Consider the following 57,671-nt stretch of genomic DNA (forward strand, 5'->3'; position numbering starts at 1 on the left):
TCTGTTTTCACTCTCCTTCAGTTTTGCGTAGAGGTTGACATACTTCAGAACCTTGAACGGTTTCCGTCCTTGTTCAAAGAAGTATTGCCGAGACTCATACACGCCTTGGTTGTAGAGATTGTTGGCAAGACGCGCTAACTCAGTAAGCAACTGAGCAAGCTGCTTGTCAGGTTGAAAAACATCTTTTTGGACGGCTAAAAACATCATTGGGTTAAGATGGTATGCAGTTATTATAGATGCCTAGTTACGCGAATAGCAACCGTATGAGAGAACATGGCATACAGCTAAAATCGACTCGCCATTGCAAGTATCAGCCAAGACATCACTTTGTCTGCAGAAGAATGTCAAGACTGATTCTGCCTACTGCCGTAGGCGCGGGAACCGTTCTGTATCCCCGTTGTGAACGAGCGAGGTTTTATCCGGTTCCCGAACCCTCCGGTTTCTATAATGGGTTTGCAGGTAGGCAATGGCACTGGCGCGATCGCTCACTAGGCCATCAAGGGTGGCAGCTTGGAGTGCCCTCAACATCTGCCGTAGTTGCGGGCCGCGTTGATAGCCCAAGGCTTGAAGGTCGTGGCCATTGAGGAGGCTTTTTTGCAGCCGCCACTGCCACAAATAGTCCCGTAGCAGCTCAACACGGTGGGGGTCAGGCTCGCTATGCAGTTGTGCCGCTAACAACACGACCAGCGGCAGCGGGTAGCTCTCTAAACAGTGGTAATAATCACTTAAACGAGCACTTGCTGCGAGGATAGCTTGCCACTGTTGGCGCAGCGCCGGTAAGTCCTGTAGCCACCGAATAGCATCTTCACTGAGTTGCAGTTGCTGGGCGATCGCCACAGCAGTGGGAGCATTAATAATTAAGGCCAATAATAAGAGTTGCCAGAGGGGAACAGTTTGCCATTTTTGTTTTTGCGGGAGTTGCGGCCACCACTGCCACACCAGTTGCAAACGAGCACGAGCCGCGTCATCAAAACAGACGTGCCGATCTAAGCACTGGAGTGCTCCCAGTTCCGCCAGCAGGGTAAGGGCGCGATCGCCAGCAAAGGCCTCCCCAGGAGCGACAGGCAGTTCTAATATATGGCGCAGTTCATTGCGGAGGCGGCTTTGGAGAGAGGGTCGTTTGCTAGCAGCGCGATCGTCCCCCTCAAACACCCCGCTGGTGAGGGCATACTCAATATACTGCCGGGTTTGGGATTCTAGCTCAAACCCCAGCCGCACCGCAAACCGCACCGCCCGGAAGATGCGCGTCGGATCCTCAATAAAGCTATTGGGGTGCAGCACACGGATTAAGCGCTGCTCTAGATCCTCGCGCCCACCAAAAAAATCTAGCACTTCACCGTGGCGGGGGGCACTAAGGCGCAACGCTAGGGCATTAATCGTAAAGTCACGGCGGTAGAGGTCTTGGCGAATCGAACTGGCGGCCACTTCCGGATGCGCTGCCGGATAGGGATAAAACTCACTGCGGGCGGTGGCAATATCCACGGCAAAGCCAGCCAAATCAGAGTGCTTTGGCCAGTGCAGGGCAGCGGTTTGAAACTGACCATAGACCTGGAGCACCGTCTCACGGTAGAGATCATGGAGAGCTTGGGCTAGGTGCACCCCCGCCGCCTCGTCCTGCTGTACCCCATCCACCACTAAATCAAATTCACGGGTGGGTACCGCCTCCGACCCTTGGGCGATCGCCAGCAATAAATCCCGCACAGCTCCACCGACAAGATACAGTTGCCAGCCTCGATCCTTAGCAATGTTGGCCGCCCGCTGCAGTAGCGCCCACAGTAACGAGGGCAGCCGCTGCTGCAACGCCTCATAAAGATTCAGTGTCGGCAGCGGGCACACCGTTTCGGTCTCCACCGTCAGAGCATAGAGATGGCGCAACACATCGGTGCGGGTGACAATTCCTAAGAGGTCCCCCTTAGGGGTCATCACCGGCAATCGCCCAATATCATACTTCACCATCAGGGATTGAATCTCTGGCAACGTGGTATCGGGGGTAATGGTGCGCACGGGTGCCTTCATATAGCCTTTGACTGGCGCGTGGGCAAAGCCGTGGTGCAGGGCAATATCCAAATCTCGCCGCGAAATAATGCCCACCAGTGTCCCTGTGGCATCAACGACCGATAACCCCGAATGACCATAGCGCAGCAATACCCGATGGGCATCTGCAATGGAGGTGTCTGGCCGCACAGTTCGCACGGGGGACGACATCAGTTCTACGGCAGTGGGAGGATGCGGCACCTGCTGACAAAGACTGTGATACACCTCTTTAAGCACCTGCTCCGGGGTCTCTGTGATCACGGTAGCGGCGGCGGCTTGGGCGTGCCCTCCCCCTCCCAAAGCAGCAAGACTGTAGGCCACATTCACTCCCGGAATTTGACTGCGGGCAATCACCGCCAGATGGTTGTGGCGATAGGCATGGCCGAGGAGGATTGCATCGCACTCACTGAGATCTGCAAGTTGAGTAACGAGCCGCGACAACCCGGGGAGATAGGATGCCGTTGCCAGCAATACCCAACCTAGGCGATAGCCGTGGTGCTCCTCTTGGTGCAAGTGTTCCCATGCTTCTCGTAGGAGGGGCTGTAAGTCTTCACTTAGCCCCGCCTCACTATAGGTGGCGATCGCCCGTTGATTGGCGCCCTGACTCAGCAGCCAAGCTAAGGCTTGCACGTCCCGCACCGTCGTTTGCTCAAAGGTAAGAGAACCCGTATCCGCATGAATCCCCAGAGCCAGCACCGTGGCCTCAGTGGGGGTTAAGGTAAGGTTGGCAGCCTGTAGCTGCTCAGCAATAATTGTACTGGTGGCACCCACTGGCTCTAGGTACAGGGTAGTAGCGGCAATATCCCCGGACAGCTCCACGTGGTGATCGTAAATCGTAATCTTTACCTGCGGTTGATCCAGCCATAGAGCGGCTTKTCCCAACTGCTTGCGCCATTGGGTATCCACAATCCACAGTTGACGTAACTGGGTTGGGTCCACAGCTCGCGCTTCAATCAGAGGATATTCGTCACGGTGGTAGGCCAAGAATTCACCAATTTTGGGATGGGTACCCCCCGTTAAAACAATTTTTGTGCCCGGATAAAGCCGTGAGAGACCCACCGCTGCCCCTAGGGTGTCAAAATCAGCAATTTGATGGCACAGCACCAGATCCATAACATGCCCTAAAAAACTGCAAACTGATATTAGCGGGGTGAAAACGTGAAAAGCCTACCCCACACTGGCAAAACTGATCCGCCGAAGCAGACAATGTTCCTAGGGCACTAAGGATACCTGCATAGATCCTAGCGCGGCAACAAAGTTGACATCCTCCCCGCCGCAAGCGGACGGGGTTGTTCGCTCACATTCGATAAATCTTTTTATTAATTTTTGTTAATATTCATCGTAGCTGAAACTATTCTAGGCACTGCGGGTACCTTAGGAGGCAAATCTCCTTAGACTGACATCAGTGTTGTTGCGGTTCCACCTCGTGAATCAGTATTGGCACGGATGATTGCTATGTCTTAGTAAGGGGTAGGAGGTCGGATGAAAATTGGCGAAATATTGCTCAAAGCTGCCCTGATTAACACCGGACAACTGCAAGTAGTGCTAATGGAGAAAGACATTTATGCCAACTTGCGGCTAGGGGACATCATTTCCCTGCATGGTTGGGTTGCCCAAGAGACGATTGACTTCTTTGTGGAGGAATGGCCGCAGCTTATCCAAGCCAAAGAAAAAAAACCACTGGGGTTCTATCTCCAGCGTGCAGCTTTACTCACAGAGGCGCAAATTCAACAAATCCTTAAAGATCAGTGGCAAGCCAGTTACCGCTTTGGTGCCCTTGCGGTCTTAAATGGCTGGTTAAAGCAAGAAACCATCAATTTCTTCCTTCAACACATTAACCCTAATGCTCTCAAAGAAAGCACGCGGATTGAAAAAGCAACCCTATCGGATATATCTCGCGTCAGAGTGCCTAAGGTGCCCCGCTCAAAGCAAACGTTGACTGACGAGCTTCAGCGGCAACTCATTGACCCAGAAGATTTAGCAGATATAGATATCGACCTTGATGACGTGACGTGGCTAAATTAGCGCAGCAGCGGCGGGGKGTTACTCATTCGACAGAGCAACTAAGGCCTGGAGTTTAGCCCAGGCTGCACCGCTAGCAAGAATGGCTTTGGCGTGATCCACACCTTGCCACCAGTCGTTTACTGCCCCAGCAACGTAGAGTGCCAAGGCGGCATTAAGAGCCACGACATCTGTTTGGGCTGCACTGCCATTGCCCTGCAAGACAGCCTCTAGAATTGCGCGATTTGTGCTGACATCGCCCCCTGCAAGTTCTGAAAGGTCAGCCTGCCGTAGCCCCAAGGCTTGGGGGTCTAGCACCTCTTGCTGTAGGGAGTCTTGGGGGCTTGTAAACATGACCATATCGGTCATATTGCCAAGGGTGGCCTCATCAACCCCTTCCCGACCATAGAGGACAATTCCCCGCTGACAGCCTAGTTGTTGCAAGGCACCGGCCATGGCTTCCAAATAGCGATCGCTAAACACACCAATGACTTGACCCGTAGGATGCAGTGGGTTGACCAAGGGGCCAAGGAGGTTGAAGACGGTGCGAATTTTCAGGGTACGGCGCAGCGGGGCAACGGCCTTCATGGCGGGATGCCAGCCGGGGGCAAATAGAAATGTAATCCCTACCTCCTGCAACAACCTCTGGGGATCGGGGTGGGCAAGGTTCACGCCCAACGCTTCCAGAACATCTGCCGACCCGACGCGGCTCGAAACGGAACGGTTGCCGTGCTTAGCCACCTTCACGCCTGCCGCTGCCACCACAAAGGCAACGGCTGTCGAAATATTAAAGGTGCCCGCGCGATCGCCACCAGTGCCACAGGTATCAATGAGGGGAACGCCCAAATTAATGGGCTGACCGGTTGATTGCTGGAGGAGCACACTGGCCATCCCCGTGAGCTCAGGCACCGTCAGTCCCTTAAATTGTAGTGCCGTTAGAATTGCTCCCCCAAGCGCCTCAGGAATGTCGCCTTTTAGCCACCCCTCCATTAACTGCACAGCTTGCTCTTGGCTAAGAGCCTGCCGATCCAGTAGTTGTTGCAGAAGTTCTGGCCACATGAAGACATTGAGGCGTAGAAATTTATAGGAGATTAATTAGGCTGCTGCTGCCGCTGGCGAGACTGCCAATAGTGCATTGGTAAGCACAGGAGCGAGGAGAACGTCAGCAAAAAGGCCAACAGTGCCGTAATTTTGCACATCTGACCTAGATCAGTGCCTTCTAATGGTACAGCGATCTGGAGGCCGGTGGCACCACAATAGACGAGCCAATAGACAAAAATCATTCGCCATAGGGTTTCACCATAGGCTTGCTGAGGGGAACAGCCCTGCAGTGGGTGCTGTTTGCTCTGCTGCTGAGCCTCGTGGAGGAGCCAACTCAGACCAATCAGAGCGGCGATCGCCGACACAACTAACATGACAACAGACCACTGACTCACCACTAACATTGCACCATTTAACTCCCACAAATGTATGTACCGTCCTTTAGTCTAGGGGAGTTGTTTATAAGCTATGACAAATGCTTACAATTTGAAATTTTTACATCAACATAATTTACAAACTGGTTCTAAATTAAGGTGAGCCATCACAGCATCAGTCAGCCGATCCAGTTGTCGGTCTCGCTCCGTTGCATAGTCAGGGATCGCTGTGGGCAACGGGGGCAACTGTCGCCGCGATCGCAGCTGATTGAGCCAGTGGCGCCGCCATGAACCATTTTCAAAAAGACCATGGAGATACGTTCCCCAGAGGGTTCGTGCGGTATTGACGCACCCTAGCTCTGGCGTTTCAAACAGCATCTGCCAGTCGCCTACGGTGGCAGTATAGGTACTTTGGCCGTGATGAATTTCATAGCCATGAATGGGTGTGTCACTCGGAAAAACGAGGGAACGGGTCTGCCGCTGTTGCGTGATTTTCTTGGGGGTCAGGTGCGTCTGTAGGGGCATTAATCCTAGCCCCGCGTGCACGCCTTGGCATCCTTCTAGCCCCTCCGGGTCGGCGATCGTCTCACCGAGTAATTGCCAACCGCCACAGATTCCCAAAATGGTGCCCCCCTGAGCCGCATACTCCTGTAGTTGTTGCGCCATCCCCGTCTCACGCAGTACCTGCAAGTCGGCAATGGTGGTTTTTGTCCCCGGCACGATCACCGCATCGGGGTTCCCTAAGGGGTCAGACGGCGAACAAAACCGCAGACTCACCGTAGGCTCTGCCAACAGCGGATCAACGTCGGTAAAATTGGCGATCCGCGGCAGCCGCACAACCGCAATTTGAAGATCGGCAGCGCGCTGCGGGCGTGGATCCAATAGATCGAGGGAATCCTCCGCTGGGTGGTGCAGATCCAGCCAAGGGATCACCCCTAAAACCGGTACACCCGTTGTCTCCTCGAGCCACTTCAAGCCCGACTCCAGCAGCGATCGCTGGCCGCGAAACTTATTGATGACAACTCCCCGGATCAACGCTCGCTCGTCGGGGTCAAGGAGCATCAGGGTTCCCACAATGTGGGCAAACACACCACCACGGTCAATATCTGCCACTAGGATCGTTGGCGCATTCAGATACTTCGCCACTCGCATATTCGTGAGATCGCGATGCTTCAGGTTCACTTCCGCCGGGGAACCCGCTCCTTCACAGACAATCCAGTCAAAGCGCTCCTGTAACTCTCTCAAGGCCGTGGTAATGGCCTGCCAGCCCCGATCAAAATAATCTCGGTAGTAGTTGGCCGCCTCGGTCACGCCAGCACTGTGGCCATTGAGAATCACTTGGGAGGTCATGTTGCCTTGGGGCTTTAGCAAAATTGGATTCATGGCCACCTCCGGTTCAACCCCCGCTGCCCAAGCCTGTACTGCTTGGGCATAGCCAATTTCGCCGCCCTCGCTAGTCACGTAGGCATTCAAGGCCATATTTTGCCCCTTAAAGGGAGTCACCCGGCAGCCGTGCTGTGCTAACCAGCGACAGAGCACCGCCGTCAGTAACGATTTTCCGGCATGGGACGTGGTGCCCACGATCATTAATGCCTGTGCTGCCATCATTGCCCCAAAAGGAACGCCGCTGTAACCTGAATCAATGATCCCAAAATCCAGTAAGGTTGATGCAGTAGTTGACGAGTCACTCGCGATTCATGACGGCCTCAAAATCCACAAAACGCCCCCTGCCCCTTGCAGCGCAATTCTTGAAACTGGTCGGCATCATTCTCCTACTCACGTTTTTTGTGGAGTGGGGACTTCTTTTTGTCTCCCCCCAGTTTAGTAATAATCAGTGGCAACTGACGGTCGTCAACCAGTTTATTGAGCGCGCTGCCACCCCCCTCATTGGCTTTGTTTTTATTTATACTGGCTTTTGGATCCAAGCGGTCTCTGGAAACGCCCCTCAAGTAGATCCTAGCCAGTCCGCCCTGAAAGACTGGCGGTTTTGGGTGTTTGTTCTCTCTAGTTTGCTGGGGCTCCTTTGCCTGTTGGGGATTCCGCTTTACCTCTCCATTACAGGGCAAATTACTGAGCAAGCAGTCAATCAGATCAATCAAGAAGCCGCCCAAGCTGAGATCCGTGTTGATCAAGAGCAGCAGCAAATAAAACAACTCGCCAGCAGTGGTCAATTGGAGCAAATTTTACAAAGTGGTCAACTGCCTGCCGAGCAAAAAGCGCTTCTCCAGCAGTTGAAAAATGATCCGCAAGCCCTCGATCGCCAAGCGGGTCAAGCTCGAGAGCGCATCCGTTCTCAGCAGCAAGAAGCGGTGGAGCGGGCGCAACAGGAAGCCCTCATCAACCGTCTAAGGGTGAGTATTCGCAGCTTTTTGTTAGCCATTGGCTTTATTACCATTGGTTGGAGCGGCCTGCGGGAACAACGTTAAGTTTTTGCCATGGGTTGTGTGGGTTGGCTGGCCAATCTCGCTACAATTCCCTAGAAGCAGGCCATGGCAGAGGAGTGAAGTATGGTCTATTTAGTATTTTTGTGGCGATCGCTGACCCGTGCTGGTGGCCTCAGTGTGCTGATGACGCTCTTGCTCTCCTCAGCGGCTTGGGCAATTGAGCTACGGGTGGCCATCCTTGAAGGGGTTCGTCAAGTTACCATTAGCAGCTCTACTCCTGCCCAGTTACGGGACGATGCGGGTCGCGCTATTGCTGTCTCGCCCCAGCAATCTGTGGCCGCAGTCTTTACCGGTAGCAGCGTTCAGGCAGCGGGGATCCAAGGCCGACAATTGCTCCTTGAACCACGGGACACCGGTTTAGTGCGGGTGGGCGATCGCTGGTATCGGGGGCGGTTGCAGATCCTGAGCACCAGCCGCGGTTTGTTGGTGATTAACCTTGTTGACCTTGAAGACTACCTCCCCAGTGTTGTCGGCAAGGAAATGTACCCTTCATGGCCACAGGAGGCTCTAAAAGCCCAAGCGGTTGCCTCCCGTTCCTTTGCCCTGTTTCGGCGCGATCGCGAACGGCGGCGTCCGGGTACCCTCTACGATGTGGGTGCCACAGTCACCCATCAGGTCTATCCCGGTGTGAGTTCAGAAACCGCCAGTACCCTCGCAGCGGTGGCGGCTACTCGTCATCAAGTCCTCACCTATGGCGGTCAAGTTATTGAAGCTGTCTTTCATGCTGCGTCGGGAGGGCATACGGAGGATTCTGAGTACGTTTGGCAAAAACCTGTGCCCTACCTACGTGGCACCCCTGATTTTGATCAGGTATCGCCTAACTTTCAGTGGACTGTTCGCTTAACAGCGGCACAACTGCGCCAGCGCATTCCCGGTATTGGCACCATTGTTGGCTTCCGCCCCCTACAAACCAGTCCCCAAGGACGGATTATTTCCATGCAAGTGGTGGGGACAGCGGGTAGCCGTACTATTTCTGGCAATGAGTTGAGACGTGCTCTGGGGTTGCGCAGTACCCTCCTCACGGTTGCCCCTGAGTATGGGAATGTGGCCAGCCAAGCGGGACAAAGTGTGCCCGTTGCCTTTACGATTACAGGACGCGGTCATGGGCATGGCTTGGGGATGAGCCAGTGGGGTGCTTACGGTATGGCATTGCAGGGCTATACCTACGATCAAATTTTGGGGCATTATTACCAAGGGGTGACCCTCAGCGAAATCAGTAACGCTGGGCGTTGAGGCTGCTGGTTACCTCGTCTATACTCCCAGTGCAAGGCAGGAGACAGCGGCTATGGGCTTGACACTTTACTTTTTACGCCATGGTCAAACCAGTTTTAGCCGTGCTAATGCATTCTGCGGTGAACTGGATCCCCCGCTCACGGAGGCAGGGACTGCCATGGCGGCAGCCTTTGCCAGCGCCTATGCCGAACTGCCTTGGCAGGCAGTGTTTGCCAGCCCCATGCTGCGAACCCGTGCAACTGCTCAGTTCCTCTGCGATCGCCTCGGGTTAGAGATGCAACTGCGGGATGGCCTACGGGAAATTTACTACGGCCAGTGGGAAGGATTATCCACCCAAGAGGTTAACGAGCGGTTCCACGATGACTACGTGAGTTGGCTCTCGGATCCGGGCTGGAATGCCCCAACGGGCGGGGAGCGCGGTATTGATATTTATTACCGTAGCAATGCCGTGCTACTGGAAATTGAGCGTCAATATCCGAGTGGCAACATCCTGATCGTGTCCCACAAAGCCACTATTCGGATCATGCTGTGCGGCTTGCTGGGGATTGATGTTGGGCGGTTTCGCGATCGCATTGCTGCGCCGGTGGCCAGTGTGAGTATTGTGGAGTACACAGCTCGCGGCCCATTATTACTCGCCCTTGCGGAGCGATCGCACCTGCCAGCCCATTTGCGGGAGCTACCCGGAACGTGATGTCCCCGCAGCAAACCTTGTTGGGACAGCGCGGCGCTTCCTAGCTAGTCGCTTGGAGATCTCAACAGTCGCCGTAATAGCTGCTGTGGTCAAAGTCGGTCTGATCACAACAACTCCCTTGCAGGTTGGCATGGCGAAAATTGGCCCAGCGGCAAACAGCATGGCTAAGATTGGCATTCACAAACAGTGCTCTGGCAAAATACCCCTTGGTTAGCCCTGCATAGGTGAGGCTGGCTCCCTGAAAGTTACAGCGATAGGCATACACGCCTTCAAGGGAGGCATAGTCAAGTTGGGCAAAACGCAAGGTGGCATCGTTGAGGCTCGCAGCCACCAGTTGCCCACCTTTGAAGTCCGCTGCGGTCGCTTGGGCAAAACTGAGATCCGCATCCCGAAAATTGGCTTCACGGCAGTCCGCTTGCTCGAGAATAGCCCATGCCAAGTCGGCGTGCTGAAACTGTGCCTGTTGCAAATTGACCAAGCGCAGAATGGCCCGCTGACAGGTGCTGCGATCGCCCACGGCTCGGTAAAACAACGCCCCCGTACAGTCTGCCTCTTCTAGATTTGCCGCGTGTAAGTCTGCGCCATAGAAATTGGCGTAGCAAAGAGTTGCGCGCCGCAGGTTAACCAAGCGCAGTACACTATGGCTAAAGTTACACCCCCGCAGATCATAGCCGCCTAAATCTAACCCCGTGAGATTCACCTCACTCAGATCAACGCTAAGCTGGGGATAGGACTGCCGCCACTGATTCCAATGGTGGCGACCCGCCCGCAGGCAACCGTACAGCCACTCCCTTGATGCCATTGCTATCGGCTTACCGATCATCTATCCCTCCGCAAGACACCTTCGCGCAGCACGCACAGGATGTCAATTTGGATACAGTATTCTTTGGTTTTCGTTATCATGACGTGAAATTTGATAGAATTTCATCTATAGTAGTTTTACTGCTGTCTGCAGCACATCCAACAGTTGGGTCTCTCTGTTGGAGGTCCTATAGATCAATGATGCTATTAGTCGTAATCACTTTGCTGAGGAAAGGAGAGTGGGTTTGAAACAGGCAACCCTACATCAGCTGAAGGTGTTTGAGGTCACTGCTCGCCACGGAAGTTTTACTCGCGCTGCGGAGGAACTTTTTCTGACCCAGCCCACGGTTTCAATTCAGATGAAGCAGTTGACCCGTGCTGTCGGTATGCCCTTGTTTGAGCAGGTGGGTAAACGCCTTTACCTCACTGAAGCGGGTAAGGAACTGTTAGCCACCTGTCAAGACATCTTTGAGCGCTTAGATCGCTTTGAAATGGCGGTTGCCAACCTCAAGGGGTTGAAGCAGGGGCACCTGCGCCTCTGTGTTATTACCACAGCCAAATATGTAATCCCCCGCTTGCTGGGGCCATTTTGCCAGCGCTATCCGGGGATTGACGTTGCCCTCACGGTCACAAACCACGAACAGGTGGTAGAGCGTATTCGTGGGAATATGGATGATCTCTATATTCCCAGCTATCCTCCCGACAACGTCGATGTAGAGTGTCACCCTTTTTTAGATAATCCTTTAGTGGTGGTTGCCCCCAGTCAACACCGCCTGAGTCAGCGCCATGGCATTTCCATCCACGATCTTGAAGGCGAACCGTTTATTATGCGCGAGCAAGGGTCGGGGACGCGCCAAGCGGTGGAAAAACTCTTTGCCCAGCACGGGGTGTCGATCAATATCCGCTTAGAACTGGGCAGTAATGAGTCTATTAAACAGGCGATCGCCGGGGGATTAGGAATTTCGGTGTTGTCCCATCACTGCCTTGCCCTTGACCGCGAGTCCAGTCAGTTGACTATTCTTGATGTTGAGCACTTTCCGATTCAACGCCACTGGCACATTGTCTATCCAGCTGGGAAACAGCTTTCAGTGGTTGCCCAAGCCTTTTTTGACTACGTTTCTACGGAAGGGCGCGAGATGATTGAGTCTAGTTTGAGTTATCCACCACTGCCCCAAACGACGAAGGAACTCAACCCTGTCTAGCCATGGCTGCCCTGCGCTACCGTTGTGCGCCTGATCCGCCAACAGCGGCCGATCGCACCCTATTATTGCTCCACGGCTGGGGTGCCAATGCCGCAGACCTGTTACCCCTTGCCTCTGTGCTCGCCCCCACCTATCAAGCCTATGCGGCGGACGCTCCCTTTCCCCATCCCTACGTTACGGAGGGGCGGATGTGGTACGACCTCAGTCAGCACGACGGTGCCTCGGAGTCCTTGCTACTCGACGATCGGGCAACGGATTTAGCCACTAGTGAAGCAATGCTCTCAAAGTGGTTTGAGGAACTGCCCATTGACCTCAGCCGCACAATTCTGGCCGGGTTTTCCCAGGGGGGTGCCCTCACCCTCTCACTGGGGTTACAGTTCCCCTTTGCGGGCTTAATTGTCTTTAGTGGCTATCTTGTGCGCCCCCCCACACCGCGATCGCCCTGTCCACCTGTACTGATGATTCATGGCACTGCGGATCCGGTGGTACCCTTTGCCATCGCCCAAGCCAGTTACCGCCACTTAGCCGCTGCCAATGTTCCGGTTCGCTTCCATCCCCTCCCCATGGGTCACGAGATCAATCCGGCGGCGATCGCCCTCGCCCAAAGCTTTATTGCCTGCCACTGAGAATTGCCCCCTCAACGGTTGCCTTGACGTGCCACTTCGAGGAAATAAGCGATGGCGGCTAAAGTACTGTTACCTAGACAGATAAAAATTTTTAGTTTTATATTATTTTTTATTGCCAAACACGTAACTAATGAGGGGTTCAGGGAGCGATAACTTGTACCTTTCTTGTTGGGCGTTGCTGAATAGACGAATGATTTTCGGGTTTGAGTCTTTTGCCGCCCTCACCCTAGCCCTCTCCTTTGGGAGAGGGAACAAAACTCTTAGCTCCCGTCTCCCTGGGGAGATGGGTTGGAGATGAGGGCAATTCATAGCTACATTCAGCAACATCTCTTTTTGAATTTCAACACTTCTGATCAATCTGATCAAGATGAATATCCATGGATGCTATCCCTGATTAAAAGTATCTTGTTATACAACCTTCACTACTGTTGCGGAAGAACCTTTAGGTTTATTCGATTTCTGACCCTAGTGGTTACGGTGCCGGTCTTCCCGTCTAGACGACAAAATAAATCGCACCTAGTTCACACTAGATGCGATTCTATCGCTTTGAATCGATCTATGTTGATCTAAAACAGACCCAAGGTTAGAGACTTATCTAGGGGGAAAGCAGCACCAATGCCCAGCCAAAGGGTCACGACCGTGCCAAACAGAAACACCGTCATCGCCACTGGCCGACGAAAGGGGTTCTGGAACTTGTTAATGCTTTCTATGAAAGGAATCAGCATTAGCCCCAGCGGAATCGTCGCATTCATGAGCACCCCCAACAGCTTGTTAGGGACAACACGGAAAATTTGGAACGTTGGATAGAGATACCACTCTGGCAAAATCTCCAACGGCGTTGCAAAGGGATCCGCAGGTTCACCGATCATGGCGGGATCCATCACTGCCAAACCAATTACCAAGGCGATCGTGCCCATGATCACAACAGGGAAAATGTACAACAGATCATTGGGCCACGCGGGCTCGCCATAGTAGTTATGGCCCATACCTTTTTTGAGCTTTGCCCGTAATGCCGGATTTGCTAAATCAGGCTTTTTCAGAACTTTTGCCATAGAACCGTTGTTCTCCTAAGGGTTAGCAAGGGGGAGTGTACTTGGAGCATAACAAGTTCCGACGCCACGTAGGGCTGGCGACGTTACATTTCGTTATGCTCAACCATCGTCAATTGCGTTTTAGAGGGGGCCAGAAATGCCCTGCTTCCGAATCATCAGGAAGTGCATGAGCATAAAAACAGCAATCGACCAAGGTAACACAAAGGTGTGTAGGCTGTAGAAGCGAGTTAAGGTGGCTTGGCCAACGCTTTCACCGCCACGCATCAGCTCTACCAATTGGTCGCCGACCACGGGGATGGCTGCTGGAATACCGGAAACAATTTTTACCGCCCAATAGCCCACTTGATCCCAAGGTAACGAATAGCCAGTCACCCCAAAACTGACGGTGATCACCGCTAAAACTACGCCTGTTACCCAGGTCAGTTCACGGGGCTTCTTAAAGCCACCGGTCAAATACACTCGGAAGACGTGCAGAATCATCATCAGCACCATCATGCTGGCGGACCACTTGTGGATCGAGCGAATCAACCAGCCAAAGTTCACCTCATTCATGATGTACTGCACTGAGGTAAATGCTTCAGCGACGGTGGGCTTGTAATAAAAGGTCATCGCAAAGCCCGTCGCAAACTGCACCAAGAAACAGGTCAGCGTAATGCCACCAAGACAGTAAAAAATGTTGACATGAGGTGGAACGTATTTACTGCTGATGTCATCGGCGATCGCCTGAATTTCGAGGCGTTCCTCAAACCAGTCGTAAACTTTATTCATAACAGAGATCAGTCCTGAGAAACCGCTGCTTTACCTTGAAAAATGTAACACAACGCTTCTCAGAGTTTCCACATTTCGCAACAATCTCCTTGTCTTGCCGCCAGATGTTGGTTGCTTGCGGCTACCGCCCATTGGATAATAGCAAGTAACCGTCAACAGCAAGGGACAATGACCAGCTGTGTGACCTAAAATACTTGAATTTTAGCTTGACCTCAATAGTACACAACCGCTTAGGAGGGTTATCGCATGGGTCTGTTGAAAAAACTCTTTGGTGCCATTTTTGGTCTTTTTGCCGCCCTTGGCAAACTCTTAGGACTCGGAAAGAAGGGGGAATTCTACGTTGAGCTAGAACCAACCGCTCCGTCACCAACGCCAGTGGCGGCACCCGAGCCAAGCCCTGCGGTGGCCACCCCCAAACCAGACCCTGCACCCGTGGCTGCCGCGGCTGCTGTAGAGCCACCGCCCGCTGCTCCGGCTCCTGCACAGGCTACAGCGAGCGAGGTGTCATCGCGACCCTATACCCAATTTGTCCGCCGTCGTCCGGGGGCTAACATGGCGAGCTTTTTAACGATGGCGCGGCAAGTGCGTCCTTCGACGTAAGGCACCTCAGGGCAACGCCTAAAACACTTTAACTACGAAATAAGATCGGGGCGGTTATCCCATAGGTAACGCGCCTCAGTTTTACTTTTGCAAGGGTCAGGTTGAAATGAACCCCTGCTTGGAGTACGATGCTTGCAAACTGTGAAGAGTGAACGACTATGGGTCAGCCGCAATCGTGGGCATGGATCAAAATTGTTGCCGGTGTGCTCCTTCTTCTTGGGGTCGGTGCCTGTGAAAATACGAACACAACGACTGGTTCTGCAAGTGATGGCCTGCGCATTGGTTCGCTACTGCCCTCAACCGGAGACTTGGCCTCCGTAGGTACCCCTATTGCCGAGACAGTTCCGCTGCTGGTGGAAACCGTTAATGCCTGTGGCGGTGTCAATGGCCAACCGGTAACGTTGATTGCGGCTGACGATCAGTCGAGCCCAGCGTCGGGCGCAGAGGCTATGACAAAACTGGTAGAAATTGATCGTGTTGCTGGTGTGGTTGGCTCCTTTGGTAGTAGTGTCTCTAATGCTGCTGCGGACATTGCCACCCGTGGGCAAGTAATGCTAGTGTCGCCAGGTAGTACCAGCACCTTACTGACCGAGCGCGCCAAAAAAGGAGACTTTAATGGTTACTGGGCACGCACTGCGCCGCCTGATAACTATCAAGCTCAAGCCTTGGCGCAGCTAGCGAAAGATCAGGGGTTCAAGCGGGTTTCTACGGTCGTTATCAACAATGACTATGGCCGCAGCTTTGAGCAGGAATTTACTCGCGCGTTCAAGGCGCTGGGGGGCACTGTGGTCAATGAAGCCCGTCCTACCCGCTATGATGAGCGCTCAACCACCTTCACTACAGAAGCAGCCGCTGCCTTTGCTGGCAACCCTGATGCTGTTGTCGCTATTTTATATCCGGAGACGGGTAGCCTACTTCTCAAGTCAGCCTTTGAGCAAGGACTCACCCAAAATGTGGCTATTTTGCTCACGGATGGGGTGAAATCTGACAGTTTTCCAGAACAGGTGGGGCGCACTCCCGATGGCACGTATATTATTGCTGGAGCCAAGGGCACTGTGCCCGGTGCTGATGGCCAAGCCTTAGCTGCCTTGCAAGAACTCTGGCGTACCAAAAAAGGGGGAGAGTTACCTGCCTTTGCCGCTCAAGCGTGGGATGCTGCCGCCTTACTTGTTCTGGCGGCTCAGGCCGCTAAAGCCAATACCGGCGACGGGATTCGCTCTAAGTTGCGGGAGGTCGCTAACGGCCCCGGTGAAGAGGTGGATGATGTTTGTGCCGCCTTGGCGCTGCTGCGGGAGGGGAAGGAAATCAACTACCAAGGGGCGAGCGGTAATGTGGATATTGATGAAAACGGCGATGTGGTTGGGGTCTATGACATTTGGCAGGTGACGAAGGACGGTAAATTAGAAGTGATTGGTAAAGTTAACCCCAAACCCTAGGCATGGCAAGTACGTTTTCCTTTGATATTGTGAGTGATTTTGACTGGCAAGAGTTGGTCAATGCCGTTGATCAAACGGAACGAGAAATTAAGGCTCGCTACGATCTTAAAGACACCAAAACGACGGTGGAACTGACCAAGGAGGGGCTGACTATTCAAACTGATAGTGAGTTTACGCTCACAGCAGTGCATACAATCTTGCAGCAGAAGGCTGCCAAACGGCAACTTTCTCTAAAAATATTTGACTATGGTGCGGTGGAGACGGCTAGTGGTAGCCGTGTCAAGCAAGTCATTCAATTGCGTAGGGGTATTAATCCTGAGCTGGCGAAGGAAATTAGTAAGCTCATTCGGACTGAGTTTAAGAAGGTGCAAGCCTCAATTCAAGGAGATACCCTAAGGGTTACAGCTAAATCTAAGGATGACTTGCAAGCGGTAATTCAACGCTTAAAGGGGGCAGACTATCCGGTGCCATTACAATTTACGAACTACCGTTAGGGTCACAACTGAAGACTATGCTAGGTTCATTTTCCTTGGGCACCGTTGGCTTACTTGTTGGTTCGCTGCTGACAGTGGTGGGGGTCGTTGCCTATGCAACTGGGAATGCCACTCTCAATCTCGCTGGGTTCTTTTATGGTGTGCCGTTGCTATTGGGGGGGCTGGCACTGAAGGCTGCAGAACTTAAACCTGTGCCCTACCGTGAGCTACCGACGGCTGAGGTAATTGCTGCGCGATCGCAGGCAACGCCAACACAAACACAAATTCGCAAGGATGTGACTCGCTATCGCTATGGCCAAGAGGCACATCTAGATAGTACGTTGGCTAGTTTGGGACTGAGTCCGTCGGAGGATGAGCGTCCAGTTTTGGTGGCGATCGCCGAAGTCTTGAGAAATGGAGCCTACACCTTAATTTTAGAGTTTGATTCGCCGGCGGTTCCCCTTGAGGTCTGGCAGTCTAAGCAACTGAAAATGGAAACATTCTTTGGGCCCGGGGTTGCTGTGGCCGTTGAGGCGTTAGGAGACAACCGAGTGCAAGTGGCGCTGATCCGTCACTCGGTGGTAACAGGTGTTACAGTTCAGCAAAATTCCTAGTAAATATCATTTTTCAGGATTAGGGTGCTACCATAGCATCATTATTGGGGCAATATAACAGGTAAAGATGAATTTCGCCGGGTCGAAGTCATTCTTGGTCTTGGAAAACAGATTTCGGAAATAACTCATTGGCGGCTATGGGTAAAGTCATTGGCATTGACCTCGGAACCACAAACAGTTGTGTAGCTGTTTTAGAAGGGGGTAACCCAGTTGTCATTCCCAGCGCTGAAGGTGGTCGAACAACGCCAAGTATCGTTGCTTTTGGTAAATCGGGAGATCGTCTTGTTGGCCAGCTTGCGAAGCGCCAAGCGGTGACCAATGCGGAAAATACCGTGTTTAGTATTAAGCGCTTTATCGGTCGTCGCTGGGACGAAACTGCTTCGGAACGGGCACGAGTGCCCTATACCTGTGTTCAGGGGCGTGACGGCACGGTGGATGTACAAATTCGCGATCGCACCTACACACCCCAAGAAATTTCGGCCATGGTGCTGCAGAAACTCAAGCAAGATGCAGAAGCCTACTTGGGGGAGACTGTGACCCAAGCAGTCATTACTGTGCCTGCCTACTTTAGTGATGCCCAGCGCCAAGCTACCAAAGATGCTGGGGCGATCGCCGGCCTTGAAGTCATGCGGATCATCAACGAACCCACTGCTGCCGCCCTAGCCTATGGTGTTGACAAACAGGATCAAGATCAAAAAATCCTTGTCTTTGACCTTGGGGGTGGCACCTTTGATGTGTCTATTCTCCAGCTAGGGGACGGCGTTTTTGAAGTCTGCGCCACTGCTGGTAACAACCACCTCGGGGGCGATAACTTTGACGAGTGTATTCTAGACTGGCTGCTGGCAACCTTCAAAGAACAAGACGGTATTGATCTGTCCAGCGATAAGATGGCACTACAGCGATTGCGCGAAGCCGCTGAAAAAGCCAAAGTCGAGCTCTCTGGTACCCTCTGCACCTCTATTAACCTCCCCTTTATTACAGCGGATGAAACCGGACCGAAGCACCTTGAAATTGAACTTACCCGCAGTAAATTTGAAGAGCTTTCGGCACACCTGATTCAAGCAACCCTTGAGCCAATGCAGCAGGCACTTGCTGATGCCGGTCTCACCGTTGAGGATATCGATCGCGTTCTCTTGGTAGGTGGCTCAACCCGCATCCCAGCCATCCAAGAGTTAGTGAAACAGTTTTGTGGCAAGCCCGCCGATCGCTCCGTCAACCCTGACGAAGCCGTTGCTGTTGGTGCCGCCATCCAAGGGGGAATTCTTGGCAAAGAAACCACGGTTAAAGACTTACTGCTGCTGGATGTGACCCCCCTTTCCCTAGGTTTAGAAACCTTGGGCGGCGTATTCACAAAAATCATCGATCGCAATACGACTCTGCCCACCAGCAAAACCCAAAGCTTTTCAACGGCAGCGGATGGTCAAACCGTGGTTGAAATCGCTGTTTTCCAAGGAGAGCGCCCCATTGCCCGGGACAATAAGCAACTGGCCTGTTTTGAATTAACGGGCATCCCCCCTGCTCCCCGAGGTGTGCCCCAAATCGATGTCACCTTTGATATTGATGCCAATGGTATTCTCAGTGTTTCAGCAGTCGATAAAGCCACAGGTCGCCAACAGAGTGTTCGCATTACCAACCGTGGCAGCCTCAGCAGCATGGAAATTGAGCGGATGCGCCAAGAAGCCGCAATCTATGCTCAGGCTGACGAAATAAAAAAACAAGTGGCAGAACTGCGCAACCAAGCAGACACCCTGCTTTACAGCTACGAGTCAACCCTGAAAAATCACGGCATTAGCTTGCCTGCGGATCTGCGATCGCGCATTGAGCCAGCAGTGCAAAGTATGCAGGCAGCCATGGTGGATGACAGCATCACGCCTGATGAAATTCGCAAACGCATGGAGGTACTCCAGCAGGCGTTGGTAACCCTTGGCACCGTGGTTTATCAACAAACTGCCGGGGGATCCGTCATGGCACCTACCCCTACAATGGCAGGCGGATCAACCATTAGCTCCCAAGCAACCCAAGTTTTAGATAGTGATGCCACAGTAATCAGCGATAATGAAGATACGGTTGTTTCAGATTATGAAGCTGTTGATTAATTTAGGTAACTGTGGCTATGGCTCGTGATTTCTATGAGATATTGGGTGTCTCGCGTTCTGCCGATGCCGAGGAATTAAAGCGAGCTTATCGGCGTCTAGCCCGTAAATATCACCCCGACGTCAATAAAGAGGCAGGCGCTGAGGAAACCTTTAAGGAAATCAACCGCGCCTACGAGGTATTGTCGGATCCCCAAGCCCGCGCCAACTACGATCGCTTTGGGGAGGCCGGAGTGACTGGAGCGGCTGGCTTCAGTGACTTTGGCGTTGGCGATATGGGAGGCTTTGCCGATATTTTTGAAACCTTCTTTGGCGGCTTTGGCACAGGGGTCGGTACAACGGGTCGTCGCCGTCCGGGGCCAACCCGTGGCGATGACCTGCGCTACGACTTGAGGTTGGACTTTCGAGAAGCTATTTTTGGTGGCGAAAAAGAAATTCGCGTCAATCATCTAGAAACCTGTCAAGCCTGCAAAGGCAGTGGTGCCAAGCCTGGCACTCGCCCTGTTACCTGTAGTACCTGTAACGGTGTGGGTCAAGTTCGACGCTCAACCCGCACCCCCTTTGGGAGTTTCACCCAGTTGAGCACCTGTCCCACCTGTGGGGGGTCTGGCTCGATGGTGGAAGATCGGTGTGAGGCCTGTGGTGGCCAAGGACATATTCAAGTCAGTAAAAAGTTAAAGATTACAATTCCAGCAGGGGTTGATACCGGTACGCGGTTGCGGGTGTCGGGGGAAGGGGATGCTGGTCAACGCGGTGGGCCTGCAGGCGATCTGTACGTTTACTTGTTTGTAGAGCCTGATCCCGAGTTTCAACGAGATGGCAACAACATTCTTTCACGGCTTAAAATTAGCTACTTGCAAGCGATTCTAGGGTGTCGGGTCATGGTTAGCACTGTGGATGGTGAGGCAGAGCTAACCATTCCAGCCGGAACCCAACCAGGAACAGTGCTTACCTTGGAAGGTCATGGGGTACCACGGGTGGGTAATCCGGTGGCGCGGGGCGATCACTTAATTACAATTGAGGTGGAAATTCCTACCCGTATTAGCCATGAGGAACGAGAACTTCTAGAAAAATTAGCGAAGATTCGTGGTGAGCGCCTTGGGAAAGGCGGCCTTGAAAACTTTTTAGGGGGTCTCTTTGGCGGCTAGGGTAACGCCCGGTTAAAAGAAAGAGAATAACCCCCTGTTTACTGGATAAAAGCCGCATAACGATTGAACTCAATCAAAAAACTAAAGTAATTTCTTGAGGGTTCTGAAAATGATTTGACAAGATTTGAAATTTACCTTGAAAGGTCATAATCTTTTTGGCATTGGTTATTGCGATAATAAATATCCTGAAATCTTATTTGCTCTATGCTCAAGGTCGTTAAGGTCAGGCTATATCCAAATGAGCAGCAAAAGCAATTGCTAGAGCAATCCTTCGGCAATTGTCGGTGGCTGTGCAACTATGGGTTAAGCTTGATTCGTCAGACCTACAAAGAGACGGGGAAGGGGCTGTCTAGCTATGACATTAAAAAGATGATTCCCCAGCCTAAACAGGAGCATGAGTGGCTAAAGCTGACCTATGCACAGTGTCTCCAGTAGGTGTGCATTAACCTAGGAACCGCCTTTAATAACGTCTTTGAAAAACGGGCAGGGTACCTGCGCTTTAAGTCGAAGTGGGATCATCAATCCATCCAGTATCCCCAACATGTCAAGGTACTGGACAATGGCTTGCGCTTGCCCAAGATTGGAGAGGTTAAGGCGGTTCTTCACTGTCCAATAGATGGGAAGCTCAGAACCGTCACCGTTAGCAAGAATCGCTGTGACCAGTATTTTGCTTCCGTTCTGTTTGACGATGGCAAGCCTGAGCCAACGCCATCTACGAATGGTAAAGCGGTTGGCATCGACCTAGGGCTAACCGATTTTGCGGTGACATCTGACGGCTCTAAAGTTCCTAACCCGCGATGGCTGGCAACATATGAACGGAACCTAAAGCGGAAACAAAAAGCCCTATCGAGAAAGCGAGATGGTTCTAGTAACCGCAACAAAGCTCGCAAGAGGGTGGCAAGGGTACATGACAAGATTGCACGTTGTCGGGACGATTTTCTGCACAAGCTATCGCGTAGGATAGTTGAGGACAACCAAGTCATTTGTGTCGAGAACCTTAACGTTAAAGGCATGGTCAACAACCGTTGCCTCGCCAAGCCGATTAGCCAAGTTGGTTGGGGAATGTTTATAAAAGCCCTTGCCCCTTGATGATCCACAAAAATTTATTTTTACCTAGATAGCCTAGTGGCTGCAGAACATCCCTTTGTCCTTGAACTTGCGATCGCCCTTAGTACCTCCGCCTTCGGGGGATTTATTGCCCATAAATTCCATCAACCCGCCCTCTTAGGATACTTGGGCGCTGGGTTATTGATCGGGCCAGCCGGGGTAAGTTTCATCAGCGACCCTCAGCAAATTGAGGGATTGGCGGAACTTGGGGTTGCGTTTTTGCTATTTGCCCTTGGCGTGGAATTCTCTCTAGCAGAGCTCAAGCGAGTACGAACCCTAGCAATCCAAGGCAGCATCTTACAGATGGGGCTCACCACCTTATTGGTTATGATATTGACCTTGGTTGTGGATTGGGTGACTACGCCCCTTCAAGGCCTGTTTATTGGGTTAGTTCTTTCTCTGTCTTCAACCGCCGTGGTCTTGAAAATCTTGACGGAACGGGGAGAAACAGCGACTCTACATGGGCAACTAATGTTAGCTTTACTGATTGCCCAAGACCTAGCTTTAGGGCTGATGTTGGCGTTTCTACCAGCGTTGGATCACCCTAAAGCTTTTTGGTCCATGCTAGGTATCGCATTACTTAAATTTCTTGTATTTGTTGCAGGTGCCATCTTGTTCGGGCGATGGGCCGTTCCACGGTTGATGCAAACGATAGCTGCAACGGAAAGCCAAGAGCTTTTTCTACTGACAATTATTGCTCTATGCCTCAGTATTGCTTGGATAACGGCACAACTAGGGTTATCTATTGAAATGGGAGCATTTGTGGCTGGTTTAATGGTGGCTGAGGTTGATTATTCCAATCAGGCTCTCGGTCGTATTTTGCCTCTACGAGATACCTTTGCATGTCTATTTTTTGCCTCAGTGGGAATGCTCATTAATCCTCAGGTTTTAATCCAAAACTGGGCTATTATCTTAGTTCTTGTCACCTTAGTTATGCTAGGTAAAGCATTGATTGTTTTGCCTATAGTTTTGCGATTTGGATATTCCTTTAGAACCGCTCTATTAGTTGCAGTTAGTTTAAATCAAATTGGTGAATTTTCTTTCGTTTTAGCCTTAGAAGGATTTACCCTTGGCTTGATCAATGAACATCAGTATCTCTTATTACTGGGAACAACAGCCATTACTCTAATTCTTACACCTGCATGGATTAACAGTGCCCCTTGGATAACCACAACCCTAAATAGAATCCCATTTTTTAACGATTGGTTTAGCCATGCCGCTGAGCCAACACTTTTCTCAGTACCTGAGAATTTGCAGGGACACGTCATCGTGGCCGGTTATGGAAGAGTAGGGCAAGTGCTTGTGAATATGCTTTTGAATCAGGGCTATACAGTGGTTGTAATAGACAATAGTGAAGTGGCTGTTCAGCGTCTTCGAAGTCGTCACATTCCTTTTGTTTATGGTGATGCGGATGTTGAACAAGTCCTTGAAAAAACGCACCTAGAAACTGCTAAAGCCCTTGCGATAGCACTTCCTGATCCTGTTAGTACACGCCTTGTGCTCCAACGAGCACTCTCTCGTGCCCCTCAACTAGATATTATCGCTCGGTGCCATATTGACAGTGAAATTGATGCATTAACACAGTTGGGTGCCCGCGAGGTTGTACAACCAGAATTTGAAGCTGCTATGGAACTCGGCGCTCACCTGTTAGCGAGCTTGGGCGAAAGTTCGGAGTCTATCAATGATATCATTCAAAGCATTCGTCGCGATCGCTATCGCAGTATTCGCACATACAGCGGTTTGCATGACTAACTGGCACAGTAGCAGCAGTGAGCAAAGTAGTTCGGCTCTGCCGTTAGTTGCGGTAATAATTTTTACTAATTAGAGAATCAATCTAACAACCTTTCCCGAAAATTGCTGAAGTTTACAAAGCCATACGCTTGTCGTTTAATCAACTTAATACGATTATTCATTCTCTCTATTGCTCCACTGGTGGTGCGGTTTCTAAAGTAGTTGCTAATTCCACAACTTTGGAAAACCCTCCCCACATATCCACGCTCATCTCTTCCACCTGTGCTCTCACCTCAAAGGACTGCTGCTTCAGGTCTTCAATAGTCTCTTCCTATTGAAGCCTATCAATGACTTCGATGAATTTCCCCATTTCAAGATTTCCGATAACGGTAGCGAAGTTTTGATGTCCTTTGCGCTTACTGACTACATCGACTCCAATCCATTTGACTCCGTTCCATCCAGCGTTTTTTCTGAGCATACTGATGCTTGAAAATCCCTCGAATTCGCTCAAGACTTAATGGTTCTGCTCAACTAACTTGTTCAATGCTGCATCGCTGTTTATGTATCGACTTTCAATATTTCTGTCTCCATGCATAATCTTTGATTTGGGTGGAGAGGATGTCAACGTTGTTTCATTGGTAATTCGCTATTGATGGCTTCAATGCGGTCTTGCTCTGCGGCATTCATGTGGTCAAGGTAGTGATCAAAGATCTGGGCAAGGCGCGGCTCATAAAATCGATGGAGGCTGTAGTTGGGCGTTGCCGGAAAGCCGCGGCGTTTCTTGTGGCTGCCGCCAGCGCCGGGATCAAACCGCTGGATACCGTTGGCGATCGCCCACTCAATCGGTTCGTAGTAGCAGGTACTAAAGTGCAAGCAGTCAATATCTTGCCGTGTGCCCCAGTAGCGACCGTAAAGCTGATCTCCCTTGGTGACACAAAAGGACATGGCCGTAGGCTGGTGGCCTCCTTGGCTTGGGTAGGCGGCAAACAACACTAGGCGGTGCTGATAGCGATCGCTGAGGGCTTCAAAAAAATCTCGGGTGAGATACTTGCTGCCCCACCAGCCAAATTTGTCGCAGGTATCGGCATAGAAATCGTACATTTGCCGCAACAGCCGCCCAGTAACGTCATTACCATGGTGGACCCGAAAGGTCAGTTCCGCTTGGGCAACGGCCTTGCGCTCCCGCTTGATATTACGGCGTTGGTTGGCATTAAAAGCCGCTAAGTAGTCCGCAAACGTCTGGTAGTTGTGATTGTGCCAGATGTAACTGTGGTGTAGCCATGGCTGATAGCCATAGGCTGTGGCGTAGGGCATCCACTGCGGATCCACGTAGAGAAAATGGCAACCAGACAGACGATGATGGGCACAAAGGCGATCGATTTCGTGGAGCATCACCTTCGTAAGGAAGGCCACATCCGCCTCGGCGGCTATCAAAAAACGATAGCCTTCTGCGGGGGTGAAGGGTGCCATACCCAACAGCTTCGGATAGTAACGCACCCCCAGCCGTTCCGCTAGGTCGGCCCACTGACGATCAAAAACAAACTCCCCTTGACTATGGCCTTTGATGTAGAGGGGCGCTGCCGCTACTAATTCACGATTCTTTTGGGGTGTCTCTTGCCACACCAGTAAATGGTGCGGTAACCACCCCGTTTGGGGTGTTGCGCTGCCGGATGCCTCAATTTGATGAAGCCACTCCCACTCAAAAAAAGGGGTCTTGAGAGGCAACGCAAGGGCATCCCATTGCTCTTGGGGCACCTTTGCAATGGCATTGACCCACTGAATCGTTAAGTTAGCAGCCAGTTCCGCCTTAGCCATACCCTTGAGTGCAAAAGCATCTGTTGTACTATAGCAACTTGCATCTTCAGACCATACGTGTGGCGCTCATTGCCTCCGGTGCGTCGTCGAGGCGGCAACCCCTTATTCTGCTCGAAATCCGTGGACAATCACAAGAATAAATTCTTGCAGAGGTGAATTCACTGCGGTGTAAGGTAGAAGGTTAAGACCCCCAATGTGCGACTAGGGGGTGCAGCCGCCGTTATCTTGCTGAGGACTGGGAATGCTAACAAATCTACTGGCTTGGAGTCTGGCGATCGCCAGTTTAGGCTTGTACTTATCCGGGTTCTTTTTGCCAGAGTTGTACCGTAAGTTTGATTTGGCAGCCAGTGGTGCCGGTCTCTTTTTTGCCTTGACCTTGTGGATCTACGGCGATCGTGTCAATGGTGGTTTACTTTTGGGTACTACCGCAGGGGTTGCCCTAATTCTCTGGTTTGGTTGGCAAACCTTTCAGTACCGCTGGCAACTGACCCACCCTAGCGATCGCACCGATACCCAAAAGGCAAAAGCGCTCTGGCAACGCATTCAAACATTGCTTCCAGAAAGTACGCTAACCCAGATCAAAGACCGTGTCCAACGTCTATTCAGTGGTGCCGTAGCAAAGGACAAAGACAAAGGGATAGCCGCTGCACCACCTACTGCTCCCAGCTCAGAGCCGCTGATGGATACAAGTTCTGATATGAAGGAGGACTTGTGGAGCGAAAGCCAAACCAGCAGCACCTTACCCACGAATGTTGAGACAGTGTCCCCAACCGCAGACGCACCAGCAGAGTCAACTGTTGAAGACTCACCATCCATAGCAGCAACAGCCGCACCACCCAGTGAGCCAGAACAGCCACCGGCCACCCCAGACCCAGAGCGTGCAGAGCTAGCGGATGCTCCGGAGAACACGCCAGTATCAACCCCCGTCACTGACGAGTCTGCGGGTTTAGCGGATTTAGAGGTAGAGGAAACCCCTGCATCAGCGGTAGATCTCATCAATGACATTCCCGACAACAGCGACGAAGAAACCCCCACCACAAGCATTGAAAATCCAGAGCACTTGTCATTTCCCACGGATAGCTCTAGTTCACATGAAGGTGAGTCATGGCCTCCTCCGGGCACTAGCGTATAAAAGGGCACTCAGAACCCATCAACTAGTTGAAGAAACCTTTGGTCGCCATGTGGGTTGTCAAGCAGCGCGAGAAATTTTGCAGCAGAACCCACAAGGGGGTAAAATGCGCGGCGGTTTTGCTCAAGACAAGTGCAGTCAAAGACCCGAGACGGCTGGGGAATCAGTTGCCACGCCTTCGTCTTAAGTTGTTCGAGGGGCTGGCGAGTCACAATGGCACTCCCCCAGCGAGCGGCAGGAACCGGTAACTGGTAGCACACCTTATTGAGGGCATAGGCTTCTGTTCCTAGTTCAGGATTCTGCTGCCACCGGCACGTGAATGGATAAAGGAGTCGTGCCTCCTCCTCAAGGGTCTTAACACAAAACTGGTTGAGGATCACTGGGTAGGAGTTGCCAGAAGATGTCATGCTGTGGCTCGAGAGTGTAATGCGCTAGGGGCGATCGCCAACCATGTCGCGAATCAGCATCAACCGTGATGAAATATAAGTTTCCAGATGAGACCGTTGGCTCTGTTCAAGGGGATAGGTATCACTAAAATGGTTGAGGAGCCATCGCTGCAATGCACAATCATCTAAACTGAGCAAAATCCCCACCTGAGTCTGCTCGACAAAATACCAAAACTGCCGTAGTAGAGAGGGGGTCATCGTCACTCTCCTTTAAGATTTTCTTTATAATCTCTACTTTACGTCCCTCCCTTTAGATGCGGGGGTGATGTGGTCAAGATGCAATTAAAGTTAGCGATTCCACATGAACTAATGTAAAGATTTGCTACGACACTTGACAAATGGCCTGAGTTGAAATGGTTCGTGCTGTTCTGCCACCCATGGCACAATCAAAACATAGCCTCTGAGATATGAGATAGCTGATGAGCCACTCTCCCCTTGTGACGGATGCGGATATTGCCGCTGAAGGACTGAAGCCTAACGAATACGATGAAATTGTTCGCCGTTTAGGGCGGCATCCCAACCGTGCCGAATTGGGTATGTTTGGGGTGATGTGGTCAGAGCACTGCTGCTACAAGAACTCTCGCCCCCTGCTCAAGCAGTTCCCCACTCAGGGAGAGCGGGTCTTAGTTGGGCCTGGGGAAAATGCTGGTGTGGTGGATTTGGGAGATGGCCTTCGCTTGGCCTTTAAGATTGAGTCCCACAATCACCCTTCAGCCATCGAACCGTTTCAGGGAGCCGCCACGGGGGTCGGGGGCATTCTGCGGGATATTTTTACGATGGGGGCGCGTCCCATTGCCCTGCTGAATGCGCTGCGGTTTGGTGACCTGAAGGAGGCGAAAACCCAACAGCTTATCAAGGGGGTGGTGGCCGGCATTGCCCACTACGGTAATTGTGTGGGGGTGCCCACCGTAGGGGGCGAGGTCTATTTTGACCCCAGCTACCGCGGCAATCCTCTGGTGAATGCCATGGCATTGGGACTGATGGAAACCCCAGAGATTGTTAAATCCGGTGCCAGCGGTGTGGGGAACCCAGTGCTCTATGTTGGCTCTACCACTGGACGGGATGGCATGGGGGGGGCCAGTTTTGCCAGCGCCGAGCTAACGGATGACTCCATGGGCGATCGCCCCGCAGTTCAAGTCGGAGACCCGTTTCTAGAGAAGTGCTTGATTGAAGCTTGTCTTGAAGCCTTTCAAAGTGGTGCGGTTGTAGCCGCCCAGGATATGGGAGCCGCGGGCTTGACCTGCTCCACCGCCGAGATGGCCGCTAAGGGAGGGGTAGGCATTGAACTCGATCTTGATAAGGTGCCAGTGCGAGAGCAGGGGATGGTGCCCTACGAGTTTTTGCTCTCGGAATCTCAAGAACGGATGCTCTTTGTAGCGGCCAAGGGTCGAGAAGAGGAGTTGCTGGCTATCTTCCACCGCTGGGGACTACAGGGGGTTGTGGTGGGTCACGTCATTGCCGAACCGGTGGTGCGAGTACTCTACCGGGGTGAGGTGGCAGCAGAAGTGCCTGCCCGCGCCCTTGCCGAAGATACACCCCTCTATACGCGCGAATGCCTCCCAGCCCCACCAGCCTATGTACAACAGGCACGGCAGTGGCAGCCAGAGCAGTTAGCATTGCCTAGCCAATCGTGGTCGCACGTTCTCCTGACGCTGCTAAGTACCCCTAGCTTGGCCTCCAAAGCGTGGGTATATCGCCAATACGATCACGAGGTGCAAAATAACACCCTTGTTTTCCCAGGGGATGCGGATGCAGCGGTGATCCGCCTGCGGGGCACCCACAAAGGGATTGCAGCTACGGTGGACTGTCCTAGTCGTTATGTCTATTTAGACCCCTACGAAGGGGGCAAAGCCGCCGTGGCTGAAGCCGCCCGCAACCTCAGTTGTGTCGGTGCAGACCCCCTAGCCGTTACTGATAACCTCAATTTTGGCAGCCCTGAAACCCCGGTGGGCTATTGGCAGTTGGCGGAAGCCTGCCGGGGCTTGGCGGACGCTTGCCGTGCCTTCAACACCCCCGTTACTGGCGGCAATGTCTCCCTCTATAACGAAACCATTGACAGTACCGGGCAACCCCAGCCCATTTATCCTACGCCAGTGGTGGGGATGGTGGGGTTGATTCCGGATCTGGCACGGGTGGTCGGTCAAGGGTGGCAAACCAGTGGGGATCTCATTTACCTATTGGGTTTGCCGCTGACGACACCGCTTAGCGATCCCCGCGTGACGTTAGGGGGATCGGAATATCTTGCCCAACTGCACGGCTGTGTTGCTGGTTGCCCGCCGCAGATTGATTTGCACCTAGAGCAGCAGGTGCAGGCGGCCTGTCGTTACGGCATTCATCAAGGCTGGCTGGCCAGTGCCCACGATCTGAGTGAGGGAGGGTTGGCCGTTGCCCTTGCGGAATGTTGCCTCAGTGGCCAGCGGGGAGCAAGCATTCAACTGCCGGAGGGGATTTACCCGCGCTGGGATGCTGTTCTTTTCGGGGAAGGGGGAGCGCGTATCCTTGTTTCTGTTACGCCAGCACAACAAGTGCTGTGGGAGGCCTATTTGAGTGAGCACTTGCCGGAGTACTGGACGCGCTTGGGAATTGTCAATGCTCAAGGGACAGAATTGTGCATTGACACCTGTGACAATTGCACCCTTATCAAGGTTACGATGGAGGAGTTGACCGCCGCATGGCGATTGCCCCTGCCAGCGTACTTAGACTAGATGACTAACTCAAAACTGACCGATAAACCGGAAGAAGCCTGTGGTGTTTTTGGGGTGTATGCCCCCAATGCCGAAGTTGCCCGCCTTGCCTACTTTGGCCTTTACGCCCTACAGCACCGCGGTCAGGAGTCGGCAGGTATCGCCACCTTTGCGGGTGACACCGTGCACTGTCATAAGGACATGGGGTTAGTCTCCCAAGTCTTTGATGAGGGGATTCTCAACACATTACCTGGCGAGATTGCAGTAGGCCATAATCGCTACTCCACCACGGGGTCAAGCCGTATTGTCAATGCCCAACCTGTCTTGGTACAAACTCGCCTTGGCTGGCTGGCTCTGGCGCACAATGGCAATTTGGTGAATACCTATGCGCTGCGGGAGCAGGTGTTAGCCTGTAGTGAACCCACGGCCGTATTAGCCAGCACCACAGACTCAGAACTCATTGCCTGGGCGATCGCTCAAGCGGTAGAAACCAGTCAAACCTGGCAGGAGGGCATTGTTTCTGCCGTGCAGCAGTGCCAAGGCGCCTACAGCTTAGTGATTGGCACGCCTGTCGGTCTCTTTGGTGTGCGGGATCCCCACGGTATTCGCCCCTTGGTCATTGGCCGCCTCCTCTCAGCCCCTGGGGCTGATCCTCACTACGTTCTAGCCTCTGAAACCTGTGCCCTAGATATTATTGGCGCGGACTATATCCGCGATGTGGAGCCTGGGGAAATTGTCCATATTACTGCCAGCACCATCAGTAGCCATCATTGGGCCGAGTCACAGCGCAAGCTCTGTATTTTTGAAATGATTTATTTTGCCCGCCCCGACAGCGTCATGCAGAGCGAGAGCCTTTATAGCTATCGCCAACGTCTTGGCCAGCAGTTAGGGCGCGAGGCACCGGTGGCCGCAGATGTTGTGATTGCTGTCCCCGACTCTGGGGTACCGGCAGCCATTGGCTTCTCCCAAGCCACGGGGATTCCCTATGCCGAGGGGCTGATTAAAAACCGCTACGTTGGCCGCACGTTTATCCAGCCCACCCAGTCCATGCGGGAGTCGGGTATTCGCATGAAGCTCAATCCCCTGCGGGATGTGCTGATGGGGCAGCGAGTGGTCATTGTGGATGATTCGATTGTCCGTGGCACCACCAGTCGCAAAATTGTCAAGGCACTGCGGGATGCAGGCGCGGTGGAAGTGCATATGCGCATTTCCTCACCGCCGGTGACCCATCCCTGTTTTTATGGCATTGATACCGATAACCAAGATCAACTCATTGCCGCGACCAAATCGGTGGCCGAGATTGCTGAGCAAATTGGCGTAGATTCCCTCAGTTACCTGAGTTGGCAGGGGATGATTAGCGCCACCTACGATACGGGCGATCGCTTTTGTTCCGCCTGTTTTACGGGGCAGTACCCCATTACCATTCCCGAGCCAGTGAAACGGCAAAAACTTGTCCTTGAACATATTCCCTAATGGTACAGACAGCGCCCTACGGGCAATGGGACTCCATTCTGACGGCAGAGCGCGTCAGTGCTGCCGCCACGGCGATCAGTGACTTACGTTCAACCCCTGCCGGACTCCTATGGCTAGAGCGCCGTCCCCAAGACCAAGGACGGGTGGTTCTGGTGAGCGAGCAGCAGGATCTTCTCATCCCTCCCTACAGTGCGCGATCGCGAGTGAATGAGTACGGTGGGGGTGCCTATTGGTGCCACGGTGATCAGATTTACATAGTCAACGATGCAGATCAGGGGATTTATCGGCTCTCTAGGCAGCAGCCTATCCCCCAACCTCTCTATCAGGCAGCCAATAGCCGCTTTGCCGATGGCTGTGTGCATCCGGTGAGTCGTTGCCTTGTCTGTGTTCAGGAGCAGCACCTAGAGCAGGGAGCAACGCAGCAGCAGTTGGTGGCTATCACCCCCACAGGAGACCTCACCCCCCTCGTGTACGGTGCTGGATTTTATGCCGCGCCCCGCTTTAGCCCTAGTGGCCAGACCTTAGTGTGGTTGCAGTGGTCACCTCCGGCGATGCCGTGGGATAGCTGTGAACTCTGGGGGGCAACCGTCACGGCGGATGGTACCCTTGGACTCCCTTACCGCATCGCGGGTGGGGCAACGGAAGCGGTGCAGCAACCTCAGTGGCAGGGAGAGACCCTCTACTACGTGAGCGATCGCAGTGGTTGGTGGAATCTCTACCGCTATCGCGAGGGGGTGCACGAGCCCGTATGGCAGGCTCCCTACGATGCGGGGATGCCTCCTTGGGTCTTTGGCCAGTCCACCTATGCCCTAGTGAACGCTGAAACTGCCGTCTTAACCTATAGCGATCGCGGGCTGTGGCGGTTAGCTCTTGTCTCCCTCAAGGATGGCAGTTGGCAGACCCTTGCGTGTCCCTACACCGAGATTCACGCCCTAATCACTGAGACTGCTGAGCAAATTGCCTTTATTGGCAGCAGTCCCCAAGCTCCCCCCCAAGTGATCCGCTTTCATCTTCAGCACCAGCAGTGGTTACCTCTACCGTCCCAGGAACCAAGCCTCCCCAAAGAGTGGCTGTCCCAACCAGAGGTTGTTGAATTCCCCAGTAGCGAAGGAGCCATTGCCTACGGGTTTTTCTATCCTCCCTGTAACCCCGAGTATGCTGCCCCTGCCGGCATCTTGCCCCCTCTGATTGTCAAAAGCCATGGGGGGCCAACCGCCGCTAGTGGTACGGGTTTAGATCTACGCACCCAGTTTTGGACGAGTCGTGGCTTTGCGGTCTTAGATGTCAATTATGGCGGCAGCACCGGCTATGGACGTGCCTATCGCGATCGCCTGCGGGGACAGTGGGGAGTTGTGGACGTGGCGGACTGCGTGGCGGGAGCGCAATTTTTGGTAGCCCAAGGTCGAGTCGATAGCCAACGCCTTGCCATTCGCGGCAGTAGTGCCGGAGGCTTTACCACACTATGCGCCCTGACGTTCACTAACGTGTTTCGAGTAGGGGCAAGTTACTATGGGGTGGCCGATCTCATCGCGATCGTCCAAGACACCCATGCCTTTGAAGCCCACTATTTTGATTCCCTGATTGCCCCTTACCCTGAGAGGGCAGACCTCTATCGCCAGCGATCGCCCCTGTACCACACCGATCGCCTCACCTGTCCAGTAATCTTCTTCCAAGGGCTAAAGGATACGGTGGTTCCTCCCGCTCAAGCCGAACAGATGGTTGCCGCCCTCCAGGACAAGGGTATTCCGGTAGAGTACTACACCTTTGCCACCGAAGGCCATGGCTTCCGCCACGCCAGTACCATTGAAGCAACGCTGACAGCAGAGCTAGCGTTTTACCAGCGCTTTTTACTCTGACAATGTAAACTTCCCCGCCCTAGACGGGCGAGGCTTTCTGTAGCCCTCCGGCTATCTCGCAAGCTAGCCAGGAGCCTCCAGGCAGCGTTACGGACTGCCCCAAAAGCGCAATATTGATTGCTCCATTTAGGTCTGCATCACCAATCCATCCGCAATGCCCACACTTGAACTTTTTTTCAGTTCTCAACCCAATATGCAAGCAACAATGGCAGGTTTGACTGGTATAGGCAGGTGGTACAGCAACCACCTCAACTCCTTCCTTGATACCCTTGTATTCCAAGAATTGTCGCAACTGATAGAACGCCCAACTGTTCGACCGTCTCCGCTCGGTCGTGTTTCTCGGTTGCTGGTTGATTCTATCTCGAATGCCGGTCAAATCCTCGATAGCAACAATGGCATGGAGGTGTTTTGCTTCACGAATGATGGATGCACTGATGGAATGATTGAGCCATCGCTGAAAACGTCTCTCCCTCCCCGACAGCCGTTGCAGGACGTGTCGGCATCGACGCCGACTCGACCGTGTGCCCTTCGAGGCTTTTTGCTGGAGCGATGCTCTCACTTTGGCGAAATGATCTCGAACTTGATTCAACTGCTTAGCATCCCACCCTTTACCGGTACTAGTTTTAGCGATTTCACGCCGACCGAAATCAACGCCAATCCCCTTGTCTGACCGAATGGGTTCAGGAGCGTCGTCGCTCAGTTGAATGTGGATGTAGTATCGTCCATCTCTGTGCTTGCACAGTTGAGCCGACGTGGGTTGACACCCCTTCAGCTTGCTGCGCTGGTAGTGTCCTATGTCCAGTTTGATGTGTTCTCTACATCCCAGCAGGGTCAGGCTGACTGTCCAATCCTTCTCCCGAAAAGAGAAGATTCGGGCATCGTAGTCTGCCGAAGTTGGACGAAACGCTTTGACAGGCTTGCCCTTCACTTTGGCTGTTTTTCGATTCGCCCCAACCCTAGCACAAACCCTGACTGCCTGATTAGCACTCAACCCAAACTGTTCTCGCAGGTCGTTATAGACCAACGACTGAATCGTTGTTTTGCTGGTTGTTTTGGGTTTGACGCGCTCATTGGCATAGTTGCAAGCAGCAGCAAACGCCTGAAGCACTGCCTCAATCTTGGCATTTTGTTCAGGTGTGGTTGCAAGTTTGCAAACTAATGTCAGAGTTTGTTTCATCCTCTTATATTTCCACATGTAACTATGAAAAACAAGCGTACTAAACTTGGCAATTTCGGGGGTATTGAACCCCTCTCAATTGCCGCTCCTGTCCCTCCCCGACCTGAAGGTGCGGGGCTTCTCGGAGGTTTTCTGTGAACGAGCGAGGTTTTATCCGGTTCCCGAACCCTCCGGTTTCTATAATTTTTAGCTTTGCATCTTTTGTTACCCTCACCCTAGCCCTCTCCCAAAGGCGAGGGAACAAAACCCTTAGCTCCCTTCTCCTTGGGGAGAAGGGTTGGGGATGAGGGCAATTATGCGCACTCGCTACCCTTGCGCGATCGAATCGTGCCCAGCAGCGTGACCACTTGGACACAGCGTTGACTATTGGCGGCGGTACTCCCCACTGGCTGCAAGGTAATTTGTTGCGGTGGCGTATTGGTAGTGGCCACACGACCATTAAACTCGTAGGTCAGGCGATAGATTCCCCCATCTAAGGGCAAGGTTGTTTGCGCAGCAACAATCTGCAATTTATCCGCATCATTCTCGAGCAGGTTTTGCCACTGCCACTGGGCAACAGGGGTCGTGGCGCGATTCACAGACCACTGCACCCGGTTACCCTGGGTGCGAAAGGCCACCGTCCAGCGGAGGTTTTCCCGCCGTGCTCCGGCTTGCGCGAGCCGCATCGCGGAAATGACTTCATTGACCCCCGATCGCATCCGTTGCTCGCTTAACAACGAGAACCACGACACCCCGGCCAAGCTGGCAATCAGCGCCACAAGCACCACAATAACTAGAGTTTCAATAAGGGTAAAGCCACTGTAGCGCCGCCGCACTGCCATCATGTTAGGCACCTGAGTCATACTGAGTCCTCCTTTAGTTACCGGGCACTTTTTGATATACGCCACGACTGAGCACTGTGGTGGTTAAGACCGGCCGTACCGCTTCATCTTGGGTACGAATGGCAGGCTTGCCCCGAGGATTGGCGCGCAGATACACAAAGGTGGCGGTGTTGAAGTTCGAGCCACGACTCTGAACACAGGCATAAAAGCTGTTTGGGGGTGACGTGCTCAGCAGGGGAGTGCGCACATAGGCATTGATATTGGGACTACTCACAGCCCCTTGGCAGGCGATCGGGGTGCTGGCAACATCCGTCCAGTTGCCATCAATAAAATCGGCAACAACCGGTAAGTTCGCCAGATCATTACTGGGGCTGGATGCTTGCAAGTTTGCACCTGTATTTAAATTTAAGGGCCATGCCACAAAGTTGGTATTCACCGTGGGATCGACATAGCCGGGGGTTTGGGTAATTGTGGTGCCGTTGATGGTTGCATACTGGCGTAATTGATAGCGCCGTAGCCGAGCAACACCCTGCCATTGGCTATCTGCGGTTGTATCGAGGTAGTAAACCACCAGCGTGTAAGCCCGGCGGGCATTTTGAATTCGCAGGCACTGTTGATTATTGGCTGGGCAACTGGTGGGCAATACAAAGGCAGGGTTATTATCGTAGGGCAACGGCTCTAAAATCCACATGGCTAAAATGGGGCGGATATTGGCGCCAAAGTTAGGAAAATAATTGGTAATGGGGGTGCGGCTACTGCCATCAGCGTTAGCGCACAGGCCAGCACCCTGTAAGCAGTTGCCATCATAGACAAAGGTGGCTTGGGACAAATCTGCCATAATAAAGTTCATGGCGGATTGAAGTTCTTGCCGCACCTCGTTCAGGGAGGCTTCCCGAGATTCGGTTTCAATCATGTCAATTAAAATGGCGCCCAGAGAGACCGTGATCACTGAGCCAATCAGGAACGATACCAATAGCTCAATTAGGGTAAATCCTCGGGCTGCTCGCCGCCAATGCCGCAGTTTCATCGCTCGTCTGCCTTTATTTTAGGAACATTCACTAATCGAACAAAGCGTTGTGCTCGAATCCCCCTGCACAATATCGGTGGTGATGACCGCCAAGGGTAAGCCAACATTACCAATGGAACTCGTCATAGTGGCGGGTTGCTGCTGAATGGGCGTGGCGGTACTGGGGCTGCCATCGGTAAATGTGGCGCGGTTATAGACCCGCACCTGCATTGGGTAGCCAACGATGCGGTTATTGGGGCCAAGGGTGAGGGTGCCACGATACATCTGCACGACAAATTGAGCGTTATTAAAGGTGCGCAAGCAGCCTTGGGTGGCGGCTGTGGGCAACCCCATGCCGCCGCCAGTACAGGTGGTCACGGTCGTGGGAGGGGGCTGGCTTGAGAGCAGATTTGGCTGCCCCAGTGTTGCACTTACTGAGCTTTGGGGTGGAATGACGTTAGTGGTCACATTTACTCCCTGCTCCATCAGGACGCGCATGCGATCAGCTTCGGCAAGGGCAAGGGCAGTGGCTTGGGCAATGCGATCGTTTTGCACCCGCGTGGCTGCCACGAGCATGAGGGGCGCGGCTAAGGCGGCAACCGCCACATTCACGACAAGAATGGCCACAATGCACTCGACAAGGGTGAGACCGCGTTGGGCATAACGAACTGGTGTAAACACGATACCCATGGCAGAAACCTCCAGATTAGGCGGGGCAACCGGTAACGCTTGGATCCACCCTGCCGCCGCCGCCTGGGCGTTGGGCACAACGCAGCCGCAGGATGTACGGATCATCGGCAGGCAATTCAGTGTAGTACTCGCTGCGTTGGCGGGCGGGGGTAATAAAGCGGCTGGCAACCGGCCCGGCGGGCGCTAGCTGAAGGCCAACATCGTAGCCCCAGCGCCGAGTAGGTGCACCATAGTAGTTAATGCGCTCAGCCCCATCGGCAGCACAGTTAAAGGCGGTGTTGACGTTGCGACAGGCAGCGGTTGCGGGAACTTCCCACTGGTCTTGATCAAAGGGACCTGTCGCTTGGGTGGAAAAGTTGAGCTGAATAAAGGCTCCCTGAATCCAGAGGTTGCCCCATCCTTCAAGGAAGCGCGGGAAGTTATGCATGCCGCCGTAGGACTGGGTGGGGCGGGAGGGCACAACCCCGCTGATCAGCACGGCATTGACGCGAGTATCAGCTGGGGTAATCCGCGATCGCGCGTCTGTGAAAGCGTAATAGGTATTGTAAGGGTTATTGGGGGCCGGGTCGCCCCCGGTGCCACTGGGATAGATTTCTAAGACTGCACCAGTGCGATCAACTCGCGCACCGTTTGTATGATTCACCGCCCATGGTGTGCCATTGCGATCCACAAAAATGGGGGAGCTGGGGTCAAAGGGGCTTTCCCGCAGCCAAACGGAATTCCCCGGCAGATCGGCGCTGGGGCGGTTGGCATTGAGGAACGAGGTGCGCAGGTTATCACTGGTAGCACAGGTCGTATAGATCCGCGTATTGGCGGGATTGTTCACCTGCGCATTGCCCCCTGTTTGTTGGGTATAGTTTGTGGCCACGTTTTCCGGTGACGTATTGCCGTACCCTTGGATGGGATCGTTGTAGGCTTGGGCAAAGTAATCGTTGGCAGAGCCATTACAGAAGTTATTCGAGAGGATACTGACAGCATCTCCGAGAATTTCTGTGGGGCGCCAGGTATCTGAGGTGGGGCGGGCAAAGCGACTGTCGAGGGTGGTGCGGTTGTTGTAGAAGCTTGTGGCATCAAAGTCGTTGGGTAGCTTTTGGGTAAACTCTTCGATGCGGTTCGCTTCGCTGGTGCTGCCATTGGTACTATGCCAGTTAAAGTCCCCTTGGATATACACAGGGTTATCACTAATAAACGACAAGCCCGCAATGTTGCGATCGGCGCTAATGCCTTGGCGATCGAGGCGCACGCCATTCCAGAGGCGGAAGCCATTGGGACGGCGCATGGGATCGGCAAAAAAGTCCACCGGTTTTGTGGAAATGCCATTGGCCGCCAATGTCGGATCGTGAGGCGCGGCTGGATTGGTATTCATCCAGTTTTGACCACTGACCGCGGGCCGAGCAATGCCATCTTCGCGCACGGCATCTTCGCGGAAGGCATAGACAATGCCCCCCATCGGCAGCCATGTGTCACCCCCAATGGCGGTACGCCGCAGCAGGTCGAGGTCGAAGTCCATTTCCCGCACTGCCATTTCTTCGCGGCCATTAAACAGGGTATTGTCCAAAAAGGCCACATTCCGGGCATTGCCCGCAAAGTCAATAATTTGATTGAGGCGATTGGGAAAACGCTGGGAATTAATGGTTACACCCGTGGCCGCCTCGTTAGGAATAAGGAACTCACCCGTATTGGCGCGGGGGGTTGCCGCAATGTCCGCCGGAGCCACACCGTTGAAGATTGCGGCTAGGGCGGGATATTTAATGGCGGTGTTAAAGGTGCCGAGAATGGGTGTTGGCGCACTTATGCTGCGATTTCCTAGACGGACAACAACAGAGTTTACAGGAATACTGCCAGTAGAGCTGCCGCCAAGGTAGCGCAGGATGACGGTAGGGCTAGTCTGAGTCACCACAAAGCGACCCGCAAAAGTACTTCCAGAGCGCATTTCAAGAATATCGCCAACGTTCAAAGGGAGGCCTGTTATGTTCACGGGAACTGTAGAGCCTAGAGCGGGCAAGGTCACAGCGGCAGTGACGGTTCCAGTTTGTAATGACCCGGTCATGATCGAGGCGGAGGCACCTGCTGAAATCTCAGTCCAAGGGGGGGCATTCCCAGCTTGAGCCGGATTGGGGTTTCGCAAGGTTACCGTCAGCAGTTTGCCGCTGCCATCAGTCGTACGGCCTGTTAGCTCCATACGACCTACGCCAGCAATATAGACACTGCTACCGATATCGCTATCGCGCACATCAAAGTTATAGCTGGGGGCATCTTCAATCTGAACGGTGACCGTGCCGTTAACGTTGGGCATCGTAAATTGCTGGCCAATGACGAAGCCGCGCCGCTCTAACCCTAAACAAAAGGCATCCCGTAAGTGGCGGTAGGTCGGAGGAATATTGCAGGTGTAGCCTGCTGGGTTGCGGTCGTAGGCGACTTGCTCTTTGAGGGCAATGAGGCGTGCCAGCCGCGCATTGACATCGTCATTAGTTTCCTGCAATGGGCTCAGAGACCAGCGAGCATTGCCAATAAGGGCGCTGATGTAGGCATTGGCATCCAGATAGCCACTGCGGTAGGACAGGGGGCGATTATCGGGAAAGCCTTGGCGATAGACCTGCAAAACGCTGCTGGTGGGGCTGTCGCGAAAGGGAATGACTTCCCCGTTGCCAGTGGTGGCGCTAATGGGAATGGGTGATGATGGTAATAATGGTGGTAGCGGGGGCTGCTGAAACTGATCTAAGTTGCGGATCGCAGTGTTGAGGTTGCTAAGCTCCGTTGGATTGAGGCTATCATAGCTAAGACTGTTCAGAGTATTAACACTGTGGGCGAGCATCCCTAGCATACAGGCCGCTGTTTGCTTGGTGCTTTGGTCGGCCAAGCTATTGTTGCCGTAGGTGGGGTCAAGGGCACGGGCAAGGTTAGAAAAGTTACCGGCACGGGTACTCACAGGGTTGGGGTGAATTTGGCCTGCTTCTTGACGCGGCGGAAAGGCACCCAGCATGCCGGTGCCATTTTGGCTTGTGTCAGCGGCATAGGCCACTAAGTTGGCCAGTGCCTGCTGCATCGCGGGGGTGTTCGGGTCAGGGGGAATAAACTCCCAGCCGTTGGTGCCGCGGCCAGTAAAGAAGTCAAAGAACTGAAACCCAGCAGGCAGGGTTACCCCAGCGTACTGGTTAAACATAATGCTGCGCAGCGCTGCTTGGGGGGTACCGTGGTGGTGGGTGGTGGCGAGGCAGGCAACGGGTTGGTAACCGCCGGTATCTTGGCCAGGATAGGGCTGCACAAAGGGATCGGGAATGCTGGAGTTAATAGTGGTGCCCACCGCTTTGTAGTGGTAAATGGCGGTGGCTTGCACGGCGGCGAGGTCATCGCGCAGGGTGCGATGCTGGTAAAACTCGTTGCGGCGGTTGTTGTTGGCGGTGTTGCCTGCGGGCGGGTCGAGGGGTTTACCGAGTTCAAGGCGTTCACCCACAATCACCCGTAGCCCTTCTTGGCGGGCGCGGCGCTCCCAGTAGCCATCGAGGCCGACTTCGGTGCGGCGATCGACTTCGGCAGAGGCGGGGACGGTATTGCGCAGCAGGAGTTGGTTAGTGCTGGGAATTTGGCTGCCAATTAAGGTACCGGGCGGCACGACGCGATCGGCAAATTCTGCGGCTACGTCAGGATCATTCTCAAGGGCATCGCGAGTGACGTTGGCATAGACCGGTTTAGGCCCGTAGCGATCGTCGGCGCGGTAGGTATCATCCACGTAGGGCTTTGAGACCTGCTGGTTCGAGAAACGCCCTGTGCCGCCGCTGTCTGCTGGACCATAAAACTGCTGGTTCCAATTGTTTGCCCGAAAACTGGCGTTACTGGTGTCTGTCGCGCGCGAACGACTGCGATCTTCGGTCACAATTAGCACCGGATTCAGGGCGAGTTGAGCCGGTTGGCTAACGGAATCGACAACAGAGTCACGGCTGGCTCGAAACTGCGTATTTTGGCCGGGGGGGTCGCTATCACCAGTGGTGTAGGGGTTGGCTGGTGGCTCGCGGTAGGAGTGCACCGTGGTGATGCCGTTGGTGTTATTGTCCCGCAGGGTACCGGCAATAAACTGTCCTTGGAACACGGGTTCTGTGGTATTGCCATCGCCATCCATGTCGTAAATATCCGGAACCTGGGCGGCGGTAATTTCTGAGGCGGCACGGGTATAGATGCAGGAGTTGGGGGAGCTGACAAGATAGGCGGTGAAGTTGTTGCCGCCACCCACAAAAATACTCCCCTCTGTGTGCATGGCACCATTCCAGCGGAAGGCCGGCCCTGGAAAAATTTCAAGGTCATTGCGGAACCATGCCCCCCACTTATTGCCGCGATCTAACTCGCGCTCTTGCACAAAATCAAGGGTGGCAAGGGCTTGACCGCCATTGCGGTTTTCATAGACAAAGGCGTTGACCTGAAAGTTCTTGCGCAAACTAGCGGTGCCAATACTGTCCCACCCTGCTTCTGCGCTGCCAGCGGCGGTGCCACCCACACTCGCACACTGACCAGCCGCTTCAGAAATATTCAGGGCGCGGTTACGGGTGACTAAGGCAGCGGCTTTGGCGGCATCGCTTTGGTTGATTTGGCTGTCGTTGGGGCGGGTCATCAAAATGGAGTAGGCGACAATGGAGTTGGGGGTAGGCTGAAAGACCCACGCGTTATCCACCGCGCCATCGCCATTGATGTCAATTCGCTGTTCGTCGGCAAGGGTGTAGGGGTCAGGGTTTGCGCCCTCGTTGAGCATCAGTTCCTGTAGCCGCGCCTCGCCGGGTACCCCACTGGGACGGCGGGGTTCGCGGGTAAAGAGGTATTCCAGTTTGGCTTTGGCACGGTCAATGGCCGGGGTGGCGGCGTTGAGGACTTGAATATCTTGACGTTCGCCGGCCACTTGGCTGGTGCGATTCAGGGTGCGCAGCATCAGGGCACCCACCGTTAGGGTCAGCACCAAGGTGACAATGATGGCGGTGGGCAACACAAAACCTGCTCGGCCAAAGCGCAAGGGTCGCCCTCGGCGTTGTCGAAGCACTGGCGAAAGGCGACGCTGTAACCACAGCCGCAGTTGATAGAAAAGATGGCGGATACTGCGAATCAGTTTGCGATACTGTCGCTTAGACAGGCCGAAGCGTCGGTGCTGCTGAGTCATAGGGTAACCTTATGAAAGACAAGCAAGGAGCGGTGATCGGAACCGGCAAGGGTTTACTTTAGTGTGGTTATTTTTTCGTAAAAAATTTCATGGTGACGGTGGGCTCTTCATAAAATTTTACTTTTTGTGGTTTAGGGGTGAGTGTCTCAGGGGATGTTGCCCTTGATCGCGTGCCACCCGCCAAGAATCTTGGATATGCCGCAACACTATATACTCTTGTTTTGTATTTTGACGGCTGCAATCGTGATTGGTAGTGACTTAGATCACGAGCGAGAGGAGCGCTTGACATCTTCTGTTGCCCCTACGCTGGGGCAGTGGGTGAGTGTGCTCGTGGATTGCCCAGGGGTGGAGGAGGCTTATACCTACGGGGTGCCGGCGGGCTGGACCGTGGCGGCGGGGGACATTGTGGAGGTGCCCTTTGGCCAACAACTGCTGCGGGGAATTGTCTTGCAGGTGCTAAGCGATTTGCCGGAGGCGGTGGCCGCAGAGCAGGTGCGGCCGTTGACGGCGGTGGTGGGTACCTCGTTTTTGCCGGTGGGCTACTGGCACGTCCTAGAGCAGGTGGCCGCCTATTACTGTACGCCGCTGATACAGGTGGTACGGACGGCGTTACCGCCGGGGGTGTTGGGGCGATCGCAACGGCGGCTGCGGTTACGCACAACCGCGATACCGCCCCTATCGGTCGGGGCGCAACAGGTGCTCACGTTTTTGCAAAAGAGTGCGACGGGGGACTACAGTCTGCGCTATGTGGCGCAGCACGTGCCGCGATCGCAGCGGGGGATTGCTGAGTTAGTGCGCCTTGGGGTGGTTGAGGTCTATTGGGCTGCGCCGCCTCAAGCACAGGCGCAGTGGCAACAGGCGGTGGTGCTGTTACGCTGCGATGGGGCTGATCTGAGCGATCGCCAACGCCAGATTGTGGACTATTTACGGCAACAGCCCCAGGACTGTTGGCTGCAAGACCTATTGCGGGCTACGGGCAGCAGTCCTAAAACGATCCAACGCTTGGTAGAGCGCGGGTACGTGGCCATTGTGGCGCGGCAGCGCTGTCGCCTTGATCAGGGGATGGCGGTGCCAGCGGATCAGCCGCAAGGGTTGACGTTGGCGCAGCAGAGCGCTCTAGCGGCAATTTTGGCCAGCTTAGGACGGGCGCAGGAGTTTTTGCTGCACGGTGTGACGGGGTCTGGCAAAACTGAGGTGTATTTACAGGCCATTGCTGCTTGTTTAGAGCAGGGGCGATCGGCGCTGCTATTGGTGCCAGAAATTGGCTTGACTCCCCAGCTAACGGATCGGGTGCGGGCACGCTTTGGCGATCGGGTGGTGGTGTACCACAGTGGCCTCAGTGATGGCGAGCGCTACGATACGTGGCGGCTGACGCTATTGGCAGAGCCACGGGTGGTGATTGGCACCCGGTCGGCAGTTTTGCTGCCCCTTGCGGGGTTGGGGCTGATTGTGCTGGATGAGGAGCACGACAGTGGCTACAAGCAGGATCAACCGCAGCCCTGTTACCATGCCCGCACGGTGGCGCGGTGGCGATCGCAACAGGATCAGTGCCCCTTAATTTTAGGGTCTGCCACACCAGCCCTGAGCACATGGCAGGGTGCCGAAGTGGGGCACATCACCTACTTGAGTTTGCCCGAGCGCATTCATGCGGTGCCCCTCCCCCCCATCACGGTTGTGGATATGCGCGAGGAGTTGCGGCGGGGGAACCGCACCATGTTTAGCCGCCTGCTGCAAAATGCCCTAAAACACCTCCGGGCACAGCAGGCACAGGCCATTCTGTTTATTCAGCGGCGCGGCCACAGCACCTTTGTGTCTTGCCGCAGTTGTGGCAGTGCCATTGACTGCCCCCATTGCAGTGTCTCCCTGACGGTGCATCTGCACGATCAGCATAGCCAGGTGCTGCGCTGTCACTATTGCAATTACAGCCAAGGGGTGCCGCAGCGCTGCCCAGTCTGCGATTCGCCGTACCTCAAGCCCTTTGGCAGCGGTACCCAGCGTGTGGTGGCCGAGCTCAATCGCCTTTTTCCAGATCTGCGGGTGCTGCGGTTTGACAGTGACACCACCCAGCGCAAGGGAGCGCATCGCCAGCTGCTTGCAGCGTTTGCCGCGGGGGAGGCCGATGTTATGGTGGGCACCCAAATGCTGACCAAGGGGATTGATTTACCCCAGGTGGCTCTGGTGGGGATTCTAGCAGCGGATGGGCTGCTCCATTTGCCCGACTACCAAGCGGCAGAGCGCACGTTTCAAATTCTCACGCAAGTGGCGGGGCGATCGGGGCGAGGGCACCTGCCCGGACAGGTGATTTTGCAAACCTATGTGCCCGAGCATCCCGTGATTGGTGCGGTTAAAGCCTACGCTTGGCAGGAGTTTGCCCAGCGGGAACTCGCCAGCCGTGAACCCCTCGGATACCCTCCCCATTGCCAGTTGATTTTGCTGCGCCTCAGTAGCAAGCAGAGCGATCGCGTTGCTGCCACCGCGGCTATGGTGGCGGATCAGTTGGCTGCCCTACCACCGATGCAAACTGGGGACTGGCAGGTACTCGGCCCTGCCCCAGCGGCGATCGCCAAAATTGCCGAGCGCTACCGCTGGCAAATTCTCCTCAAGGGGCGGTTTGGCACCCTAGCCACCCTCAGCCCCCACCTGATCACCCTCAAGGAGCAGTGCCCGCGGGAGGTACGCTTAAGTATTGATGTTGACCCCTTGAACTTCCTCTAGGGGGGTGGCATCGGCACTCCACCACAGCGCAACCACAGGAACCACCCCCAGCACTACCCCTAGGGTCGTGGGAATCCAAAACCGCTGGTCAAGCGCTGTGAGAGTAATCATAGCCCCAAAGGCAAAGTTCACAAGATAAATAACAAGGGGGGTAATGAGTTGTGTGCGGTTCACCACCATGGGTTTAGGCCACCACGCCACTAGCCCCAAGCCCATAAACACGGCAGCAGTGCCCGTCCAACCTAAAATATTGCGGTAGGGCATCCCAAAAAATTCGCCGACATCCTGAAACTGCCAGAAGGGCACCGCAGTTTGACTCATGGCGGGATCCAAAACGAAATCCCACGCGGTCAAAAAAATGGCGGCCAGCCCCACTGTGATCACCCCTGCCCCAAGACCGATCCGCTTTCCCTCCCGCAGCGGGCGGCTGATAAAACCGCTGTAGGCCAACAGGAAGGTCACTAGCCCCATATAAAACCATGACAGTGGAATGGTGAAGGGCACCAACCCCGCAACCTTGTAGCCTAAGCCACTGAGGTAGCCATAGTGACCAAAGGGAAAGCCCGTGCTTGTCCCTAGCAATTCACTGGTTAAGGAGATGCCAAGGGCGGGTAGTAAAAACCCCAAGAGTTTGCCAAGGCCAAAGTTGCGGTAGGCGTGCAGGGCGATCGCCACCGCCCCCAGCACAATATACACCACACCACCGCTCCCCATACTGAGTTGAAAGAGCTGCTGCCCCCACGGCGGCAACGCGAGAATAAATTCTGGATGGGGCACCACCAGCAGTAAGCCCGCCAAGCCAAAGGCCATGGCCATAATATGACTGATGAGGCAAACTTGCTCAGCACGGTAGAGGCGGTTGATGGGTTTCATAGGGGCAGTCTCAACAGCAAGGGGTAGCGACCCTGTTTACAAATGTTTATAATGTATCACCTCAAGGCAAGAAGATTCTCTCTACTCTGGGGAGACGTGGTAAGTTACTGCTAAAAATGCTGCCACACTGGCGGCTAGTTGTTGAAAATTTGGCTCAATTTGCTGTCCTAAGTAGTCTTCAACGGTTCGGGCAATGATCCCCGCCAGAAATGAGGGCACCCCATGAATGTGTTTCGGGTCAATGCGGAGGTGCCCGCGGCTGGTAATGATCGTGCCATCGGCAGTGGCAATAAATTGGTTTTCCCCTTGGCAGTCAATCGCCTCAGTAAAAGCGTGGGGGGCAATGCGCCACTGCGTGCGATAGCCTTGATCATCCCAGTGGGAGTAGTCCGTCCAAGACAGCATCGCCTCACTGAGGAGGGCGCGAGCCGCTGCGGGAATTTCMCCACCGCCATGCCAGATTAAGACCATATCCAAGGTATTGGGCTGCTCTGAGCGTTCTTTGAGATCAATCTGGCGGACATTGGGCATCCACGCCACCAGTTCCGGCAGGCGATCGCGATAGGTGCGATACACTTGCTCGCGAGGGTAGGGGAGTTGCACTTGGCTAGAGATTTCCATGGGGCTAACTCCACTGCGGACATTGCCGTGCAATCATAACAACGTAGTCCCCTAACTGTAACGGATAGTCTGCCGGAGGGTTGACATAGGTTTGGCGACGGCCATCTGTACGGCGCTCCACCGCAATGAGTAGAGCATCGTACTCATTTTTCAAGTAGCTTTGCACTTGCCAAAAGGACTGCGAGGCCAATGGAGCCGGCAAGGGCAAGCGATAAAACTGATTTCCCACCTGTACTGTAATTAGCTCGGCAAACACATCCATCGCGCCTTGGTTGCGCACCGCATTCCCAATCAGGTGTCCGGCCATTTCATCAGCCACCACCACGTCCTCTACCCCCGCGGCCTGCAACTGCACATTGTTATGGCGATCTAACAGTTGGGCACAGGTGTAAATGCTAGGGTTTAGTTTTTCAATCGTGAGGGCGGCCAACACCGTGCGGGCATCACGGTCTTGGTCACTACGGGGTTGACTGGTGTCTGCCAAAAGAATCGCCCGCGACGCATGGTAAATTTGCACTTTTTCCAGAACATCGATGCGGGTATAGTCTCCCTGATAAAAGTACAGGCGGTTTTGATCCACGGAGCGCAGTTCATTGAGGGGTAGTTGCTCTAGCTCCACCACAATGACAATGGGAGCGTGGCGAGTTTGCTGATCGCTCTGTAATTCTTGCAGCACAAGGGGGGCACTGCGATTCCAACCACAGAGAATAATGTGGTTGCGCAGTTCATCAAGGTCAAAGTTTTTAATGTTCATAACGGACTGTAGGCGTTTCACCATCAAGGCAGAGATCAAACCGGTAAAAACGGCAAAGAGGGTTAATCCTGCCAGCACGACCACAAGGGTGATGACGCGCCCAGCATGGGTTTGCGGATAGGCACCAATCGGCTCTGCCGAGATTAGTGAAAAGAAGCTGTACCACAGGGCATCCCCTAAGTTTTGAATGTCGGGGTTACTCGTTCCTTCGATGATATAAAAGGCTAGCCCCCCAAAGAGCATGATCAACACAATCATTAACAGCGCCGAAATTTGGGCACTGTACACGCCGGAGACCTGCGGTGAAAGGTAATGCAGGTTACGGTTGATGAGAATGGCAGCGCGCGGCAGCCGCAGCAGCGGTAGCAGGCGGAATAGGGTTAGCTGTGGTGGCATGGGCAAGATGGCAATGATATCCAGCCAATAGTGGCGGAAAAAWCGCTTTTTTTTGCGGGCGATCGCAAACCGTACAAATAGCTCAATAAAAAACACATCCGCAGGGGCAGCTCTGCCAGCATCAGGACAACGTTAGGTCGTCCTTGCCCCACCCATAAGATATCCACCACGACCAACACGGCAGAGGTAAGAATTAAGATGACTAACCCCACCTCCACCCGCGGGGAGTGAATAAAAAAGTCAAGCTGCTGACGTAGGCGACCGCGTCCCATGGGTATCCCCAAATGTCCTCGTAAGGGGCGATCGCCCACCAATGGCAGGATAACTCCTACGTGGGAATTAATTCACCAGGGCGTAAACGCGACCACCGACCTTGCTCTTCCATGAAACTAGCACAGCCGACCACATCCCACTCCAGTTGAATTTCGTCACCGTAGGTGCGGATATTGACGTTAATAGTGGGTTCAATGGGCGTGAAGTCTGGGGCTAGGGTCAGGTGGGGCTGCTGATGCTGTGCTTCAACCGCATGGTAGGTGGTGCAGCGATCCACAAGGGCACAATTGACACAGATGCACATAGCGGATTCTCCCAATGCCATGCATTTACTCTAACGCATCCCTTAAGGTCGCCAAGGAAACTGTTGGAAGTTGGGGGGACGCTTTTCTAAAAATGCCTGCTTCCCTTCCGCACTTTCTTGGCTGAGGTAGTACAGCAGCGTGGCATTACCCGCCAATTCTTGCAAACCCGCTTGACCGTCACAGTCCGCGTTAAAGGCCGATTTCAGGCAGCGAATCGCCAAGGGACTATGGCCGAGAATCTCCTTTGCCCAGCGAACTCCCTCCGCTTCCAGTTCTGCCACCGGCACAACCGTATTCACTAGCCCCATCTCTAGGGCTTGGGCAGCGGTGTACTGACGGCAGAGAAACCAGATTTCACGGGCTTTCTTTTGCCCCACAATTCGGGCAAGGTAGCTGGCGCCAAACCCACCATCAAAGCTACCCACCCGAGGACCGGTCTGGCCAAAAATGGCATTCTCCGCGGCAATCGTGAGGTCACACACCAAATGCAGCACATGCCCCCCACCAATGGCATAGCCGGCCACCAGCGCAATGACGACCTTCGGTAAGCTGCGAATTTGCCGTTGCAAGTCCAATACATTTAGCCGTGCCACCCCCTGCGCATCTAAGTAGCCTGCCTCACCGCGAATACTCTGATCGCCACCAGCGCAGAAGGCATACTTCCCATCCGTATGCGGGCCGGCTCCGGTCAAGAGAACAACGCCAATGCTCGGATCATTGCGAGCATCCTCAAAGGCATGGCTCATCTCAGCAATGGTTTGGGGGCGAAAGGCATTCCGCTTGTGGGGGCGGTTAATGGTGATTTTGGCTATGCCTGCTGCTTTGTGATAGAGAATATCGCTGTAGCAGTCTATGGGTTGCCAAAGAACATCGCTCATAAATTTCAATGTCAACGGAGAGCTTAGCGGGAGCCTTTTAGTTGTTTGACTTGCTCGGTGGTCAAAATGGTTAGCATTTCAGCTTGGGTGTCTTGCATCACTTTGTTCATTTGTGTTTTCTGCTCTGGCCGTAGTGCCACCATATCCATGGCTTCACCCGTGGACTTACCTTGCTTAATGGCATTGCGGAACAGGCGCTGTTGATTGCTGTCGAGGATGCCTAAAATACGCTCGTTGGTTTTCATCGTCAGCCGCAGTAGGGCTTGTTTTTGCGTCACACTGAGGTTGAGTTTTTGCATCTGAGCCGCCGTTAGTAGGCCACCGCCACTTTGGCCAACAGCCACAGGGACGACAAGAGCACCGCTCAGACTCACGATCAAGGCGATCGCCACCACAACATTTTGCCGATTGACTTTCATAACAGCCTCACCACGGGCGATACCTCCATGCTAGCAGAGTGCTTCGCCAGCCATGACTTTACAAATACTTAATATCCAGTCTCAAAAAAGTTGGGTATAATGCCGGTCGGAACACCTCTGGCATACTTGTGACCCCCATTGCCCCCACCTGTCGTAGGGCTGCACGGCAGATTGCTAGTCATCCCCAGTCTGATCGCCTTCGCAAGCTTTTATTTGCTCTGCAATACCAGCAGTGGCCACCGCAGCCACCAGAGATGAACGAAGCGCAACTGGAGCAGATTCTTGGGGCAATTGTGCAGCAAACCCAAACTCTTAAGGGGTTGGCAACACAACTTAATTTTATTGTTAGCAAACTGAATAAAGCGTCTGTTTACCAAAAGGTAGCGGCAATTCTACAGCAAATTCTTTCTCCCCTTTACTCCCAATCCACGCCAGTCACTCTGACCAAGCTAGAGCTAAGCATGGCCACCTTGTACGATCTCCGCCTTGAGGTCACTCGCTACTGTACCCCGCTCCACGTCAAACTCCTGTTGGCAGCACTACTCACCCAAAAGCCGGTTCATGCTCAAGGGCTAGAGCGCTTTACCCTGATTGATTTGCTCCAGCGGGTTGTGGGTCACTTTAGTGATATTGAGACGCTACGAGCACGAGTTCAGCAAACACTCAAGCGGTTTGACAATGATGTGGCCTACGCCAATGCGGGCGATCGCCTGATTAAAGTACTATATCCCCTCTACAGTCGCAGCCAGCCAACCGTGGCGGTTGATGTCACTCCAGAGAGTACACCTACCAGCCTTGGCCAAGATGGGAGTGATGATGGCGATGAACTCACCTGCCAGTTATTTGCTTGACCCCGCCATGGATGCCGAGGAATTTCTAGCACGTTATAACAATGGCCAAACCAACTTCTGCAACGCCAACTTGGCAGGCATGACCCTCACGGGCGCAGATCTAATCGGCGTGGAGCTGCGAGGCGCTAACCTACAGGAAGTGTACTTTCAATTTTGCCATTTTGGCCGTGCTGACCTGAGCCATGCCTTATTGATGGGTGCGTGCTTTGAAGGTTGTAACTTTACGCAAGCGGTGCTCAGCCAAAGTCATTTTCGCGATGCGGTCTGCCATGGCTGCGTCTTTGACCGCGCCAATTTCCAAGGAGCAGAGTTAACCTTAGCCGCCTTTCGCGATTGCAATTTTCTCAGCAGCGATCTACGGCAAGTAAACCTGAGTCATACTGTGCTGGCGGGTGCCTGCCTACGGGGTGCTAACTTCCGCAAAGAAAATTACCAAGCGCCTGCGAACTTAGTAGGCGTAGATTTAAGCTATGCCGATTTACAGGGAACAAACCTTGCCAGTGCTAACCTCTCGCGATCCAGTTTGATGGGAGCTAACCTCAAGGAAGCTAATTTAAATGATGCTAACCTTAGCCACGCCAATTTGGAAAACGCCAATTTACAGGGGGCGATCCTCAGCCATGCGGTGCTTTGTGAGGCAAACTTAGCCAGTGCTACTCTACGCCAAGCCCGTCTTGCCAAGGCAGATCTACGGGGAGGGGATCTCACCCAAGCAGATCTGAGTCAAGCAATTCTAGTGGAGGCGCGGCTAGATGAGGTCCAAGCCCAAGGGGCAAATTTACGGGAAGCTGTGCTCAACAAAGCAGATCTACGACGGGCAAATTTTAGTGGTGCCGATCTACAGGAAGCGCGTCTTATTGATGCCTATCTTGCACGCGCCAACCTACAGGGAGTTAACCTACGTCAGGCAAATTTAATCCGCGCTGACATTAGCAGCGCACTGCTGTTGGATGCCTGCATGGAAGAGGCACTGATGCCCGATGGTAGTGTTTACATCTAGGCGGCTGGCATTTTCTAGAAGCCTTTGATAGCAGACCAACCACGTTCAGTACTTGCCTGTCTGGCCATCGAGTTCAGCTTGTCTGCCCACTCAACCTCTTTGGCCAACACAGTACAGAGTTTGGAAACGTCGTATTGACCCACCCCTTTGTTATCTCGACACTGCCCCGTTCCGGGTACAGCGCGAGCCTTCCCGTCTAAGACGTAAATTGAGGTGGGTTTTGCTTTGCCATGGTTTTGATAAAACAAATTCCTATAATCTAAGCTAGAAATTAGACCCTAACATCAACGGTCACTTGGGTTATGCCTGCCGCTCCTATACCAGTCGATGAAAATGAACGGCAATATGCCCTTGATCAGTACCACATCCTTGATACTGCTCCTGAACCTGTTTTTGACGATATAACCCATTTAGCCGCAGCTATTTGTGAGACCCCCATTGCCCTTATTAGCTTGGTTGATCGCAACCGACAATGGTTTAAGGCCAAAGTCGGGCTAGATGCCTGTGAAACCCCCCGTGATGTAGCCTTCTGCGCCCATGTGATTTTGCAATCGGAATTGATGGTTGTTGCCGATGCCAAGGAAGATGCCCGCTTTGCTGATAATCCCTTGGTTACAGGGCCGCCTTATATCCGCTTTTATGCTGGCATGCCCTTGGTTACGCCCCAAGGGTACCGGATTGGTACCCTGTGCGTCATCGACTACCAGCCCCGGCAGTTAACCGAGTTACAAGCTCAAACACTGCGTACCCTTGCTCGGCAAGTGATTAGTGAGTTAGAAGTCCGTCATCATCTTGAGACAACCCAAGGGCACCTAGCTCGCATTCAACAGTTGAGTAGCTTACAAGCAGCCATCTTTAATAGCACTAATCATGCCATCATTGCAACTCACACCAACGGCACGATTAGTTTTATGAACCGCACTGCTGAGGAATGGTTGGGGTACAGTGCTACTGAATTAGTGGGCAAAGTAACCCCTGAGCAATTCCATGATCCGAAGGAGGTTGACCATTATGCAACACTCCTGAGTCAGCAGTTGGGCGAACCGATTCCAGTGGGATTTGAGGTGTTTGTGGCGCAGGCACGGCGAGGTTTGCCGGATGAGCGGGAGTGGACGTATATTCGCCGGGATGGTTCGCAGTTTCCCGTGCTCCTTTCAGTAACGCCCATTCGCAATGGCTATGAGCAGTTGATGGGCTTTCTGTTTCTGGCCACCGACATCACTGCCAAGAAACAGATTGAAGCAGAACTACGGTTACGGGAGCGCGCCATTATTGCCAGTACCAATGGCATTGTTATTACCGATTATCGTCAGCCGGATAACCCAATTATTTATGTGAATCCCGCTTTTGAGCGAATGACGGGGTACCGCGCCCTTGAGGTCATTGGCAAGAACTGTCGCTTTTTGCAGGGGCGCGATCGCCACCAGCCGGGGGCTGAAGCCATTCGCAATGCTATTGCTAAGGGACAGTCCTGCCGCGTGATTTTGCGCAACTACCGCAAAAATGGCAAACCCTTCTGGAATGAACTGGCGATTTCACCCATTTTTAACGAAGTGGGTGAAATTACCCACTACATCGGGATTCAAAGTGATGTCACTGAACGGCAGCGGGCGCAACTTTTCTTACAACAGCAGGTGAAGCGGACGCTGCTGTTGAACCGCATTACGGAGGAAATTCGCCAGCAAATCGAGCGGGATCACATCTGTCAAACCGCTGTTCAGCAAGTGGGCATGACTTTAAATGTCAGCCGCTGCCTTTTTTTTGTGTACCACGAGGAGGCGACCTCTCCAGTGAGCTTGGTGGCGGAATACTGCGCTCCAGGGATTCCATCGGTAACTACCGTAGGGTTAGCGCTGGGGCGGGCTGATTTCCTACAGCAAGCATTGATGTCTGATCAGATCCTGAGTTTTGAGGATGTGGCCAATGACCCGCGTTTAGCCTCTATTCACGACTATTGCATAGCATTGCGTGTCAGGTCTGCCTTGATTGTGCGAACCTCCTATCGCAACCGCCCCAATGGTCTGCTAGTGTTGCACCAATGCGATCGCCAACGGCAATGGACGGATGCGATTAAGAGCCTCCTCAGTAGTGTGGCAGCGCAAGTGGGAATTGGGCTAGCACAGGTGCATTTGCTGGAACAGGAAACCCGACAGCGACAACAACTCCAGCAGCAAATGCAGCGGACGTTGTTACTCAACCAAATTACGGAACAAATTCGCCAGAGCTTAGATACAGAGGCCATTTTTAATACAACCGTCAGTCAAATTGGCCGTGCTCTTGGGGTGAGCCGCTGTTTAATTCATCGCTATGAGCCGGGGCCACCGCCCCAGATCCCCAATGTCGCGGAGTACCTAGAACCGGGCTATGGGTCAATGTTTGGTGTCAATGTACCGGTGGCAGGTAACCCGCACGCCGAAGCCGTCCTAGCCTCGGATAGTGCAATTGTCTCTAATGATGTCAGTCAAGACCCACTGTTGCGAATGGCCACGTTCCTATTAGAGCAATTTCAGATTAAATCGATGCTGGCTGTGCGGACGTCCTATAAAGGGGTGCCCAATGGGCTGATTGGTCTGCACCAGTGCGATCGCCAGCGGGAGTGGACTGCCGAAGAAATTGAGCTCCTAGAAGCCGTTGCTGCTCAGGTGGGGATTGCGATCGCCCAAGCAGACCTGCTGCACCACGAACAGCAGCAGCGACAATTACTGGCCAAGCAAAACCAAGAACTGGAGCAAGCGCGGTTACAGGCAGAGCTGGCCAACCGTGCCAAGAGTGAGTTTTTGGCTACGATGAGTCACGAAATCCGCACCCCCATGAATGCGGTCTTGGGCTTTACCAACTTACTTTTAGATACCCCCCTCAACGATCAACAGCGGGACTTCTTGCAAACCCTCCACCAAGCTGGTGAGGCACTGCTCACCATCATTAACGATATTCTCGACTTTTCTAAAATTGAATCCGGCAAACTGGTGCTTGAGCAACACCCCTTTGATGTCCGCGAGTGTGTTGAGGATGTGTTGAGCTTACTGGCCAGCAAAGCAGAAGAAAAGCACCTTGAGTTACTGTACACCTGCACACTAAGAACCCCCGCCCAAGTTAAGGGAGATGTCACCCGCCTGCGCCAGATTCTAGTGAACTTAGTGGGGAATGGCATTAAATTTACCCCTGAGGGGCATGTGCTCGTCCAGGTGGATTATGTCTCTGATAGCGAAACGTTACAATTTGCAGTTCAAGATACGGGGATTGGCATTCCTAGCGATCGCCTCGATCGCCTCTTCAAGCCCTTTAGCCAAGTTGATGCCTCCACTACCCGTGAGTATGGGGGGACGGGTTTGGGACTAGTGATTAGTCAACGGTTGTGTGAACTCATGGGCGGTACCATGCAGGTGGACAGTTGCCTAGGCCAAGGGACAACGTTTACATTTACAATTTCGGCTGTTGACCCAGTTCCCTTTAAACCGCCGCCTGCTGTCCCCTGTTTACAAGGGCGGCGAGTCTTAGTAGTGGATGACAATGCTGCCAGCCGTGAGAATCTCTGCACCCTATTACAGGACTGGGGGATGGTGCCTCTCCCCTATGGGGATGCCGATCAGGTGCTACAGGAGGCTCCTGGGTGGGATATTGCCCTGCTGGATTTCTCCTTAGGGCACATGACAGGGGTGCAGCTAGCCACCAGACTTGAGCGGGGCGATCGCCCGGTCATTCTGCTTACTCCCTTGAGTTGGCTAGAAACCGCCAGTGATAAGGAACACATTACCACCCACGTTACCAAGCCGATCCGCCCCAGTGCGCTGCGGCAAACCTTAGTGAAGGTTTTGAACCCCAACACCAGTCAACAGCCTGCTGTGTCAGCATCCGTCATTGACCCCAGCTTGGCAGTGCGCTTTCCCCTGCGGATTCTGCTTGCTGAAGATAATGCAGTCAACCAAAAAGTAGCGCTGCACATCCTCAAGCGGATGGGCTATCGTGCAGATGTTGCGGCCAATGGGGCTGAAGTCCTTGAAGCTCTGAAACAGCGCCCCTACGATGTCATTCTTATGGATGTGCAAATGCCGAAGATGGATGGCCTAGAAGCCACTCAGCGGATCTGCAACCAATGGCCGCCCAGTCAGCGGCCTTGGATTATTGCCATGACCGCCAATGCTCTCGCAGGCGATCGCGAACGTTGCTTTCAAGCAGGCATGGACGATTATGTAAGCAAGCCCATTAAACTTGAGGCTCTTGCCGCTGCCCTCAATCGCTGTCGCTGCCTAAGCCCAAAATCTACCTACCCACAATTTTGTGACGCAGAAGCTGAGGAGGCGGGTACATGACTGTCCGACCCGCTAACGCCCTAACATACTAGGAACAGGGGAAGCCCCCTAAGACACCTGATGTGGATCGAAAGGGTACCGCCCTAGCAGTACTTAGCCAGCAGCAGACTGAGGTTTTCCTTCGTTTGTGCAGGTACCTTGTCTAGGGGAGTTAGAATAGCATTTTTCAGGGCGTGATGTGCCTTGGAAGCAGGGGGATGAGCCGCCAGTCGCCTCACTGTCTCACAAATAATGGCTTGGGCATTTTTCACATTGCGGTGTAGGTTGCTGATAATCATCTCCACCGTTACCGAGTCATGCTGTGGATGCCAGCAGTCGTAGTCTGTCACTAACGCAAGGGTGGCGTAGGCAATTTCCGCCTCCCGCGCCAGCTTGGCTTCCGGCAGGTTCGTCATGCCAATCACCGTTCCCCCCCAAGAGCGATAAAGATTAGACTCTGCCAATGTAGAAAAGGCAGGGCCTTCCATGCACACATAGGTACCCCGTTGGTGCAGCGTTACTTCGGGTAAGTTCAAATCCCTAATGGCTGCGGTTAACACCGCGGCAAGCGCAGAACAAATGGGTTCAGAAAAGCCAATATGTGCGACAATGCCCTCGCCAAAAAAGGTGGAAATGCGATTGCGAGTGCGGTCAATAAACTGATCCGGCACCACCATGTCAAGGGGTTTTACCTCCTCTTGGAGGGAGCCAACCGCTGAAGCCGAGAGCAGGTACTCCACACCGAGGGACTTAAACCCGTAGATATTGGCACGAAAGGGAATTTCCGTTGGTAACAGGTGATGATCGCGGCCATGACGCGCTAAAAAGGCCACGGGAACCTCCCCAATCCGCCCACAAATAAACGCATCAGAGGGCTCGCCGAAGGGGGTAGCTAGCCGCACCTCTTCGACCTCTGTGAGAGCCTCCATTTTGTAGAGACCACTACCGCCAATAATGCCAATCTTTGGGGAAGGGGACATGATGTTCCTTAAACACTCACGGGGATTAGCTTACCATGGCTCGTCCATAGCAGGGGTAAAAACGAGTTCCAGAATACTCGGCAATACTGTAGATTTGAGCGAAGCCGCTAGATTAGAAATACTCTTTTCTGGATGCAAATCAACTGATGAACGTGATCTGATGAACCTTGTCCCCGGTAGAGCACACTGATTTGGTGATACCTGTTCCATGCCGCTCACTCCCGTTTCCTATCGTCCCAGCCGTTGGCTCATTCTGCGCCGCATTGGTCAGATTACGCGGGTGTTGGGTGTATTTGGTCATCAATTGCTGTGGGATCACCTTTGGCAGCGTCGCAGCCCTGCTCAGCACCATCGCCGTGCCCGCTGGTTGGTGCGGCAGTTGCTCACCCTAGGCCCCACCTTCATTAAAATTGGTCAGTTTTTGTCCACGCGGTTTGATCTGCTGCCGTTGGCCTATATTGACGCTCTGAAAACGTTGCAGGATCAAGTACCACCCTTTGACTCACACGTGGCGATCGCCCTGATTGAACAGCACCTAGGTCAACCCCTTGAGGATCTATTTGCGCGCTTTGACCCCAACCCTCTAGCCGCTGCTAGCTTAGGACAGGTGCACCGGGCGCGGCTCTTTAGTGGCGACGAGGTGGTCGTCAAGGTACAGCGTCCAAACCTAGAGTCTCAACTTTATTTAGATTACGTGGCCATTGGTGAAATCATCCGCTGGGGCGATCGCTGGCTGCCCTTTACCCGTCCCTATGCCCTTAAGGACATCTACGAAGAGTTTTTTAGCATTTTATTGCGGGAAATTGACTATCTCCAAGAGGCAGAGAATGCCGATCGCTTTCAGGCTAACTTTCGCCACGATGCCCACATTCGGGTACCTAAAGTCTATTGGACGCACACCTGCCGCTATATCCTGACGATGGAGTATGTGCCCGGCATTCGCATTGATAACCGTGCAGCCATCGAAGCCTTTGGGCTTGACCCCTGCCTCATCAACCAGCGGGGCATTTGCTGCTATCTCAAGCAATTACTCATCGACGGTTTTTTTCATGCCGACCCGCACCCCGGTAATTTAGCCGTCAGCAGCGAGGGGGACTTAATTTTCTATGACTACGGCATGATGACCGATGTCCCCGCCCTTAACCAGCAGCAGATGGTGCAAACGTTTTTTGCCGTGCTCAACAAGGATAGCGATCGCGTCATTGCCGCCCTGATAGAGATGGGCTTAATCACCCCCGTGGCGGACATGACACCTCTACAGCGAATTATGCAGCTCATCTTAGATCGCTTTACGGAGCGGCCTGTGGATCTAGCGGTCTTTGCTGAATTACAGCAGGAGGTCTATGCCCTCTTTGAGCAGCAACCCTTCCGCCTGCCCGCCAAAATGACCTACATTCTCAAATCCTTGACCACGCTTGATGGCATTGCCCGCAGTCTAGACCCGCAGTATAATCTCACCGCTGCCGCTCAGCCCTTTGTCAAAGAACTCATGAATCCTGCCCGCGGAGGCTGGCGCGAACTGCTCCGGCAAACCCAGACCTTCCTCAACCACCGCCTGCAACACCCCAGCCGCCTTGAGGTGCGCTTACAACATCTAGAGGATCGGCTGGC

47 protein-coding genes and 1 pseudogene (1 of these 48 running past the window's edge) are annotated in these 57,671 nt (G+C 53.5%); 24 read left to right on the forward strand and 24 right to left on the reverse strand.

The annotated features are described in order from the left end of the window. Together L5220_RS09825 and L5220_RS09830 are read right to left on the reverse strand one after the other, a co-directional pair. Nucleotides 1-207: pseudogene (locus L5220_RS09825) on the reverse strand (hypothetical protein); the annotation flags it as partial. A gap of 153 nt (nt 208-360) precedes the next feature. After that, nucleotides 361-3,147 (reverse strand): CBS domain-containing protein, encoded by a 2,787-nt coding sequence (locus L5220_RS09830; protein ID WP_499573314.1) that lies wholly within the window; start codon nt 3,145-3,147, stop codon nt 361-363. A 369-nt stretch (nt 3,148-3,516) separates the two neighbouring features. Between L5220_RS09830 and L5220_RS09835 the strand changes: the two genes are divergently transcribed. Continuing rightward, complete coding sequence (locus L5220_RS09835) at nt 3,517-4,059, forward strand: hypothetical protein (protein WP_448514619.1); 543 nt, start codon at nt 3,517-3,519, stop codon at nt 4,057-4,059. 18 nt (nt 4,060-4,077) lie between these two features. On the opposite strand, the gene trpD is transcribed toward L5220_RS09835, so the two are convergent. The 3 genes from trpD to L5220_RS09850 all read right to left on the reverse strand — a co-directional run bounded on the left by trpD (nt 4,078) and on the right by L5220_RS09850 (nt 7,058). Further along, nucleotides 4,078-5,094 (reverse strand): anthranilate phosphoribosyltransferase, encoded by a 1,017-nt coding sequence (trpD, locus tag L5220_RS09840; RefSeq protein ID WP_099798134.1) that lies wholly within the window; start codon nt 5,092-5,094, stop codon nt 4,078-4,080. Between the two features lie 32 nt (nt 5,095-5,126). Next, nucleotides 5,127-5,471: a hypothetical protein gene (locus L5220_RS09845; protein WP_448514620.1), complete on the reverse strand. Its 345-nt coding sequence runs from the start codon at nt 5,469-5,471 to the stop codon at nt 5,127-5,129. 105 nt (nt 5,472-5,576) lie between these two features. Beyond that, complete coding sequence (locus L5220_RS09850; protein WP_499573316.1) at nt 5,577-7,058, reverse strand: cobyric acid synthase; 1,482 nt, start codon at nt 7,056-7,058, stop codon at nt 5,577-5,579. A gap of 89 nt (nt 7,059-7,147) precedes the next feature. Here L5220_RS09850 and L5220_RS09855 point away from each other — a divergent pair, with 89 nt between their 5' ends. From L5220_RS09855 to L5220_RS09865, 3 genes are all read left to right on the forward strand, one after another. Continuing rightward, nucleotides 7,148-7,876 (forward strand): HpsJ family protein, encoded by a 729-nt coding sequence (locus L5220_RS09855; protein WP_448514622.1) that lies wholly within the window; start codon nt 7,148-7,150, stop codon nt 7,874-7,876. A gap of 81 nt (nt 7,877-7,957) precedes the next feature. Continuing rightward, nucleotides 7,958-9,127: a SpoIID/LytB domain-containing protein gene (locus L5220_RS09860; RefSeq protein ID WP_499573318.1), complete on the forward strand. Its 1,170-nt coding sequence runs from the start codon at nt 7,958-7,960 to the stop codon at nt 9,125-9,127. A gap of 52 nt (nt 9,128-9,179) precedes the next feature. Next, nucleotides 9,180-9,818, forward strand: a complete 639-nt coding sequence (locus L5220_RS09865) for a histidine phosphatase family protein (RefSeq protein WP_499573319.1) — start codon at nt 9,180-9,182, stop codon at nt 9,816-9,818. A gap of 61 nt (nt 9,819-9,879) precedes the next feature. On the opposite strand, the gene L5220_RS09870 is transcribed toward L5220_RS09865, so the two are convergent. Continuing rightward, nucleotides 9,880-10,641 carry a pentapeptide repeat-containing protein gene (locus L5220_RS09870; RefSeq protein WP_448514625.1) on the reverse strand — a complete coding sequence of 254 codons (762 nt, stop codon included), beginning with the start codon at nt 10,639-10,641 and terminating at the stop codon, nt 9,880-9,882. 223 nt (nt 10,642-10,864) lie between these two features. Between L5220_RS09870 and L5220_RS09875 the strand changes: the two genes are divergently transcribed. Both L5220_RS09875 and L5220_RS09880 read left to right on the forward strand, forming a co-directional pair. Next, the gene (locus L5220_RS09875; protein WP_448514626.1) at nt 10,865-11,821 is read left to right on the forward strand and encodes a LysR family transcriptional regulator; all 957 of its coding nucleotides are present in this window, start codon (nt 10,865-10,867) and stop codon (nt 11,819-11,821) included. Nucleotides 11,822-11,823: 2 nt separating this feature from the next. Beyond that, the gene (locus tag L5220_RS09880; RefSeq protein WP_499573320.1) at nt 11,824-12,447 is read left to right on the forward strand and encodes an alpha/beta hydrolase; all 624 of its coding nucleotides are present in this window, start codon (nt 11,824-11,826) and stop codon (nt 12,445-12,447) included. A gap of 566 nt (nt 12,448-13,013) precedes the next feature. Here the strand turns inward: L5220_RS09880 and petD are convergent. Then, nucleotides 13,014-13,499, reverse strand: coding sequence for a cytochrome b6-f complex subunit IV (gene petD / locus L5220_RS09885; protein WP_448526312.1), 486 nt, complete (start codon nt 13,497-13,499; stop codon nt 13,014-13,016). Nucleotides 13,500-13,619: 120 nt separating this feature from the next. Next, nucleotides 13,620-14,267 (reverse strand): cytochrome b6, encoded by a 648-nt coding sequence (gene petB, locus L5220_RS09890; protein ID WP_099798143.1) that lies wholly within the window; start codon nt 14,265-14,267, stop codon nt 13,620-13,622. Nucleotides 14,268-14,513: 246 nt separating this feature from the next. On the opposite strand from petB, the gene L5220_RS09895 reads away from it, so the two are divergent. From L5220_RS09895 to L5220_RS09935, 9 genes are all read left to right on the forward strand, one after another. After that, complete coding sequence (locus L5220_RS09895; RefSeq protein ID WP_448514629.1) at nt 14,514-14,867, forward strand: hypothetical protein; 354 nt, start codon at nt 14,514-14,516, stop codon at nt 14,865-14,867. A 158-nt stretch (nt 14,868-15,025) separates the two neighbouring features. Continuing rightward, the gene (locus L5220_RS09900) at nt 15,026-16,303 is read left to right on the forward strand and encodes an ABC transporter substrate-binding protein (protein ID WP_499573323.1); all 1,278 of its coding nucleotides are present in this window, start codon (nt 15,026-15,028) and stop codon (nt 16,301-16,303) included. A gap of 2 nt (nt 16,304-16,305) precedes the next feature. Further along, nucleotides 16,306-16,797 carry a YajQ family cyclic di-GMP-binding protein gene (locus L5220_RS09905; protein ID WP_448514812.1) on the forward strand — a complete coding sequence of 164 codons (492 nt, stop codon included), beginning with the start codon at nt 16,306-16,308 and terminating at the stop codon, nt 16,795-16,797. A gap of 17 nt (nt 16,798-16,814) precedes the next feature. Next, nucleotides 16,815-17,390, forward strand: coding sequence for a DUF2854 domain-containing protein (locus L5220_RS09910; protein WP_448527403.1), 576 nt, complete (start codon nt 16,815-16,817; stop codon nt 17,388-17,390). Nucleotides 17,391-17,527: 137 nt separating this feature from the next. Beyond that, on the forward strand, nt 17,528-19,486 hold the full coding sequence (gene dnaK / locus L5220_RS09915) for a molecular chaperone DnaK (protein ID WP_499573326.1): 1,959 nt from the start codon (nt 17,528-17,530) through the stop codon (nt 19,484-19,486). A 17-nt stretch (nt 19,487-19,503) separates the two neighbouring features. Beyond that, complete coding sequence (dnaJ, locus tag L5220_RS09920) at nt 19,504-20,631, forward strand: molecular chaperone DnaJ (protein WP_198406121.1); 1,128 nt, start codon at nt 19,504-19,506, stop codon at nt 20,629-20,631. Nucleotides 20,632-20,835: 204 nt separating this feature from the next. After that, nucleotides 20,836-21,066, forward strand: coding sequence for a helix-turn-helix domain-containing protein (locus L5220_RS09925; RefSeq protein WP_499573330.1), 231 nt, complete (start codon nt 20,836-20,838; stop codon nt 21,064-21,066). Then, nucleotides 21,067-21,720 (forward strand): RNA-guided endonuclease InsQ/TnpB family protein, encoded by a 654-nt coding sequence (locus L5220_RS09930; RefSeq protein ID WP_499573332.1) that lies wholly within the window; start codon nt 21,067-21,069, stop codon nt 21,718-21,720. Between the two features lie 36 nt (nt 21,721-21,756). Continuing rightward, entirely contained in the window at nt 21,757-23,490 is a 1,734-nt protein-coding gene (locus tag L5220_RS09935; protein WP_499573333.1) for a cation:proton antiporter, read from the forward strand. A 77-nt stretch (nt 23,491-23,567) separates the two neighbouring features. Here L5220_RS09935 and L5220_RS09940 read toward each other — a convergent pair whose 3' ends face one another. After that, entirely contained in the window at nt 23,568-23,726 is a 159-nt protein-coding gene (locus L5220_RS09940; RefSeq protein WP_499573335.1) for a transposase, read from the reverse strand. 364 nt (nt 23,727-24,090) lie between these two features. Further along, on the reverse strand, nt 24,091-25,284 hold the full coding sequence (locus L5220_RS09945) for a GNAT family N-acetyltransferase (RefSeq protein WP_499573336.1): 1,194 nt from the start codon (nt 25,282-25,284) through the stop codon (nt 24,091-24,093). A gap of 241 nt (nt 25,285-25,525) precedes the next feature. On the opposite strand from L5220_RS09945, the gene L5220_RS09950 reads away from it, so the two are divergent. Then, nucleotides 25,526-26,416 (forward strand): Ycf66 family protein, encoded by an 891-nt coding sequence (locus L5220_RS09950; protein ID WP_499573339.1) that lies wholly within the window; start codon nt 25,526-25,528, stop codon nt 26,414-26,416. A gap of 8 nt (nt 26,417-26,424) precedes the next feature. Here the strand turns inward: L5220_RS09950 and L5220_RS09955 are convergent, their stop codons facing one another. Then, the gene (locus tag L5220_RS09955) at nt 26,425-26,820 is read right to left on the reverse strand and encodes a hypothetical protein (protein ID WP_499573343.1); all 396 of its coding nucleotides are present in this window, start codon (nt 26,818-26,820) and stop codon (nt 26,425-26,427) included. Nucleotides 26,821-26,844: 24 nt separating this feature from the next. Beyond that, nucleotides 26,845-27,057, reverse strand: a complete 213-nt coding sequence (locus L5220_RS09960) for a hypothetical protein (RefSeq protein WP_099798151.1) — start codon at nt 27,055-27,057, stop codon at nt 26,845-26,847. Nucleotides 27,058-27,278: 221 nt separating this feature from the next. On the opposite strand from L5220_RS09960, the gene purL reads away from it, so the two are divergent. From purL to L5220_RS09975, 3 genes are read left to right on the forward strand one after another with little or no spacing between them, the layout of a single operon-like run. Continuing rightward, nucleotides 27,279-29,564, forward strand: a complete 2,286-nt coding sequence (gene purL / locus L5220_RS09965) for a phosphoribosylformylglycinamidine synthase subunit PurL (RefSeq protein WP_499573346.1) — start codon at nt 27,279-27,281, stop codon at nt 29,562-29,564. After that, entirely contained in the window at nt 29,565-31,016 is a 1,452-nt protein-coding gene (purF, locus tag L5220_RS09970) for an amidophosphoribosyltransferase (RefSeq protein ID WP_499573348.1), read from the forward strand. Beyond that, nucleotides 31,016-32,872: a S9 family peptidase gene (locus tag L5220_RS09975; RefSeq protein WP_499573350.1), complete on the forward strand. Its 1,857-nt coding sequence runs from the start codon at nt 31,016-31,018 to the stop codon at nt 32,870-32,872. Before purF ends, L5220_RS09975 begins: the two co-directional genes overlap by 1 nt. 19 nt (nt 32,873-32,891) lie before the next feature. On the opposite strand, the gene L5220_RS09980 is transcribed toward L5220_RS09975, so the two are convergent. The 5 genes from L5220_RS09980 to hpsA all read right to left on the reverse strand — a co-directional run bounded on the left by L5220_RS09980 (nt 32,892) and on the right by hpsA (nt 41,706). After that, nucleotides 32,892-34,049, reverse strand: a complete 1,158-nt coding sequence (locus L5220_RS09980; protein ID WP_499573352.1) for an RNA-guided endonuclease InsQ/TnpB family protein — start codon at nt 34,047-34,049, stop codon at nt 32,892-32,894. A 293-nt stretch (nt 34,050-34,342) separates the two neighbouring features. Further along, nucleotides 34,343-34,891, reverse strand: coding sequence for a prepilin-type N-terminal cleavage/methylation domain-containing protein (locus tag L5220_RS09985; RefSeq protein WP_448526662.1), 549 nt, complete (start codon nt 34,889-34,891; stop codon nt 34,343-34,345). A gap of 13 nt (nt 34,892-34,904) precedes the next feature. Next, nucleotides 34,905-35,897: a prepilin-type N-terminal cleavage/methylation domain-containing protein gene (locus L5220_RS09990; protein WP_448534351.1), complete on the reverse strand. Its 993-nt coding sequence runs from the start codon at nt 35,895-35,897 to the stop codon at nt 34,905-34,907. Between the two features lie 18 nt (nt 35,898-35,915). Continuing rightward, entirely contained in the window at nt 35,916-36,644 is a 729-nt protein-coding gene (locus tag L5220_RS09995; protein ID WP_499573355.1) for a hypothetical protein, read from the reverse strand. After that, nucleotides 36,583-41,706 (reverse strand): hormogonium polysaccharide biosynthesis protein HpsA, encoded by a 5,124-nt coding sequence (hpsA, locus tag L5220_RS10000; protein WP_499573356.1) that lies wholly within the window; start codon nt 41,704-41,706, stop codon nt 36,583-36,585. The genes L5220_RS09995 and hpsA overlap by 62 nt, the downstream gene beginning before the upstream one ends. Nucleotides 41,707-41,901: 195 nt before the next feature. Between hpsA and priA the strand changes: the two genes are divergently transcribed. Continuing rightward, the gene (gene priA / locus L5220_RS10005; RefSeq protein WP_499573358.1) at nt 41,902-44,421 is read left to right on the forward strand and encodes a primosomal protein N'; all 2,520 of its coding nucleotides are present in this window, start codon (nt 41,902-41,904) and stop codon (nt 44,419-44,421) included. Here the strand turns inward: priA and cruF are convergent. The 6 genes from cruF to L5220_RS10035 all read right to left on the reverse strand — a co-directional run bounded on the left by cruF (nt 44,386) and on the right by L5220_RS10035 (nt 48,940). Next, nucleotides 44,386-45,294 (reverse strand): gamma-carotene 1'-hydroxylase CruF, encoded by a 909-nt coding sequence (gene cruF / locus L5220_RS10010; protein WP_099799227.1) that lies wholly within the window; start codon nt 45,292-45,294, stop codon nt 44,386-44,388. The two genes, priA and cruF, sit on opposite strands and share 36 nt — an antisense overlap. A gap of 81 nt (nt 45,295-45,375) precedes the next feature. Then, nucleotides 45,376-45,915 (reverse strand): hypothetical protein, encoded by a 540-nt coding sequence (locus tag L5220_RS10015; protein ID WP_448526657.1) that lies wholly within the window; start codon nt 45,913-45,915, stop codon nt 45,376-45,378. Between the two features lie 4 nt (nt 45,916-45,919). Beyond that, complete coding sequence (locus L5220_RS10020; protein ID WP_499573361.1) at nt 45,920-47,161, reverse strand: potassium channel family protein; 1,242 nt, start codon at nt 47,159-47,161, stop codon at nt 45,920-45,922. A gap of 232 nt (nt 47,162-47,393) precedes the next feature. Beyond that, a complete protein-coding gene (locus L5220_RS10025) occupies nt 47,394-47,642 on the reverse strand; it encodes a Ycf34 family protein (RefSeq protein ID WP_099799229.1) in 249 nt (82 codons plus the stop codon). A 42-nt stretch (nt 47,643-47,684) separates the two neighbouring features. Continuing rightward, nucleotides 47,685-48,521, reverse strand: a complete 837-nt coding sequence (menB, locus tag L5220_RS10030) for a 1,4-dihydroxy-2-naphthoyl-CoA synthase (protein ID WP_099799230.1) — start codon at nt 48,519-48,521, stop codon at nt 47,685-47,687. A gap of 23 nt (nt 48,522-48,544) precedes the next feature. Beyond that, a complete protein-coding gene (locus L5220_RS10035; protein ID WP_499573363.1) occupies nt 48,545-48,940 on the reverse strand; it encodes a hypothetical protein in 396 nt (131 codons plus the stop codon). Between the two features lie 128 nt (nt 48,941-49,068). Between L5220_RS10035 and L5220_RS10040 the strand changes: the two genes are divergently transcribed. The 3 genes from L5220_RS10040 (at nt 49,069) to L5220_RS10050 (ending at nt 55,101) form a co-directional block, all read left to right on the forward strand. Beyond that, nucleotides 49,069-49,791 (forward strand): hypothetical protein, encoded by a 723-nt coding sequence (locus tag L5220_RS10040; protein ID WP_448515333.1) that lies wholly within the window; start codon nt 49,069-49,071, stop codon nt 49,789-49,791. Continuing rightward, on the forward strand, nt 49,763-50,791 hold the full coding sequence (locus tag L5220_RS10045; RefSeq protein ID WP_499573365.1) for a pentapeptide repeat-containing protein: 1,029 nt from the start codon (nt 49,763-49,765) through the stop codon (nt 50,789-50,791). Before L5220_RS10040 ends, L5220_RS10045 begins: the two co-directional genes overlap by 29 nt. Before the next feature lie 302 nt (nt 50,792-51,093). Then, the gene (locus tag L5220_RS10050; protein ID WP_499573367.1) at nt 51,094-55,101 is read left to right on the forward strand and encodes a GAF domain-containing protein; all 4,008 of its coding nucleotides are present in this window, start codon (nt 51,094-51,096) and stop codon (nt 55,099-55,101) included. 83 nt (nt 55,102-55,184) lie between these two features. On the opposite strand, the gene L5220_RS10055 is transcribed toward L5220_RS10050, so the two are convergent. Further along, entirely contained in the window at nt 55,185-56,060 is an 876-nt protein-coding gene (locus L5220_RS10055) for an S-methyl-5'-thioadenosine phosphorylase (protein ID WP_499573369.1), read from the reverse strand. A 208-nt stretch (nt 56,061-56,268) separates the two neighbouring features. On the opposite strand from L5220_RS10055, the gene L5220_RS10060 reads away from it, so the two are divergent. After that, nucleotides 56,269-57,671: the 5' portion of an ABC1 kinase family protein gene (locus L5220_RS10060; RefSeq protein WP_499573371.1), read on the forward strand. The gene runs 244 nt beyond the window's last position; the window shows 1,403 of its 1,647 coding nt (coding positions 1-1,403); it begins with the start codon at nt 56,269-56,271; its stop codon lies off the right edge, out of view.

Origin of the sequence: Synechococcus sp. PCC 6716, assembly GCF_022570815.1 — a bacterium.
GTDB classification, from domain to species: domain Bacteria; phylum Cyanobacteriota; class Cyanobacteriia; order Thermosynechococcales; family Thermosynechococcaceae; genus Thermosynechococcus; species Thermosynechococcus lividus.

Coding starts and splice junctions, on each gene's coding strand:
- L5220_RS09835 (WP_448514619.1), top strand. CDS start 3,517: ATGAAAATTGGCGAAATATTGCTCAAAGCTGCCCTGATTAACACCGGA.
- trpD (WP_099798134.1), bottom strand. CDS start 5,094: ATGTGGCCAGAACTTCTGCAACAACTACTGGATCGGCAGGCTCTTAGC.
- L5220_RS09850 (WP_499573316.1), bottom strand. CDS start 7,058: ATGATGGCAGCACAGGCATTAATGATCGTGGGCACCACGTCCCATGCC.
- L5220_RS09855 (WP_448514622.1), top strand. CDS start 7,148: ATGACGGCCTCAAAATCCACAAAACGCCCCCTGCCCCTTGCAGCGCAA.
- L5220_RS09860 (WP_499573318.1), top strand. CDS start 7,958: ATGGTCTATTTAGTATTTTTGTGGCGATCGCTGACCCGTGCTGGTGGC.
- L5220_RS09865 (WP_499573319.1), top strand. CDS start 9,180: ATGGGCTTGACACTTTACTTTTTACGCCATGGTCAAACCAGTTTTAGC.
- L5220_RS09870 (WP_448514625.1), bottom strand. CDS start 10,641: ATGATCGGTAAGCCGATAGCAATGGCATCAAGGGAGTGGCTGTACGGT.
- L5220_RS09880 (WP_499573320.1), top strand. CDS start 11,824: ATGGCTGCCCTGCGCTACCGTTGTGCGCCTGATCCGCCAACAGCGGCC.
- petD (WP_448526312.1), bottom strand. CDS start 13,499: ATGGCAAAAGTTCTGAAAAAGCCTGATTTAGCAAATCCGGCATTACGG.
- petB (WP_099798143.1), bottom strand. CDS start 14,267: ATGAATAAAGTTTACGACTGGTTTGAGGAACGCCTCGAAATTCAGGCG.
- L5220_RS09895 (WP_448514629.1), top strand. CDS start 14,514: ATGGGTCTGTTGAAAAAACTCTTTGGTGCCATTTTTGGTCTTTTTGCC.
- L5220_RS09900 (WP_499573323.1), top strand. CDS start 15,026: ATGGGTCAGCCGCAATCGTGGGCATGGATCAAAATTGTTGCCGGTGTG.
- L5220_RS09905 (WP_448514812.1), top strand. CDS start 16,306: ATGGCAAGTACGTTTTCCTTTGATATTGTGAGTGATTTTGACTGGCAA.
- L5220_RS09910 (WP_448527403.1), top strand. CDS start 16,815: ATGCTAGGTTCATTTTCCTTGGGCACCGTTGGCTTACTTGTTGGTTCG.
- dnaK (WP_499573326.1), top strand. CDS start 17,528: ATGGGTAAAGTCATTGGCATTGACCTCGGAACCACAAACAGTTGTGTA.
- dnaJ (WP_198406121.1), top strand. CDS start 19,504: ATGGCTCGTGATTTCTATGAGATATTGGGTGTCTCGCGTTCTGCCGAT.
- L5220_RS09925 (WP_499573330.1), top strand. CDS start 20,836: ATGCTCAAGGTCGTTAAGGTCAGGCTATATCCAAATGAGCAGCAAAAG.
- L5220_RS09945 (WP_499573336.1), bottom strand. CDS start 25,284: ATGGCTAAGGCGGAACTGGCTGCTAACTTAACGATTCAGTGGGTCAAT.
- L5220_RS09950 (WP_499573339.1), top strand. CDS start 25,526: ATGCTAACAAATCTACTGGCTTGGAGTCTGGCGATCGCCAGTTTAGGC.
- L5220_RS09955 (WP_499573343.1), bottom strand. CDS start 26,820: ATGACATCTTCTGGCAACTCCTACCCAGTGATCCTCAACCAGTTTTGT.
- L5220_RS09960 (WP_099798151.1), bottom strand. CDS start 27,057: ATGACCCCCTCTCTACTACGGCAGTTTTGGTATTTTGTCGAGCAGACT.
- purL (WP_499573346.1), top strand. CDS start 27,279: ATGAGCCACTCTCCCCTTGTGACGGATGCGGATATTGCCGCTGAAGGA.
- purF (WP_499573348.1), top strand. CDS start 29,565: ATGACTAACTCAAAACTGACCGATAAACCGGAAGAAGCCTGTGGTGTT.
- L5220_RS09975 (WP_499573350.1), top strand. CDS start 31,016: ATGGTACAGACAGCGCCCTACGGGCAATGGGACTCCATTCTGACGGCA.
- L5220_RS09980 (WP_499573352.1), bottom strand. CDS start 34,049: ATGAAACAAACTCTGACATTAGTTTGCAAACTTGCAACCACACCTGAA.
- L5220_RS09985 (WP_448526662.1), bottom strand. CDS start 34,891: ATGACTCAGGTGCCTAACATGATGGCAGTGCGGCGGCGCTACAGTGGC.
- L5220_RS09990 (WP_448534351.1), bottom strand. CDS start 35,897: ATGAAACTGCGGCATTGGCGGCGAGCAGCCCGAGGATTTACCCTAATT.
- hpsA (WP_499573356.1), bottom strand. CDS start 41,706: ATGACTCAGCAGCACCGACGCTTCGGCCTGTCTAAGCGACAGTATCGC.
- priA (WP_499573358.1), top strand. CDS start 41,902: ATGCCGCAACACTATATACTCTTGTTTTGTATTTTGACGGCTGCAATC.
- cruF (WP_099799227.1), bottom strand. CDS start 45,294: ATGAAACCCATCAACCGCCTCTACCGTGCTGAGCAAGTTTGCCTCATC.
- L5220_RS10025 (WP_099799229.1), bottom strand. CDS start 47,642: ATGTGCATCTGTGTCAATTGTGCCCTTGTGGATCGCTGCACCACCTAC.
- menB (WP_099799230.1), bottom strand. CDS start 48,521: ATGAGCGATGTTCTTTGGCAACCCATAGACTGCTACAGCGATATTCTC.
- L5220_RS10035 (WP_499573363.1), bottom strand. CDS start 48,940: ATGAAAGTCAATCGGCAAAATGTTGTGGTGGCGATCGCCTTGATCGTG.
- L5220_RS10045 (WP_499573365.1), top strand. CDS start 49,763: ATGAACTCACCTGCCAGTTATTTGCTTGACCCCGCCATGGATGCCGAG.
- L5220_RS10050 (WP_499573367.1), top strand. CDS start 51,094: ATGCCTGCCGCTCCTATACCAGTCGATGAAAATGAACGGCAATATGCC.
- L5220_RS10055 (WP_499573369.1), bottom strand. CDS start 56,060: ATGTCCCCTTCCCCAAAGATTGGCATTATTGGCGGTAGTGGTCTCTAC.